Genomic DNA, 57,179 nt, shown 5'->3' with positions numbered 1-57,179 from the left:
AGCCTGGCGAGCCAGGTGTCGATGAAGGGCTGGAACGCGGGCGGGGTGGGCCGCCAGACCCCCGGTGCCGGGGAAGCGGTGAACGGAACGTCGGCGAACCTTCCGTCCTCTTCCCGGAGTTCGATGATGCGGGCGGCGGCGCGCTTTCCGTAGTCCACGCCCTGGTCTCTGGTATGACTGGCCGGAAGAGCGGCGAGCGAGTCCGCGTAGGCGGTGTCGAGCCGCTCCTTGAAGGCGGGGAAGTAGGTGAGCAGCATGTCGTGGGCCGCGGTGGCGGCGGCCGCCGCGGAGGATGCCTTGGCAGGACCGCGCTCGTGCCATTTGTACAGGGCGTAGCCGCCTTCGATCCCCACCACGGCGTTGTACACGGCGACGGAGACGAATCCCTCCCAGATCACTGCCTGCCCGGAGGGGCGTGGGCCGAGGCTGGTCTTGATCGTGTCGGTGGCGATGGCGTTCCACTCGCGGACCACGGCTGCCGGGTCCGCCGTGGTCCGGGTGTGCGCGTCGGGGGGACTTGTCGCGGCGGTGAGCGTCACGACGGCGATCGCCGCGACGGCACAGATGAATCCCCGGGCACGTGAACGTGGGGGAGCGGGAAGAGGGGGCTCTTGATACACAGCGTGCTCCCTAGAGTTGAGTGCCCAAGGCATAGCAACGGCCTACTGGGTGAGCAAGACAACTCGCCGCGAACCGGGCAGGTTCAAGGCGCCCTCGAACGCCTCACCGCCCGCTGTGCGGAGATCACCGCCGGACAGCCCCTGCACCTGCCCCGGGCCCCGGCGAACCGCGCTTCTCTTGTTCCCCGAGAGCTCCCCATCGCAGCCTGTTGACCTGCTCTGTGACACCCTCACCCCGGACGCCGCGTCAGCCCCAAGCCGGCCGGTCCGACTCCTCAGCCACTCGACCCGAACCGTCGCTGTGGATGCGACGTGGCTGCTGCCGCCGAAAGACTCTCGGCGCAAGAGGGCTGTCAACGCGGCTTGACGTGGGTCATCAAGCCGCGTTCACAGGCTGCAAGAGCACGTGCTTGAGCGCTGGGCTGCATCAACTCCGTTGGGTGAGTCCGCCGAAGCGTGGATCATGGATTCGTGATGAAGTGGACGAAAAAGGCGGCGCCGGCCGAGCAGTCGGAGCGTGAGCCCGAGCTGTCGGCGTACCAGCGTGCTATGCGGAACCGGCTTCTCGCTGTCCCCGTGGTGCCCGCTCCTGAACCCTGGCAGCCCGTCTTCGGGTGCACGTACGGCGTTGCCGTCGGCGGTCTGCTCGGGATCGGCTTCGCGACGCATCCCGACAGCGGCCATGATCTGGTGATGGTCGTCTCCTCAGACGGTCACGGTCTCTTCGACGCCGTCACCGGGTACAGGATCGCCAGGGATCGCGATCCCAACCTCGAGGACAGCACCCCCGACGCGGTTGCCGATCTGTCCTGCCCAGGACTTGGGCCGATTGCCGGGAGCCGTGTGCGCATCGCAGGGCTCTTCGGCGGAGGGCTGCACACCGGGGACGGCTGGGCCCTGGAGGTCGTCACCCCTGCCTGGCCCAACGAGCGCGTCCTGCTGTCCCGCGACGGCAGGCTGCCCCACTCCAGTCCGCACGCAGAGCAGTGGTGGCACATCTTCCAGTGCGGTGAGCAACTGTCGCACCGGCATGCGGCCACCGATGGTGTCGGACCGGTTCAGCAACTGTGCGAGCGTTACGGTGCGGGCCTTGAGCCTCGCCCGGACCGCACTGCGGGCACGACGCGCGAGGATGCGTCACCTTGCCTGTCACCGTCTCCTGCGGGCGCATCTTCCGTCGCCGTGCTGGCAAACTGCTCGCTCATGGGATCCGAAGTCATTGCGGCGCTCATCGGTACGCCGGCCGTACTCGTCACTGCCGCCGCTGCGTGGGCTGCAGGCCGTGCGCAGGGCCGTGGCACCTACCACGGGACGGTTGACGCGGTGCGCCGTGCCGCTCAGCGTGAGGCGTACGCCGAACTGCACCGCACGGCGAGGCGCTTCATAGAGGTGCACAAGGCGGCCGAGGTCGCCGCTCACCTTGATCCGCCGAGAGATCTCACGGCTGACAGAGACGCAGCCCTGGATGGTCTTGAACACGCGGCAGACATGGTCTCTCTCGAAGGTCCCGACGGCCTTGCTGACATTGCAGAACGCCTCTCCTCGAACGCCCGTCGCTTCGGGGGACAGCGCGACAGCGTCACGGGGGGCCGCATCGTCGTAATCAATGCCGATGACCCACTGGGACACGGCATGCTCGTCGAGTCGGTGCGTTCATTCAACGAAGCTCTCGATGAGCTGTTGCCGGAAGCCCGACGGTATCTGAATGGAGGACCTACACCTTGAGGCCCGACTGCGAGACGGTGAACTCAACGTCGAGATCAACTACCCGCCCAGTGGCGGCCATGGGCTGGACGAGGAGTATGACAGCCACTACCTCGACGACGTCTCGGTGACTTTGCCATCGTGCTGACTGCTTCAGCTGCGCTGGCTGCCAACTGGTTCCGAGCAGCTACGACCTGATCAGGCAGGCGGGGCTGGACACCGAATTTGATGTTGAGGGCCGATGCCGATGCCCATCCCAGCGTGGGCGTGCACGACAGCACGTTGGCTCCTTGAACCCGGTGCCGTGCTTGAACGCCGCATCGACCCGCTCGCGCCCCGGCCGGGTTTCGTTTTCATGGTCCTGGGCCAGCGGCCCTCTTGGATCGCATGTCGAGCCTATGCAGCTAGTGGCCCGGACATGTGGTCCATTTGAAGAGTGACTAACTGGGCCAATCGTGGCATGGATCTGCACCTGGACCTTGGGGGGGGCAGCGCACTGCAAGCAAGAGGGGTTCTCGACCTGGCCCCCGGCGGTTCATCGTGTCCAGCCGGGAGCGGATGCTCGGCGACGAGCGCAACGGGGGAGCGTGAAAGGTGCCAGAGGTGTACGCCTGCCCCGCCCCCGGCTCCCCCAGGGGCGGGGCTGTCTCGCGTTCCCGCCCGTGCCGCAGCGCTGGTCGCGGCTTGCGTGGCTTGGTGGAGGGGGCAGTGCGCGGGCGTGAGGGCGCGGCTCCCGCCCCGGCCACCTGCCGGGTTGTGGTCGAGCTGCTTCCGGCCCGAGTGGCGATGGCCCCGGCCGACTCGCTCCCTCCCTCCCTCCCTCTGTCACCTCTCCCCAGGAGTCGTCACGCCCGCGTCCGCTGCTCCGGTCGTTGCCCCCAGCCTTAAAACTCCCGCCCGCTCCGGGCGTGTCCGTCCCGGGCATGTCCGTGCCGGTGGTGTCCGCCGTGGTCGAGCCCGCTCAGCTCCCGTCCGTCGATCTGCTCTCTTACGACGGGCCCCGCATCTGCGCGGCGGACTTCTTCACCCGGGCCAGGCAGGGGCGTCCAGTGACCACGCTGCCGCCCTTCAGGGACGGGCACTGCGTGTTGTTCCTGCGCGGTACCGAGTGGATGCGCATGCTCAGCCAGTGGATCGCGCCCGGTCAGCCGTCCGGCGTGATCCTGCCCGATGGGGTGGTGACCGGCTGGTGGCGGACGAGGACGATGCCGGGCAGCCGGTTCGTGCGGGTCCACCGACTCATCCCGAACGAGACGGGGCTGATCACCGGGGATCACTACCTCAACCGGGTGCGCTGCCTGAGCCTGCGCAAGGGCGCATTCACCTACAACGAGCCCGTCTCGGGGGACTGGCTGCGGTCGATCGCCCGGCAGGCCGCCCACACCCGCACTGTGAGCGTTCACCTGGAACTGCCCAGCGGCATCGTCACCCTCCACTCCAGCGACGTCGGTGACGTGTTCCTTCCACTCCACCACCCCGGCCGTCTGGGGCGTGACAGCGCCTGCCGCCCGCCCCGTCTGCCCCTGGCCCCGTCTGCCCCTGGTCCCGCACCGAGGGGCCAGACGGGGCGGCCACCGGGGCCCGGACGACCCCCGGGCGCAGTGGGCCCCCGGCGCCGCCTGCGCGGCCAGGTCCGTCCCCCTCCGGGATCCCGCGTGCCGGGGCCCCGCCGGGCCACTCGCCCGCCTCGCCGGGAGGCGTGGGCAGGTTCGCTGACGGCCCGCCCCGGTCCCTGCGCCCCTGCGCGCGTCGCAACCCCAGGGTCAGCTTGCAGGACGCTGAGGCCACTGCCGCCGCCTGCTGGAACACGACCGCGCCGTCGCAACCGGCCGCGGCCCCGTGTCGGCCGCCGACGCCCGATGGGACACCGACCCGCGCGGCTACACCCGCCAAGAGCACGTCGCCGTTGTCCTCGATGACTACGTGCGGGGTCCTCCGAGTTCCCGTTCGCGCCCCGTCGGCGCTTCCCCGGTCCCGGCCCCGGGCCACGTTGCGTACCGGTCGTCGGGTTTGCTCGGCTAGCCCCGCGCGGTCGCATGGTCGCTCCCGTCAACCAGTCTCATTTCACAGGGAGTTACCTTCGTGACGACCGCTCGCCGCCCCTACCTCGCACCGCTCGTATCGGCACCGCCCGCCCCCCACGCTGGCTCCGGCTACGCCCGGACCTGACCGCGCCCGACCCGGCTGCTCCGGCCGCGTACATGGTCACCGTGTTCGTGAACACCGCCCATCACAGTTTCGACGGCTGCCGGCCCCGCCATCCGCTTGCCGAGGTCACCCATCCGAGGGCAGCCCCCTGTGGCTGGTCTTCCACGCAGGCCTGCGGACCGGTGCAATGAGGCCGCCGCCGACGCCGCCAACTGCGTCGGCAACCGCGAGGGCGTCGACGACCACGGCCAGAGCTGGCCCACCGATGTGCGTTCCGAGTCCACCGGCGACGTCGTCAAGGTCATCGGCCCCGACCACTGGATCATCCATCTCAGCGTCGACGGCTGCGGTTTCTTCCTGGTCCCGGAGCCCACCCTCCTGGTCCCTCTCGCCGGGCCCTGCCCCACCCGCCGCCGCCTCTGACTCCCGGCCGCCCCGGCCCGCCGCGTCGCACGTCCCTGCACTCCGGTACTTCCGGGGTGCGGGGCCGCCCTCGTCCGCCCCCCCTCCGCCCCGGGTCCTCCCCGTACCCACGCATGGCCCCTCGGGGCCCCGCCGCCCCGCCGCCCTGACGCCGCCGTGCCGCGCCGCGCGGCCGCGCCCCGCCTCGGGGCCGTCCCCGGCTCCCGCCGCGCAGCTGCTCCCACACCCCCGCCCGGGTGCATGTCGAGCCCCCGGTTACCGGGCCGCCGGCCGCCCCGCCCGGCCCCGGGTGCGGGCCCGGCACGCCAACTCGCTCATTCGAATGAACGCCAGCAGGAACCGGAATGGCGAACCGTTCCACCAGGACAGGCGGATGTCATAAGGCTCCTGCGTCTACGGCGGCCCCAAGCAGGCGTGACCGCGCTGCTCGCCGCCGCCGTCCCGACCGTCCTGGCCGCCTCACTGATCGGCCTCGCGCCCGCCCACGCCACGACTCCCGCGGACGCGCCCGCCGCAGCCCGGGACCAGATCGCGTGCCCGCGCGGGTTCGTGTGCATCTACCCCGACATCCACTTCAACGGGCAGCCCTACGGCAAACGCGCCGTCGACGGGTCCGTGCGGCACCTGGTGATGTGGCTGGAGGGGCTGGTCAGCGCCGGCTCAGTCTCTTGATCTCGGCCAGCGTCTGTTCGACCGGGCCCGTCAGGACGTCGAGCAAACCGTAGCGGGTCCGCACCTCGCGGTTCGTCTCTTCGGAGAATTCTCGGCCCTCTTCACCTTTTCGCGCGATGACCACTGACACTTCTGCACCGTGGGAACCAAAGCGCCAATAGGTGCTGACGCGCCGCTGGGCTCTCGTATATCGATCGATCGCGCTGTTCTCTCTCATCTCGGCCATTTTGACGATGGTGTCGTTCTCTTTCGATCTCTTGACCCACTGGGGCATCTCGGCGCCCCGCCAAGAATATCCGGGTCGCCCGAAACTTCCCATAACAAGCCGGTCTTTGCGCGCCAAACTCAGGGAGGAGTAGAACGTGAGCTTCTCGTACGGCGTGTCGTTGGGAAGCTTGACAACGATTCGCGTAAGCGACTCGTCGTTTTCCTGGACCCAGTTTCCGGCGGGAATCCATGGCTGCGCCGCCACCAGCTCGCCGGGCTGGTAGACCTCCCGGCGAGTGAGCGGATGCTTCTCCCGAGCCTCGGCCCATTGCTCGGCATCCTCCTGCCACCTCGCGCGAGGCAGGTCCCTCGACTTCAACTGCACCTTCTCTCCCATGACATGGAACTCAGCACCCAGCACATGGAAACTCACATCACTGTGGTTGACGAGCTTGATGTCGACCGGCACGGAGAACGCCTGGCCGTCCTCGCTGGGCACCGCCTTGCCCACGGACAGCTGCACGAGAGGTGCGGCCGCTCGCCGGTACGGCTGATAGAGGTACTGGTAACTGAAATTAGCGATCGCCACAATGGTGGTGACAATGAGTGCCACAGCCACCCGCTTCGGAGTGGGGATCTGGTCCAGTCTCCGCCACACCGAGATGACTGCCCAGAGCGAACCCAGCACGAGCAGGCTGAAAAATACCGGATAGCCGACTTTCTCGCCGTCCTTCCATGTCTGGAACAGAAGCAAGATGTTTGTCAACAACGCCACGCCGGTACTGATCAGCGCGACCATCCCGAAGTTGGAAATCGGCCCTCGAACCCAACAATCCAGAACCGCGGCCACACCCACGATCATGGTGAGAACCACCAGCACGAGGGCCGCTCCGATCACGCAACTCGTGAAAGTCAGAGCCTCGCTGAGGTCCTCGAGGCCCCACCAGCCCACCGGCCACCCCGTCAGAAGCAGGACCAGCACAACCCCAGCCATTTCCGCCCGCGAGCATGCTGATCTCGTCAGGCCCCGTCGCACCATCACGTGCGAGCCGGAGCCGGCCCCCGATTCGGACCCTGGGGAAGTCGTCACATGATCACATCCTGGCGTCGCATCGGAGTCCGAGCACCATGATCCGATGTGATCCACGCGATCACTATCCGCATTCCTCCGATCGGCCCACCCGGCCTGCGCGAAGGCTGTATCGACGGACCCCTCTGACGTTGACGCTCGGAGGGGGCTTGTTGGTGTTACGGGCGTTGGCTGACCTGTTGTGAGGTTCCCCCGAGATGCGGGGGTTGGGTGACAGAGTGTCAGATGGGTCTCAACGAGAGGAGCCCAGACGATGCCTGCCCCGAGGAAGTGCCCGCTGGAGTTGCGTGAGCGTGCGGTTCGGATGTACCGGACTGCTGAGCCGAAGCCGCTTCATCGTGGGCCGGGACATCCCGCACGGCACCGGGGTCGAGTCGCTGATCCCGACAGTGTCGTGCCAGAAGTCGGTGTCCTTGGCCAGGACCCGGATGATCCGCTTGATCTGCGGCAATGCGGCGGCAGCCGCTTGTTGTAGCCCGGGTCGTGCGGGATGAACGGGAACATGTCGCGGTGGTGGGCGCGCACGTACCGCATCCACCGGGCCTCGCAGTGGAAGCCGAAATCGCCTGCATGACCGCCAGACATAGCAACTCGGAGTGGCTGAGCTTCGCCGGCCGTCCCGGCAGTCGCGCGATACCCGCTCGCTCGTCATCGATCTTACGCGGAGTGCGGTCACCAGGGTGTCCAGGTTCGTCGTCACAAACGATCATGGACACCCTCTCCTCGCGCCCGCAGGCATTCGGAAAGAATCGTCTAGTAGTGCTTCGTTAGGTTCGTCTTCTGCTGGTCGGCAGGGGGCGTCCGCAGGTGGTGCAGGTGCCGGTCCAGCACCTCAGCAGGTTTTGGAGTGTGTCGAGGGTCTGGTAGAGGCTCGGGCTGGTGCCTCGGCTTTTGGGTCGAGCCTGCGGAGGGTGAGGAATGCCTGGGCGGCGGTGACGAGGGAGACGTGGTGGTGCCAGCCGCGCCAGGTGCGGCCCTCGAAGTGGTCGAGTCCCAGGCCGTGTTTGAGCTCGCGGTAATCGTGTTCGATCCGCCAGCGCATCTTCGCCCATCGCACCAGGTCAGCGACGGGTGTGCGGGCGGGCAGGTTTGTAATCCAGTAGCCGGTCGGGGCGTCCTGGCCGTCCGGCCATTCGACCAGGAGGGTTCGGGTGGGCAGGACGCCGTCCCACCGGTTGCGTCCGCCGCCTGCTTCCTGAGGGGCGGCCAGGGACTGCTTGCCCGCGGGCCGCACTGTAAGCACCGTGGACCGGGAGGCCATCGCGCCTTTGCTGCCCTGCCGCCAGGTCACCTCGGTGAACCGATCCGCACCCACCTTTGCCGCGAGGGTGGAGATGGCTCGTGGCGGGGTGCGGTAACGGGGAAGGGTGGGCGGCCCGAGCCCGCCATAGGCGGGCTGGTGCGGCTCGGCATCCTCTGGGTGGGCGACTTCCTTCCCGTTCAGGGCCAGGACATAGGACAGTCCTCGCTCCTCGAGGCCGAGCCGGAACGGGGTGCTGACGCCGTAGCCGGCGTCGGCGACCACGACCGGGGCCTTCAACCGCCACTGGGCGAGTGTGTCCAGGAGGCCGAGCGCGAGACGCCACTTCTCCTGGTGCACCACGTCGTCGGGTACTCCTGCCCTGCGGCAGCGGTCCGGCTCGTCCGTCCACTCACGGGGCAGATACAACTGCCACTGCAACGGGCACGAGGCGATGTCGGTGGCGGCATGGACACTGACCGCGACCTGGCAGTTCGCCCGTTTGCCGACCGCTCCGCAGTACTGGCGGCCCACCCCGACCGACGCCTTGCCGCACTTGGGGAACGACACATCGTCGATCACCCACACCTCGGGCCTGACGACTGCGGTCAGCCGCTCGGCGATCCGCTGCCGACAGCAGCGCGTCCACGGTCGGCCGGTCGCCGGGCCGCTTGGCCAGACAGCGTCCGACCAGACCGCGGATCGGCCCGGGCACCGCGTCGAGATCGGGGTCGCCGTGGACGATGCGGTACATCAGCCCCTGGGCCGAGCCCGTGCCGAAGGGGCCGGAGCCCGACGCGGTGAACGCGAGGACCGCGCCCAGCGCGAACACGTCGCTCGCCGGGCCGACCGGCTCCCCCGTGAGCTGTTCCGGAGACATGAAGCCGGGCGTCCCGATCACCACCCCGGTGCGGGTGATCGCGCTTGCCTCGGTCGCCGTCGAGATGCCGAAGTCGATGACGCGCGGACCGTCGGCGGCGAGCAGCACGTTGGACGGCTTGAGGTCGCGGTGCACGAGCCCCGCGGCGTGGATCGCCTCCAGCGCCTCGGCGAGCCCGGCGGCCAGCGTGGTCACCGGGCCGGCCTGCCAGGCGCCGTGCTGGGCGACGGCGGTGTCCAGCGAGATGCCGGGCACATAGGCGGTGGCCAGCCACGGCGGGTCCGCGTCCGGGTCGGCGTCCACCACGCCTGCCGTGAAGACGCCGTTGACCCTCCGGGCCGCGGCGACCTCCCGGGCGAACCGCTGCCGGAACTCGCGGTCCTCGGCGAGTTCGGGCCGCACGACCTTCACGGCGACGGCTCGGCCGCCCTTGGAGCGGGCCAGGTAGACCCGTCCCATGCCGCCGGCACCCAGCCGGCCCACCACGCGGTACGGACCGACCCGATCCGGATCCCCCGCCCCCAGCACGCCGAAAGATTCCATGTGACCCCCCAAGGCCTGCCGCGTCTCCCCACGCGGCGATCACATCATGACGTCAGCAAGCGCTTGTGAGGTTTCCGCTTTCAACAGACCCGGGCCGAATCACCCGGACTCGGCGGTGTTCGAACGCAGTCGCGAGGAGTTGTGCAGGATCGGATGGATCGTCAGCCGTGCCAGCTCAGGTCGTGGAAGAAGTCCTCGATCACGTGGAGTCGGCCCGCGCGGACGGTCTCGTCGTAGACGAACCTGCCGACGGCGAGGTCCAGCGCTCCCAGGCCGAACGGCGAGAACACCAGCGGCCTGTCCGCGGGCGGCGTCACCCGCCCCGCCATCACGTGGGCGAGCGTGCCGGTCGGGCACCGGGGCGGGCTCGTTGCGGCTGGCTGCGCGTACGGTGCAGCTCGGCGACGACCTCGGAGTGCCGGTGGTGGTCTCAAACGCGGTCCGCTATGCCGACTCCGAGCAGCATCGGTTGGCGGATGTGCTGGATGCGGCGCGGCTGCTGCGCCCGATCCCGCCGCGCGGCCTGGACAGCGGTGAGCGCTGACTGAAGGGGCCGGCCGACATGGCGGCCGCGACCGCGCGGATCGCCGAGGCCGCGGGCCACGGGCGCGAGCGGGCCGCGGCGCTGCTTGCCGAGACGGAGGCGACCGCACAGAGCTGCCGATTGGACTCGTCGCGGATATTGGGCGTGGCGCCAAAGCCCACCCAGCCCGACAGTCGGCGGAACCCCATTCCCGGGGGAAGAAAGACCGTTGCGAAACACGGGTGTTGCGAGCATCGGGCACCGCGCGCCCGTGCTGGCGATCGTCGGCGGCACCGCCTCGGGCAAGTCCACTCTCGCCCAGGCGTTGGCACTGCACCGGCCCACGGCTGTAACTCTCATCCACCTGGACGACTTCTACATTCCCGTGCACGAGCCACACCGCGGGGTCCGCACGTTGAGCGCCACAGGAGCCGAAACGCTGGATTGGAACGACCCCGGCTCCATCGACGAGGACGCCGCGGCTGCCGCACTCGAGGCAGCGGCCACCAGCGGACAGCACCGCATCGTGGTAGTAGAGGGCCTGTTCGCCCTCGCCCTGCCCAAGATCGCGACCCAAGCCACCTGGCGGATCTACGTCCACGCCCCCGACGACATCCGCCTGGCCGCAAGCTCATGCGCAAGATCGAGATCCAGCACAAGGACCCACTGCTCTCCCTGCGCAACTACCTGCTCAGCGGCCGAGACCGCCACGCGCAATACGTCGCCCCCTCCCGGCATCGGGCCGATCTCGTACTCGACGGAACGATGCCGACAACGCACCTGCTGACTGCGGAAACCCCCTGGTCGCCCCGAATCCGGCACCCATCCCCTGACCGGCCCGAAGCACCGGCTGCCGACCGGCCACCCTCACCCCGGCCCGGCCCGCACTAATGTGACCAGAGGGGTGGGCCGGCTGCGTCATGCCGCGGTTGATGAGGATTCCTGAAAACGGCTCTGTCAGTTCCGTGAAACGGGTACCGGCAAGGTGGCCAGGTTCGATTGTCATCGGCTCGTGGCAGAGTCAGCGGTCATGGAGATCAACACGTTCTGGGACGTCATCGAAGCTGCGCAAGCCGGGGCTGCCACAACGGGCGAGCCATTTGACGAGGTTCTCGTCAAGCGGCTCGCAGAGAGACCGCGGCAGGAGATCCTGGAGTATGCGGAACGCTTCGATGAGTTGCATGACGCCCTGTATCGCTGGGATGTGTGGGCGGCTGCTTACCTCATCGGGGGTGGGTGCTCCGACGACAGCTTCATGGACTTTCGCGCTGGTGTGATCGCCTTGGGCTGTCAGTGGTACCAGCGCGTGGCGGCTGACCCCGACAGCCTCGCTGCGCACCCTGATGTTGTTCAGGCGGCGAACGTCCAGGACCGTTCCGAGGTGCTGTTCTACGAGGACGTGAACTATGCGGCCAGCGGGGCGTTCGAACGGATCACGGATGATGCGGAGGCCTTCTACGAAGCCTGGCGTAGTTTCCGCGGGGCTGATACAGAGAGCGGCAACACGGTTGCTATGGGCGAGGATTTCGACTTCGACGACGACAGGGAGATGAGCTGTCGGGTTCCCCGTCTGGCCGCCCTGTTCCTTGGCGCAAGCCCCTGAAGAGAGGGCTCTAGTCGTTCCGTGATGCTCATGGCTAAGGGTTGTCCCGTAACTGCTGGTCACGGTGCGGAAACTGCGTGGCTGATGAGTTCGCGGTGCCGGTATCGTCCGCTCTTCCGTCACGCCGCACCAGCGGCCTACGTTCAGAGAGCGATGCAGATGACCAGCCAACAAGCAACGACGACCCTGTGGCGCCCCACCGGCCCCAAGGAGCTGGATCTGGTTCGGGAGCTGAACTGGCGTGCCTGGCCGCCCCGGCTGCCCGAGCAGCCGATCTTCTACCCGGTCCTCAACGAGGACTACGCGGTCAGGATCGCGCGGGACTGGAATGTGAAGCACGATGGTGCCGGCTTCGTCACTCGTTTTGAGGTCGAGTCGGAGTTCTTGAGCCGGTATCCCATCCAGCAGGCCGGTGGGCAGACGATCCTCGAGCTCTGGGTTCCGGCCGAGGAGCTGGACGACTTCAATGCCCACATCGTCGGCGAGATCCAGGTGGTCCACGAGTTCCGCTGAGGTGGGGAGGCCTGCTGGCGGGGCACGCTGCGGTGCGATGATCCCGGCGTGGCTGGTGTGATCACGGTGTCGGAGCCGTCCTGGATAGCGCCGTTCACCGGGCTGAGCCCGCGTGCCTTCGGGAAGCTGGTGACCATGCTGCGGCGCGAAGGTGCGGACGCGGTCCCAAAGGTCGGCCATGGGGCCTGCCCTTGGAGGAACGGACACTGCTAGTCGCGGCGTACTGGCGCACAAACCTGACGATGCGCCGGCTCGCTCCGCTGTTCGGGGTGTCAAAGTCGGCAGCAGACCGCATCATCGACCACCTCGGGCCGCTGCTAGCGCTCCAGCCCCGCAAGCGGTTCGCCGAGGACGCCGTGCTCATCGTGGACGGCACCCTGGTGCCTACTCGCGATCACACCATCGCCGAGCAGTCGAAGAACTACCGGTACTCCACCAACCACCAGGTCGTCATAGACGCCGACACCCGACTCGTCGTCGTGGTCGGCCAACCGCTGCCCGGGAACCGCAACGACTGCAAGGTGTGGGGGGCGCCCTTCCACGACACCAAGCGCAACCAGGCGGCCACCGCACTGTCGCCCACGCCATGGGTTCGCCTGCATCTCGGGTACTACTGCCCTCAGGCGCGACAGCCCGGAACGTTCAGCGTCCAGACCAACATGATCCAGCCGGTACGCGACACGTGCAGCCACTGCGACCACCCGCTCGCCACCAGCAAAGAGGCTCCTGCCATTCGGCTACTCACCTGAGCCCGCCAGGGTGCCGTCGATGCGGTTGCCCCGGGAGCTGGGCTTCGGCTCGAGGATGACCTACTGGCGACGGCTGTCAGATTGGAACGAGGCCGGGGTCTGGCAGCACGATCTGTCGCTCTCCCAGCCGCGGGCCGCAGGCCCGCTGGACTTCTCTCGCCCAACGGTCGACTCCACCCCCGTTCGTCCCGCTGATCCAGGCCGTGCTGCCGATCCGCAGTAAGCGCGGCTAGCCACTGCGCCGGACCCGAGTACCTGTACTCCGACCGGGGCTATGACCAGGAGCCATATCAGGACAAGGTGCGCCGGTTCCAGATCACCCCGCATCTCGCCCGGGGGCGGTACCGGGCACGGCTCAGGCCTGGGCGCATGGCTGGTTCGTGGAAGGATCCAGCTCTCGGTCTTCGACGGCCGGTACTTCGACTCGCTGCCCCATGCCCTGGGCTCACCCGGAGGAGCTGCCAATCAGGCTCGGGTACGGACAGTGCTCTAGCCTCGTAGTGCCTGCGCTACTGACAGGACTCGCAGGGCATGGGCGGCCCCTCGAGCTCGCGCCTGTCGCCCGCGCCGTCGCTCGCCATGGCGACAGCCTGGCAGTTGTCTGGTTCGACGCCCACGCGGACCTCAACACCCCCGACACATCTCCCTCGGGGGGCTTCCACGGAATGGTGCTGCGTACCCTGCTCGGCCAGGGGCCGTCACAACTGGTGCCCAGGCCGGAGGAGCGCCTTTCCACCCGGCAGATCGTGCTCGCGGGCGCTCGTGCCCTCGATCCCGCCGAGCTGGACTTCATCGAGTCCGAACGAATCCGAGCCCTGTCCGTTCAGGCTCTCCGGGAACCGGACCAACTGATTTCCGCGGTGGCAGGTACAGGGGCCACGCACGTCTACATCCACCTGGACCTGGACGTGCTGGACCCCGAGCACTTCACCAGCCTGTTCTGCCCGGAACCCGGGGGTCTGCACCCCGACCAGCTGCGCGCCGCCCTGCACGCGCTGACCAAGCGCTTCAACTTCGCCGGCATAGGGATCACGGAGCATGCCCCCGCCGCCGACTCAGCCAACAGCGACCACGTCCTCCAAAGAATCCTCGACGGCATGGCTTTCCAATAGCGACAGCCTGTACCGGTCAGTCATCGTCTTCCCGCCGCAGCCGAGCCAACACCGTTGATCGGTGCCCGGGCGCCCGGCACCGTAGTTGCGGTGAGGTTCAGACGGGCCTCCATGTCGAGATTCACCTCGCCGTACGGGCGTACGTGGCCAGAACAGCGGGGTCAGGCCGCGACGGTCGGCGTCGGTAAGGAGGTCGGCCCACTCCGGTTCGCCGAGGATGTCCTGGAGCATCAGGGTGTTCACGTAGACCAGGACGGACTGGAGGATCCGCAGGCACACGAACATCTCCTGGTCGTCGCGCCGGTTCGAGGCGATCTCCCCGCCCTTGCCGTAGGCGATCACGGAATTGGCGCCGTTGGAGGACTCCATGACGTTCAGGCCCTCCTCGATCTCCCGCTGAAGGTCGCGCAGCCGCAGGTAGCGGGCCACGAAGATGGTCTTCTGGGCTCGGCCGACCTTCAGTATGGCCGCGTAGGGGGGCGGGAGGCGTAGCGGGTGAAGCGCCGCAGGATCGCCTCGGTGGAGCCGGTCCGGGTCCGGATCGCGGTGGCGTACGTACGCCCGGTCCCGCCGCGAGCCCTCGGGCAGCAGCTTGCCGCAGTGCACGCAGTTCATCGAGGGAGGCAGAGACCGCTGCGTTAACGTTGGAGGCAGGAGTGCAGCCACGGTTCTTGCAATTACTACTCCCTTTTGATCTTTTCTCCTGGTGACCACGACCGCGCTGAACCTGAATCCGCCGCCCTGGCCGCACTGCGCCGTAGGTGCAGGTCCGGACGACCCCGTGGGCTGCCGTGGTGTCATCGTCGACCCGTACGATGCCTGCCTGGCTCACCTGCCGGATGCCTCCCGCGCGACGTACCTGGCCGGCCTGGCTCCCGACACCGAGGTCAATCACTCCGGTACCACCTTCACCGGTGATCTGCTGCATCGGCTCCTCGACGCGCTCCAGGACCCGAACAGCGGGCAACGGCTGGTCAGCCATGCTCGCTTTGAAGCCGCCACGTTCTCCGATACAGCCGACTTCCGCCAAGTCACCTTCGGGCACGTCTGGTTCGACGATGCGGTGTTCTCGGGCGAGGCCCTCTTCCGCGGGGCGTCGTTCGCCGGGAGCGCCGGGTTCAGAAGGACGACGTTCGCCGCGAGTGCCGGGTTCAGCACGGCGGTGTTCTCCAGCGCTGCGGACTTCAGTGGGGCGGTGTTCCGCCTTGACGCCCGCTTCGACAATGCGACGTTCACCGACGCGGTGTTCATCGGGGCAGCTTTCTCCGGTGACGCCTGGTTCGGTGCCGCGACGTTCTCCCATGACGTCCGTTTCAACCAGGCCACGTTCGCCGAAGCCAACTTCCGCAGTGCAGTGTTCTCCGGGAACGCGGGGTTCGACAGGGTGGAATTCGCCGGCAAAGCTATCTTCGACAGTGCGGCTTTCTCCGGCAGTGTGAACTTGCGCAAGGCGGTGTTCTCCAGTGATGCCGACTTCGGCGAAGCGCGGTTCGCCGGCGACGTCCGTTTCCACTCGGCGACGTTGTCCGGCAGCGCCGACTTTCATAGCGTGAAGTTTTCCGGCGACGCCTGGTTCGTCGGGGTGACCTTCTCCGGCAGCGCCTGCTTCAACTTGGTGACGCTCCTCGGAAGCGCCCGCTTCGACGCCACAACGTTCTCCAGCCCTGCCGCCTTCCACAGGACGTCGTTCTCCAGCAGCGCCCACTTCCTCGGAGCGGTGTTCTCGGACAGCGCCGACTTCAGCGGGACTGTGTTCTACGCTGAGGCGCACTTTCGCAAGACGACCTTCTCCAACAGTGCTGCCTTCGGCGCGGCGACGTTCTCCACTAGCGCGTTCTTCAGTGGCGCGACCTTCGAAACCCTGTCCCAACTGGGCCCGCTCGCCTGCAAGGGAGAGCTGGATCTCTCAGGTGCACGCTTCAACGGCCCGGTGACCATCGAGGCAGCAAGCGCCTTCTTCGTATGTAACAGGACTCGCTGGGACTCCACGGCCACACTGCGTCTGCGCTACGCGACATTGGACCTCACGGACGCCGTCATCGAGTCTCCGCTGAGCGTGGCCACCCGCCTGTCTGCCTTCACCTACGACCGGCGGCCGATCGACGAGTCCGGTCTGGCTGGCCTGGATCCAAGTGCCCGGATCACCTCGCTAAGCGGGGTCGACGCGGCGCACTTGGCACTGACCGACATCGACTTGTCCGGATGCCAGCTCACCGGCACCTTCCACCTGGACCAACTCCGCCTCGAAGGCCGCTGCGCCTTCGCGGCCGCACCCACCGGTCTGCACCGGCATGGCGTCCTTCCGGTCCGGTGGACACAGCGTCGCACCCTCGCCGAGGAACATCACTGGCGTGCCGCCACCGGCTCGACCGGCTGGACACCCGCGCCTTCCGGGACATTCCCCGAACAGCCGGCCGCCCTCGCCCCCGTGTACCGCCAGCTGCGGAAGTCATTCGAGGACGCCAAGAACGAACCGGACGCCGCAGACTTCTACTACGGCGAGATGGAGATGCGCCGCCACGACGGCGACCGACCCCGCTCGGAGCGCGCGTTGCTCACACTGTACTGGGCCGTATCCGGCTATGGTTTACGCGCTTCAAGGGCTCTTGTCTGTCTCTTGGGAGCCATGGCCGCTACGATCCTGATCACGACGTTATGGGGCATCCCCGGAGAGCACTCACGCGCCGTAACAACCGGGCACCTGACCGAGCAGAAGATCTCACTGACCACGGACAACCCCGCCCCCGTAAACCCTTCCGGCCCGTTGCGCTCCCGATTGACATCCCAGCGCTGGGAGAAGTCCATGCGGATCGTCGTGAACTCGGTCGTTTTCCGCTCCTCTGATCAGAACCTCACCACCATCGGCACCTACACCGAGATGGCATCCCGCCTGACCGAGCCGGCGCTGCTGGCCCTTGCGGTGCTTGCCGTTCGCGGACGAGTTAGGCGGTAGTCCAGAACCGGCGTGTGACGATCACGGGGAGGGCTGCGAGCGGTACTGGACGGCCGAAGATGCCGCGCCTGGCCGTCCTGGCCCGGGCCATACGGGCCCGTGCAGGGGAAGTGACGTGCGAAATCCCTCGCCCCGAGGCTCACCGTGGCGCTGTCACGACGCTCCCCGGTGGCCTGCCCGTGCGTTCCGCTCGATGACTTGGTCGCCGCGTGAGCGGACGGGGGCCTGCGCGGGCGCCGCCAGGTCGCTTGCGGCGCCCGTCGTGTCTGTTACGCACTTTCGGATGAATGCGACCACGACGGCGGGACACCGGCCCGGGATCGATAGTTGCCTCAGGCCCGTAATTTCGCGGCAGCCGCGCCTGGCAGCTTGGGTGGGCCTTTTTGTGAGCGTGGATGGTTCGGTTGGGTGGCCCCCCGCCAGCCTGGGCGGGCGAGGGCCACGAGCTCATGCCTGGTCGTGTGACAGGACGGCGATGGCTGTCACGAGGAGGACCGACCCGAGAACCAGGGGGTGCTGATCTGCTCACCCAGGACGACTGCCAGGATTGCGGCCGTGGCCGGTTCGAGGAGGACAAGTAGGGCCGCGGTAGTGCTGCGGACCGTGGTCAGCCCGTTGAAGTGTCAGCGGTAGGCGAGCGAGGTCGGCACGATCCCGAGGAAGATGAGCCAGCCCACGGACTCGGTGCCGTGTTCGACGCGGGGCCAGGCGCCCTGAGCGAGAGCCAAGGGCAGCAGGCACAAACGTCCTGCACTCGCGGCAGCTGCGTTGGTGGTCGCGTTGGTGTAGCGGGCCCGTAGCGTGACGGCTGTAGCCGATGGCGGAGAGCAGAGCCAACGTGATGCCCGCTAGAGGGCATGCTTGGTGAGCCGCTCGTCCAGAAGGAAGGCCACTTCAAGAGAGGTGGGCGGGTCGTTCTGGCTCACGCGGCGTGTCCCCGCTCCTGCTGCTCCTCTAGATCACGCCGCGCCTGCAGCTCCGCCAGGCGTTGCTCGTCAACGGACTCGGCAGCGAACGCGTCGCCACTGCGGGCCATCAATGCCCGGAATGCGTCGAGGAAGCGCTCCTCCACGGCGGTGGCCCGGGCGTAGGCCGCCGACAGGATGTGCTCCTGCAGACTGACAACCTGCTCATGCCCCTCGCTACCCACCGTCAGACGTTCCACTACGGGTCCTGGGTGTTCGACACCGACAGGGCTCAGGAGCTGTTGGAGGAATAGCCCCGCCCCGTCGTCCAGATCCCTGTCGCCGACTGGGCAGCCGCCTACCACCTGAACCTGCTCACGCCGGACTACGACGGCGAGCCCTGGTGCCCGGTCTTCGGCCCGGACCAGTCCCACTTCAACGCCAGACACGCGATGCAGACCGACCTCGACAAGCCGGTGATCATCGCCACGATGCAGTTCGACGGCAACCCGGCGCTGCTGCTGATCGACGGCGTCCACCGCATGTACCGGGCGATGAGCGAAGGGGTGTTAACGCTGCCCGCGTACATCCTGACCGCCGACGAGACCGCGAAAGTCCGAGACCGCTGACTGACGGCGTTCTGACCACCGTCACCCCGGCCCCGCTCCGCGCCTGCCCGCGGGGCGGGGGCCTTCCTGTACCCGGACCGCATCTGTGGCGTCGTGCCGGGGTTCGTGCGCGCGTTGATCCACGCCGCTCCGGGCCCCCTCATCACTTGTCCTGCCGGCACCGGGTGGTGCCGGCCGCAGGGCGTTGTCCGTCGCCTGCCGGGCCGACATCCCCGCCGGTGGCCTTCTCAGGGTGCCGTTTGCGGTGGTTTGCGGTGATTGGTGTGGCGGCGGTCATGGTCACCGGGCCCGCCGCGCCCCGCCGATCCAGAGGCGTTCAGACGGCTTACTCCCACGGCGCGATCCGTCTCGACAGACCAGGAACTCCAGTGGTGTGGCGGCCGCCGCGACGGCCGGGCCGGGACTCGAACACAGGGCTGACCAGGTACGGCCTATGGACGGAAGGCCGCAGCGCATAGTTACATCCCGGCCATGCTCCATGTAGGAAGATCCCACGTCGTTGAAGTGCTCGCAGGTGCGCTCCTGCTGTTCTCCCTGCTCACGTTTGTGTGGCAATTGGACCGGCACAGTCGAGGACTGAGCATCAAGAGGCCGTGGTTCGCCGCCGCCGTGGCAGCGTTGATCATCTACCACTACTCGCCCTACTCATGAGCGATCAAGGTTGAGCGCAATCGCGCCGTCACCACGGGCTACGTCCGGCCTGCCACGGCACCGAGCTGCCACATCCACGTAGCTGATCGCCGCTACCGGCCGCGGTGGACGGTCAAGCCGTCGGCCGCATGATGCCGAGCCTGCTGCACATCGACGGCATGCCGGCCGGCGGCGGCTTGCGGATACGCTGACCGCGTCCCGCGCTGTGCTGGACCTCGGCACCGACACGGTGACGCTGTCCGCCGCCGGGAGCAAGGGAGCGGTTACCGGGGTCATTGATCGGGGACCAGCGAGTTCGCCTCACGGTCTGGCCCTTTTCGGGGCCCACACAGGTTCGTATCCTGTCGTCTCCGCTCCGCCCGAAGCCCGCCGGGGCCGTAAGCGGCTAGGTCGGTGCATCAGCCCTTGTGTCGGTGGTCCTAGTACCGCCTCTCCATCCGCTGATGAACGGCCACCGCCTGGCTCCTCATGCTCACACCCACCAACACCAGCGGCCTGTTCACCATCTGGAACCGTAAGAGGTCAAAGAGGCGCCTTGATCGATGAACGACTGCTGCTGTGAACGCAATCACCGTCGAGCCGCTTTTTCGCTGCTGCCTCTGATCCGGGGAATTTCCGAGAGAAAGATTGCTACTGAGTGTGGCGTTGATCGCTGACGCCGCATGTCGGCTCTACCATGCTCGTCGGCATATGGTTGCGCAGGTGAGCCGATGGAGTGAGGAGGTTTATGCCTGACCACTCAACGGATGCCACCGCAGATGGCGAGAGTGGTGCCTCCCTGTGGGTGTGGTCGCTGCTCGGCGTGTTCGCGGCTTGCGTTCCCTGTGCGCTTCTTGTGGTGGAGAAATTCGGTTCCGCTCTTTCACCGGTTCCGCTCACTCTGACAATCCTTGCCGCGCTGGCCGGGTATGTTCTGGCAGTACGCGCCGTGGTGAAGGAGAAATTCACACAGCCCTCGACATTGACCCGGATCCTGGTGTGGATCGCAGCCGCAGGCCTCTTCCTCGGTAGCGTGGCGACGCTCTTCGCGTTCCGTCCCCCGCCACCACCGCTCCCACGGATAAGCGGAGTGCGTGACGTAGCCGTGGTCGGTTTCGCCGGGTATAACGGGCACCAAGACAAGCGAGTCCTGGACGATGTCGCGGCAGACTTCGCCCATGCCATGGCGGGGAGGATTCCCGCTGCGACCGCCGTCCGCAATTACGCCAGCGAGGTGTCGCTGCCGCTCGCCGATCTCAAGGGCCCGCACCGCAACAGGCTGGAGCGGGAGACTGCAAAGTTCGCGGACGAGACCAACGCCGAGTTCGCCGTGGGCGGCTTGGTCAGTACGGACCCAGCCGGCCAGAGCAATTTGCTGCCGGCCATCTTCGTAAGAGCCGACCAGGTCCCCGACGCGCCCGAGCTCGCCGGCTGGTTCCTGGGCGCACCGCTCCTCATCACCAGTGGTTGGGAGTCGGCGCAGAGTCGGGCACAATTGAACGACAATCTGACGCGGCTGATCAATCCTCTGGCCAAGTTCGTGGACGCGCTGGATACCTGGCGCACGGGCAGCCCCGCCAAGGCCGGAGAGGTCTTCAAGGGGCTACTCGACACGAAACAGCAAGACGACACCGGCGGCTTCGTGCCGCCTGATCTGGTCCGGCTGTTCCACGGCCATGCCGCAGAGGCCGAAGCGAGCGGAGAAACCGGCACCAAAAGGCAGAAACTGCTTGAGGTGGCCCGCGCCGACTACCGCGCCATCAACAAGACCTCGCCGACCGGACGGCGCGCCGCACTCAGTCTGCAGCTCAATACATACCTCCTGGCCTTGGGGCCCAAGCACGACTGCATGCCCGGAACCGTACGTCCCGGAGACCTCGCCCAGGTTGCACAAAACCTGCGAGCCCTTTCAGGAGACCCACGTTTTACCGAACTCGGACGGCTCAAAGCCACAGTGAACCTCGCACAGGTCGAGAGTTGCCGCATCAGCGCGCATCTCGTGCGGGATGACGGCCGCGTGGAACGGGCCGTGGCAGCGGTCACGGAGGCATCGAACATCACCGGCTCCGCCGAACTCCGCGCGATCGCGGAATCGATCGCCGCCGTCCGCGCGGCTGAAAAAGGCGATCTCGTGGCGGCCACCCGGCACATTCAGGCCGCTATCGAGCACGGGCGGGACCCATTCCAACGCGCCCTCTGGCAAGGCCTGCGGGCGGGCTGGAGTCTCAGGCGTTGCGAGCTGCGAACGGGCCGAACCGCCCAGCAGGATGCCCTGACCCAGCTGAGGGCGGCGCAACAGGCCGGCAGGGTGAGCACCCAGTTCCTCGACGAGTACAAGCAAGTCTTCAAGGAAGAGCGGCGCCAGGCCGAGAAGCACTGTGGTACGGCCGCCAAGGAGACGGCACGATGATTGGTGATGGGACAGTGAACAAGCGACTACCTCTGTGGCTGGCCGGGGTGTGCCTTCTCGCCCTTGGCTGCGGGGCGCAACGCGAGACCCAAGCCGCACTTCCGACCAGGCACGCGCCTGCGGCTACCGCACATGACGCGACACCCTCCTCCGCCGAGGACCTGCTGCTGGCACAGCAGGTTCAGTTGGGAGGCTATGGAGCCGGCGGTGTCGACTGCCAACCGCCAAGCCGCCCAGACACCCCCCTGGCCTGGCTGTTGTCCGACAACCCATCCACACAAGACCCAGAGGTACGCCTGGGAGGCCAGGTGAATCTGTGCTTGTACGGGTTCCCAGAGAGCGAACCGATCACCCTCACGGTGGAAGCAGGAGGACGGACATATAGCACCCCCGTGGAGCCCGTCACCAGCAAGGACGCGCAGGAACTATCGCAGAACACACTCTTCGATAATCGTGCGATCGAGGTCGAGGACGTCGGTAACCATCTGATGCAAGGCACCGATTGGACGTTTCTCCCATCCGAGCCGGCCCGTACGGCAATCGCCCTGTCCGGCGGACTGACCCTGACGGCGAGCTCCGGCGAGGTGACGAGCACATACGAGGTACCTCTGCATTGGGACCAGGGAGCGCAGCTCCCAGAAGACTGGGAACACAGTCGTGACCTGGTGGTCTACGGATACCCTGCTGGCACGCGCGTCCCTATCGGGCTATACCGAGTCGGCCAGAACCTGGTCGCAGAGCTGGACCGGCAGATCGGCAAAGTGGTCATGCCACCCTCCCGAGTCGCCGCCTTCAACATGCCCGAAGACGTGATCCGCCTCGTGAGCGTTAGCTCGCAAACAGGCAACGCCACTCATTGCCTGTCCGTCCCTGAGCTCAACGATTGCCTTCCGCGGCCGCACTGAGTTCGCCGACCGCGTCGCGCTCAAAGCCCCCACTCATGCTACTGAACCTGATTGAGTGATGTCGGGGCCGCTCGCCAGACAGCGGCGGGCCGGCTACGGTAGCCCTGATTCGTGAGGTATGCGCAGGGCCGCGGGCTGACCGACGCTGAGAGGGCCGCGCGGGAGCGGATTCGGCTGCAGGCCGTGGAACGCTTCGAGAGCGGGGAGAAGAACCGAGAGATCGCTGCCGCGTTGCGAGTGAGCGAGCGGTCGGTGGAGCGGTGGTGGCGGGCCTGGCGCGAGCGGGGTGAGCTCGGTGTCCGGTCGAAGGGTTCGCCGGGCCGCCCGAGGCTCGGCCTGGACCAGATCGCGAGGCTGGAGCGGGAGTTGGAGCGGGGCCCGCTTGCGCATGGCTGGGCGGATCAGCGGTGGACGCTGGCACGGGTGAAGACGCTGGTCGGCCGACTGTTCCACGTTTCGTACACGGTGGAGGGCACGTGGCGGTTGCTGAAGCGGCAAGGCTGGTCGTGGCAGCAGCCCGCCCGGCGGGCGATCGAGCGTGACGATGCGGCCGTCGAGGTGTGGAAGAAGGAGACCTGGCCGCGGGTAAGAGCATCGCGGCGGCGCTCGGGGCCTGGCTGGTCTTTGAGGATGAAGCCGGGCAGTCGATGACGCCGCCGCGTGCCAGGACCTGGGGCCGGATTGGCAAGACGCCTGTCGTCCGGGTGCGTGGTCGGGGATCGGGACGTGTGTCGATGGCGGGCATGACCTGCCGCGAGTACCAGGGCCGCAAGGGTGAGCCGAGATCGTTCTCGTGTGGGACAACGTCCGCCTTCACCCGGACCTAAATCCGCAGGAGGGCATCTGGTCCCTGGTCAAGCGCGACATCGGCAATCTGGCCGCTGCTGACCTCGGTCACATCACCATGGCGGTGAAGCACCGGCTCAAGCAGATCCAGTACCGCCCGGACCTGGTCGACGGCTGCTTGGCCGCCATCGGACTGATCATGGACGGCTTACCGGCAGGCTGATGGAGCTGGGCCCAGAAGACTGCGAGCGCGACAACACAGGGTGCGCGAGACTTGCGTGATGATCACAGACGTCAATGTGCGCGAGGCTGACGCGGCTGATGCGCCAGAACTGGCCCGTCTGCGCTGGGCATTCAAGCAAGAGGACCATGACGGAGACCCCTCCGAGCCGGTTCGTCCCATGAAACACGCTGAGGACTGGATCCGGGACCGGCTCGCAAGCAAACGCTGGCTGGCCTGGGTCGCCGAAAGCCACGGCAAGATCTGCGGGCATGTCTTCCTCCAAACGCGAGATCGCGGCGGGGAACACGCAGCCCGTGTGTCTCGATGGAGTACCGGGCTCGTCGGCTCAAACCTTCAGGCGCCTGAGGGAGCAGCGGCACTCGGATGTCCGTCATCGCTGCTGACCGTCTCGGGCAGAGGACGGCACCGCAGCGGTGATCTCTAGTTCAGGGCGGTGCGTCCCATCGGATGAGCAAATGAATGCGAGTGCGCTGGTCATGACGAGGAGCCTAGTGATCGGCTTCGTACCTACGATCAGGTCTTCCCCTCCTGCACCGCCGCCGGCCCGGCCTCCGAACGAGGCATGCGCGATTCGGCCATGCAACGTCCAAAGCTGCACAAGGGCGCTTGCCAACCCGTGCACCCCCGAATGATGGGAAGAATGGTGCTAGAGGGGTTCACCTGCACCGCCCACATGTTGCGGCACTCGTTCGCGCTGAAGTGGTTCTCGATCGGCAAACTTGTGAGCGCAGGTCGGCTGGCCAGCCTCAGCCAGGACGAGGCGCGCGACTTCCGCGAGCAGTTCGGGGATGTCTGGCACCTGGTCCAAACGCTCCTTGGGCATCGGCGGGTGGAGACGACCAAGGACATCTACCTTGAGCCGTTTCGGTCCTTGGACGTCGAGCTGCTGCTGGCGCATGCCGAGGGGTTTCCCATCGGCCCGTTCATGGCGGCAGCGTTCGCTGCGCATCCCAGCGTCCGCACCGATCCGCTGGCTGGGGTCCGTTGAGCCCGCGGGGTCGGCGGGCGGCGCTGCCCGATGCCGGGCAGACCACCACCCGCGGGCTGCTGCCGGGCCCGGACCTGGTGGTCAGAGTCTTCGCGCAAGACGGTGGCCGCTACTACGACTATCGGTTCGGGGCCTTTCCCGGCCCGGAGAGTCTGCGGGTTGCACTGGCCGAGGCCTTCGCCCGGCGCACCGCGCCGGGGGCGGGTGTCACCTCCCTGCACACGGCGCAGAGAATCTACCGCTGCGTCGGCATCTTCTGCCGCTATCTGGCGACGCTGGCCTGGCCCCCGCAGCAGGTCAGCGTCGCCTACCTGTCGGGCGGCCGCCCCGGGGAGGTAATCAACCTGGAGTGAGGATGCGTGACCCACCAGCCAGACACGGGCCTTTGGCTGCTACAGGGCAAGTTCTTCAAGAACGCCGTCGACGCCAACGGCAACAAGGTCCCGGACGGACTCGTCCGCCGAGATCCCTGGGTGGTCATCGAGGCCGTCGCCAGGGCCGTGGCCGTGCTGGAGCGCCTCCACCCCCACCAGCTGCTGTTCCCGGTCTGGCTGGAGCAAGGCCGCCAGGACCGGCGCGGCACCAAGCGGCCAGGCCAGGCCCGCACCGACGACACGCTAACCCTCGATATGAAGCGGTTCATCACCTGGGTCAACCAGCAGTGTCACGCGCGCGGCCGCAACGACGGCATCCCCACCGAGGGCCTGGGCTCACCCACTTCCTCACGCTTCCGGCGCACCCTTGCCTGGTTCATCCGCCGCCGGCCCCGCGGACTGGTCGCGGCCTCGATCCAATACGGTCACCTCCACGCGAGAATGCTCCAGGGGTACGCGGGCACCTACGAATCCGGCTTCCCCGACGAGTGCGCTTTCGAGGATTGGCTTTACCGCGTCGAGATCCTCGCCGAGGACGAAGAAGCCCTCCGCAGCGGCGAGCACGTCAGCGGCCCGGCCGCCGCTGCATACCGCCAACGCGTGAGCGCGGCCAACCGCCAGTTCGCCGGCCACGTCCTGACCAGCGAGCGTCAGGCTCACGACCTGCTGGGCAACCCTCTCCTGCAGATCTTCCACGGCCAGGGCATGACCTGCGTCCTCGACCCCTGCCAGGCCGCCTGCCAACTTCAAGGAACTGCCGACGACCCGCTCGTCACCCCCGATCTCGACGACTGCCGCCCCCGCTGCCGCAACATCGCCCGCACCGACCGCGGCATCGAGCACGTCCGAGCCCAGCGCGACGACCTGCAAAAGGCCACCGCCGATCAGCTCGCGCCTCCGATCCGATACGCACGTGAGCGCCACGAGCTGCAGCGCCTGGACCGCATCGTCAGCGAACACGAACAAGGCACCCAGGAATGACAGCCAGCACACCCGCCGCCGACCCGATCCGTGACGCGATCATCGCTGCAATGGACCGCCTTTTGGACGGCACCCCCTTGCGATCGAGCGGGCGCCTCAGCGTCTCGCAGCTGGCGATCGAGGCCAGTGTCAAGCGCTGGTATCTCACCCATCAGCACTTGGACCTCAAGGAGCTCTTTCAGGCCCGAGGCCAGGCCGCGGCCTCCACTCCGAAGGCCTTCGCCGCACGACTCAGCGAACACGCGGACCTCAAAGACAAGCACGCCAAGCTGATCGCACACTGCGCTGAACTGGGAGAACGCCTCAAGAGCTGCGCTACGGCCAACAGCCTCCTGACCCTTGAAAACGCAGCCCTGGCTGCGTCCAGGGCTGATGCATCAGTGGTTCCCCTTCCCAGACCAGAGACCTCCCCCTAACAGTGGCTCCGCAGCCCTCCGGGCAGGGACTCAGATCCTCACATCCTGGCCCGCATAGTTTTGAACAACCTTCGATGAAGCCGGGCATTTACGGCATGGAGACACTGTGCTAAGCCTTCCCAACATCATCTGCTGGCGGCACCTCAAAACAGTGCTGATCTGAGCCCTCAGCCCGAACCGGCGACCAGTGCCTCGCCGAGCGGGGTGCGCCGGTAGAGCACCGACCGTCCGGACCGGGCGCGGACGAGCAGCCCCGCGCCTCGCAGGACAGCGAGGTGGTCTCCTACCGCGCCGGGTGCCATGGCGAGGCCTCGGGCGAGGTGGCTGGTACTGGCCGGGGCGTCCAGCGCCAACAGCAGCCGGGCTCGTGACCGGCCGACCAGAGCGGTCAGCGCGTCCGGTTGGGGGACGGTCTCCTGTTCGCCCCACAGGGCGGCGGTGCCGCGGGCGCGATAGACCAAGGTTCTGGGCCAGGGATCTTCAAGGTGGGCGGCGATGTTCCCGACGAAGATCGAAGGGATCAGCAGGAGCCCGTCGCCGGCGAGGCGAACTGTTCCCACTTGGGGAAAGTGGCCGATCTCGATACCGCCGGCTTGCCAGGCGATGCTCGGGTGCAGGCTCTCGATGGTCGTGGCCCAGCCGCGTTCGCCGATCACACCCACCCGGTGCACGACATCGCGCTCACAGATCGCGCGCAGTTGCGGCCAGTCCGCGGCGAGCAGCTCGTGCCATGCCTGGTCCATCGCCTCGGCAATCCTGGCGACGGCGTCCGGCGAGTCCAGTACTTCGCGTACGCGGGGATCACGGGCCAACGGGCCGGTCGCGGTGGTGGCGAACTCGAGGCGGGCCGCTTCCAGCGGTGTGGCCCGGATCATGGCCAGGTCGTCTGCCCAGGTTTGGTTGAGGCCGCGCGGGGGAGGGGCGACGAAGTTCGGTCCGCCTTGCGGGGCCTGCAGGGCAAGGGCGGCGTTCAGTTCGGTCTCGCGGCGAAGCCGTTCAAAAGCCGGCCTGAGCCGGGAGGCCCAGGCTCGCGGCAGCGGCCGGTCGTGACCGGCGAGCGAGCGCAGCAGCAAGCAGAGGTCCAGCGCGGGCGATAGTGCGAAGCGGCTGCGCAATAGGTCCTCGACGGAGACTTTGAAACGCAGCACCCGGCCATGCTACCGCCGGACGTCCGCTCCGATTCGTCCAGTGACGAATCATTGGTCTGGGGTGTGGGCCCACGGCGAGGCTGCGCGTCATGACCCCAACCGCCGAGCCCGCGCAGGGCAACCACCGTGCCACCTACCGGGAGGTGCTGGCCGAGCCGCGATTCCGGCTGCTCTTCTCAACCCGCGCCGTCTCGATCACTGCGGACGCGCTGCGGATCACCACGTTCTCGGTTCTGGTCTTCTCGGCCACCGGCTCCGCGCTGCTGAGCGCAGTGGCCTTCGGCATCGGGTTCATCCCGCAGCTGTTCGGCTCGCTGTTGCTGGGCTCACTGGCCGACCGACTGCCGCCCCGCGCGCTCATTACCGGCGGCTACGCCTTGACGTGTGCCGCCGCCCTGCTGCTCGCCTTGGTGCGGATGCCGATCGCGGCAAGCCTCGGTGTCGTGGCGCTGGTCTCCCTCGCCACACCGGTGTTTCATGGCGCGTCGAGTCGGCTGGTCGCGCAGTCGCTGGAAGGCGACGCCTATGTACTGGGCCGCTCACTGAACAACATCGCTGGCGCCGGCGCGCAATTGTTCGGCCTGGCGCTGGGAGGTGCGGTCGTCGTGGCACTCGGCCCACGCCGGGCGCTCGCGGTCAGCGCCGTCCTTTACCTCGGCTGCGCGCTTGCTATCCGCATCCGGCTACCCCGGCTGCAGCCGGGCGGCGGCACACCCGGCAGCGCTGGGGGCGACAGCGGGGCCGTCCGTGCAAGCCTGCATGGTGCAGGCATGCTGCTGCGCGGACGCACAGTGCGACGCCTGATGCTGGCCCAGTGGCTACCCGTCGCGTTCGTAGCGGGCGCGGAAGGCCTCATCGTCGCCTACGCGGGAGAACGCCACTTCGCGCCCGGCTGGTACGCCGTGCTGATGGGCTGTCTGCCGGTCGGCATGCTTGTCGGTGACCTGCTGGTGGGTCGACTACTGCGGCCACGCGCCCGAGAGCGACTGGTAGTCCCGTTGGTTGCGCTAGCGGGGCTGCCGCTGATCGGCTTTGCTGCCGAGCCCGGAGTGGGCGTCTCGTCCTGTCTGCTGCTGCTCAGCGGCCTCGGATACGCCTACGGTCTCGGCCTGCAACGCCCGTTCCTGGACGCCCTGCCGCAGGATGGCCAAGGCCAGGCCTTCGGCTTGCTCGGCTCCGGCAGCATGACGCTACAGGGCGTCGGGCCGGTTTGCTTGGGCTCAGTGGCCGCAGGCATTGGAACAGGCGGCGCAATCGCCCTGGCAGGCGGCGCGGTGGCGCTTACCGCCGGCTGGATTCTCACCTGGCACCCGTCCACCTCCCCGGTCCCCGTCTCGAACGACTCAACGGGATCAGAGAACAGCACCGAACAGCATGCGTGTAGTCCTCCTGCGCGATAGCCGTCGCAGGACGGGTCGGCCACGAGCCGTCACGAACCCCACCCCCACGTCTCTCTGACAGACAGTCATTCCCGCTAGCTCATTGTGCTAGGAGTCCTAGGCGCTGTTTCTCGGATCATGTGCGGAGCCAGATGATGAGGGCTGCGAGGGTGACGGTGCCGAGGTAGGTGTAGGCGCGTTTCTCGTAGCGTGTGGCGACTGCGCGGAAGCCCTTCAGCCGGTTGATGGCGCGCTCGACGGTGTTGCGCTTCTTGTAGCGCTGGCGGTCGAACACGGTGGGACGACCGCCTTGGGAACCGCGGTTGCGCCGGTGCCTTTGCTGATCGAGGCGTTCGGGGATGGTGTGTGGGATTCCGCGTCGCCGCAGGTAACGGCGGTTACTGCGGGCGGTGTAGGCCTTGTCGGCCAGGACGTGATCGGGCCGGCTGCGGGGACGTCCGACGCCGGTTCGGGGCACGGAGATCTGATTCAGGACGCGCTCGAGCTGGGGGCCGTCACCGTAGTGTCCTGGTGTCAGCAGGATGGCGAGGGGCCGACATCCTCCGTCGGCGGCGAGGTGGATTTTGGTGGTGAAGCCGCCGCGGGAGCGTCCCAGGCACTCGCTGATCTGACCACCTCCTCCAGACGGACGACCAGTTTCCGAAGCAGCGGATCGACCTGGTTCGTCCCCCGGCCGACCCCCTTTTGAGAAGCCACGGCCGCCGGTGCCTTCCTCGCGCCGGCGGCATGCTGGTGGGCCCGCACCGCAGTCGAGTCCACCGACACGTCCCAGTCGATCCGGCCCGCGGCGTCCTCGGCGGCCTGCACCTTCGACAGCAGCATCTGCCACGTCCCGTCCGCCGACCAGCGGCGATGCCGCTTGTAGACCGTCTCCCACGGACCGAACCGCTCCGGCAGATCCCGCCACTGCACCCCCGTCCGCACTCGATACAGCACTCCGTTGATCACCCGCCGGTGATCACTCCACCGGCCCCCACGGGCACCACCACGAGGTAAGAACGACTCCAACCGCTCCCACTCCGCGTTGGTCAGATCTCCACGTCCCATGAAGCCAGCCTGGCCCCAACAAACCACTCACGTGCGGAGATCCGAGAAACAGTGCCTAGTCCTCTCGGTAGAAGACGTGAACGGCTACGTGCCCAGGCCCAAGATCGTTTGCGTGCGAACAGTTCGCCCAAAGGGTCGGCGGCTGAGACGAAGCTGTGATTCGTTCAGCGGCCTGCTGCGCGGCTGGTGAGGGTGGGGACCGCGTGTAGGGCGAAGCGGGCGGCCGACCAGTGCAGCACGGCTGGTGGGGGCGCCAGGAGGTGGCGCGGGACAAGTTCCGCCGCTGGGTCGGCGAATACCAGAGCGTGCCCGGCGCTCGCGTCAGCCTCACCGATCAGGAGAGCGCAGACGTGCTGGCTGCCTGGCTCGGCAGCAGCGCCCGCTCACCGACCTGGCCCTCGACGATCCGCAGCAGCTACCGCGTCGAAACCGGAGAGACGTTCGCGGAAGATCTCCCCCGCGCGGGGGAGGAAGTCCCCCCGCGCGCGGGATGTTGCAGCAGCGCCCGGGGGCTGTACTGGAACGGTCAGCAGGCCGAGGAAGAGACCGCTGCGCCGCTCGGGTACCTGGTGCCGTCGCGGCGGCCGCCGCACAGGAGGAATCACATGCACACGTGGACGAGACGGCGTCTTCTGACCTCGGCGGCGGCGACCGCGGGCCTCGCCGTAACGGCGGCCGCACCCGCGACTGCCGCGGGGATGTCCAGCACCCGCCTTGGCGGCGACATCCTGACCGCCCTGCGGGCTCTGCCGGGGCTGAGGGTGATCGAGGAACGCCAAGGCGCTGAGGCGGGATACCGCTTCTTCGTCCTCGGCCTGCGCCAGCCTGCCGACCACACAGACCCCGCGGCCGGTACCTTCGAGCAGCGCCTGACCCTGCTCCACACCTCCGTCGACCGCCCCACCGTCCTGTTCAGCACAGGCTATGAGGCGTCGCTCACGCCCCGGCGGGCTGAACCGACCGTGCTGCTGGGCGGCAACCAGCTTCAGGTCGAGCACCGCTTCTTCGGGACCTCGCGCCCGGCGAACGCCGACCACTCCCTGCTGACCATCCGTCAGGCAGCCGACGACCACCACCGCGTCGTCCGCCTCTTCCGCCGGCTCTACCGCGGCGCCTGGATCTCGACCGGCAGCAGCAAAGGCGGCATGACCAGCGTCTACCACCGCCGCTTCCACCCCGGCGACGTGGACGGCACGGTGGCCTACTCGGCCCCGAACAACGTCGACGACCGTGACGACACCGCCTATGCGCGGTTCCTGGAGCGAGTGGGCAGCGCGGAGTGCCGCGAAGCCCTGCGGACCGTGCAGCAGCAGGCTCTGCTGCGCCGCTCCGACCTGGTCGCCCGCTATGAGTCCTGGGCCGCCGCGAACTACACCTCGTTTCGCGTCGTCGGCAGCGCCGACAAGGCCCTCGAAATCGCCGTCCTGCGAGCTCCGTTCATGTTCTGGCAGCGCAATACCGCCGCGGACGGCGCCGCCATACCCGGCTCGAACTGCAGTGCCGACGAGCTGTACACGTGGCTGGACGACATCACGGGCCTGGCCCTCTACGCCGACACGGCGCTGCAGCGCTACATCCCTTACTTCTACCAACTCGGCACCCAGCTGGGGTATGTCAGTTTCCCCACCCGGCACTTGTCCCGCCTCCTGCGCTACCCGGACGCCGGCGAGCCCCGTACGCTTGTTCCGCGTGACATCCCGATGCGTTTCGATCGTGACGCCATGCCGGACATCGACCGCTGGGTCCACCGCCACGGCAGCCGGCTGCTGTTCGTCAACGGCGCCCAGGACCCCTCGGTCGCCGAGTCCTTCCGGCCCGGCGTCAGGGGCTCCCGCCTCCTGTGGGCGCCCGACGCCAACCACAGCACCGCGATCGCGGAACTGTCCCCCGCCGACCGTGCGGAGGCCATCGGCATGCTGACCCTCTGGGCAGGGGGCACGTCACCCTCGGCGTGAAGAGGAAGGGCGTAGGGGGCGTCGACGTTCTCGCGACCGTCATCGCAACACTTCCGGCTCCGTGACCGCCGACCGCTTGCGGTGCTTTTGAGAGCTACGCGGTGCCGACCATCACTCGAGCTGAGCCGGCGAGGGCCTTCGCTGCGCTTCGACATCGCCCCCTGGCGACGGGAGGACGCCAGTGGGCCACACCGACTGCGGATGGGTGAACGCACGAACCGTCCTATCCGGGAGATACCGCGGGCAAGGAGACGGGAACACGATGACACTCAGCTGCAGATCGGTCGGTCGGCCTTCCCATCGCTGACGGCATCTGCTGCCCCCGGCGGGATTCCCGTTCCACCGTGCTCCAGCGGGACGTCCTCGCCCTTCTATCAGGAAGGAGTCGGGGACGAGCTGTGCCCGGTCGCCGGTCATCGTGCCGCAGTGGACGAGGGCCCCAACCCCGATGGTGACGCTCGCGCCGAGCGTGGCGCGGTCCGGCGACGTTGCGGGTGGTGCGCGTGCGCTGCGTCGTACGACGAGCCGGACTGCTCGGGGGCGCCGCGTGCGCCCGCCTCCAGCCCGCGATCGCTCCCAGGCCACTGCACCTGCTGCTGGGCACGGTGTTCGCCGCCGGATGGCTTCCCCTGCTCGCCCCGCTTCCGGCCCCGTGTCCGGCGCGAACCGCCTGGGCGTAGCCGGCGGCATCATCCTGGGCGGCCCGCGGCGGGAACTTCACCGTCCCGCTCATGGCCGCCGCTCTGTGCGCGCTCCTGCTCTCCGCCCCCGCCGGCCCCCACCACACCCGCGGCCACTCCGGTCGCCGGGTGAAGGGGCGCAGGGGAGGGATCCCCACGTCGCGGAGCGGCACACACGATCGCCGTGTGGCGCCCTGGCACACCAGGACGCCGCACCCGGCGCGTTGGGCGTTACTCGGGTGATGGTGAGTATGGGTACTCATGTGGGCTGTGATCGGCTTCCTGCATGGTGCGTGCATGCGATCGACATCTCTCTCGAAGCCTGGTCTGGTGGCCGCGCTCGGCTGCATGGTCCTCTCCGGCTGCGGCACTCAGAACGCCGCCGCCGATCACACCCCCGCAGGCAGCGCGGTTTCGGCAACAACCATGCTGGACGCTCCGCAAAAAGATCGGGAGACGCGGTTCCTTGAGCTGATCAACCGCGTCACGCTGCACTGCGTCCCGGACGCTCCCAATGACAAGGGTGATGATGTCGCGCCCGAGCCGGAGGACCTGCCCGGTTGGGAGGGAACGCCCGAACCGAGATACGGGCCGGGCGAGACTCCGCCGGGTGTCGCGAACGCCGACGGCGACATTCCTGTTCGACTTCCTTCGGGTGCTCCCGAGCCGCCGGAGTCGACCCCTTCTCCCGCCAAGCCCAAGTCGCTCATGGAAGTGCCGCTGACCGATATCGAGAAGTGCAGCGGCAGCGAGCACGCAAAGCGCGTCAGCGAGGCGTTCAAGAACACGAAGACGACCAGCTACCAGGCGATGCGCAAGAAGCTGACGGGCCTGGACTACCCGGCGTCGCGGATTCACCGGATGCCGAACCGTGCGGGCGACGCGCCAGTGGCAAGGCTCGACCTGCGCTTCATGGGCGACCACTTGGCTTTGGAGGTCACCGGTGCCAGGGGCGGGGTGATAGTCGAAGCGTTCGGGGCTCTGGAGACGGGCAACGTGAAGGTGACCGACGTGAAACGGAAGCCGAAGCTGGACGAGCCCAGGCCCTGACCGGATCGCACGGGACGTGCGCAAGAAGGAGGGAGGCCTTCGATGTCCTTCGTTAAGGGTGAACGACTGTGACCCGGGGCAAGCGACGGCCGCACCCGCCCCGGCAAGGAAAGCGCAGCGCTGTCGAAGCGGAGTTCGACCCCGCGCGGCGAGAGTTCCTGGAAGAGTTCCCAGAGGGCTTCGGGGTCCTTGATGATGCGGTCTGGCCTCGGCGTGACGAGTAGAGCAGGACGCGCTTGCGGAGCAGACGGAAGCCGGCCCGGCCGAACGACCCTTGGGCGTTCTCACCGAAGGCTGGTGGGTGGGCTTCTTTCGCATCGACGGTTCAGTGCGCTGATCAGAGCCAGGCCCGTACTGTGAGTGCGGCGGTCAGCGCTCGCAGGACGGGCCCGTCGCCGGTCGCCGTCACTGTAACCAAGCGGTGTCTTCGGCGGCGGGCTGTTCACCACGAGGGGTGATCACGAGAGAGGTGTACGCCTACCGCGGCGGACAGCGCGCGGAGTTCTACGTCCGCGTCGGCCCGAGCGCGGTGCCTGCACGCCACCATGAGGTCGCCTCTGAATTCCGTCAGACACCCACATCGTCGCAAGGCCGGCATGTAAGTCAGTGTCCGGTTCGCTGATGTGTGTGGATGAGGCGCAGTGATCATTTGCTTGGCGTTAGCCGATACCGGGTGCCGAGCGACGGGACTCAGTGGGCGGGACCCGGCTCTGACGACGGCTGCCACTCCCGCCTGATCAGCCCGTAGACCCACGAGTCGGAGACCTCGCCGTTGACGACGCAGTCTTCCCGCAACGTCCCTTCACGCACGAAGCCGAGCTTTTCCAGCACGCGGGCGGAAGCCACGTTGCGCGTATCGGTCTCAGCTTGGACGCGATTCAGGTCCAACGTGTCGAATGCCCACCGCAGCAGAGCGCGCGCGGCCTCGGTCGCATAGCCGCGGCCCCACGCTGCATCGTCGAAACAGTAGCCGAGCGACGCGCTGCTGTAGTCCGGATTCCACCTGCTCAAGCTGCACCAGCCGATGAACGCCCCGCCGGAGACACGGTCCACGGCCAGCCGCGCCCCGGTGCCCTCCTGTGCCATCTGTCGGCAAGCCGTGATGAACTTCTCGGCGCGCACGCTTTCGCTCCACGGTGGCGCGTCCCAGTAGCGCAGCACGTAGGCGCTGCTGTGCAGTGCGAAGAGGTTGTTCGCATCCGCGTCTTCGAAGGGACGCAGTCGAAGGCGAGCGGTGTGCAACGAGGGGGTGGGCAGTGATGCCCTCATATTCCCTCCCCTGATCGGTGGCCGATCAATCAGACATCCGATGAGGGCCACTCGCAACGGGTTTTCTCAGCGGGCTGGCAGAACGACGTGTCCGCTCATCGGCGCCCGAGTGCCCCGGAGGACGGCATCTGAGGTGGTGCCCGGTTTGGGCTTTCGGTTGGGCTGAGCGGGGGTTGGGCCGGTGGGTTGGGGGTGGGGTTAGTGGATGTGGCGGTGGAGGGTGACGGTGGGGGTGAAGTTGGTTTGGGGGTTGGTGGTGTTGTGGGTGTGGGGTGTTTGTGTGGCTTCGTGGTCGAGGATGGTTTTGATTTGGTGGGCGAGGTGGTCGGCGTGGTGGGTGATTTGGTTGATGGGTAGGTGGGAGGTTTTGAGGGCGTCGATTTGGTGGTTGATGTCGGTGAGTTCGGTGCGTGCTTGGTGGCTGAGGTGGAGTTGTCGGGGTGTGGCGACGATGAATTGGTAGGCGGCGGAGAGGGTTTGGCAGGTGGGGCAGTGGTTGTTGAGGGCTTTGCTGAGGTTGGTGGCGTTGATGAGGCGTGCGTTGGGGCCGGTGGTGGTGACGATTTGGTAGGAGAGGGCGATCGAGCGGCAGGGGTTGTTGATGCTGCATCCGGTGGAGATGGCGGTGGCGCGGTTGTTGGCGGTGACGGCGATGGTGGGGCCGTATTCGTGGATGGCGAAGGTTTTCTGGAATTGGTTCATGTGGGTCCTGTCGGCGTGGCTGTAGGCGGTGTCGACGGTGATGGCGGCGTGGGGGAGGGTGCTGGTTGGGGTGGGGGTGGCGTGTGCTGTGGTGGTGATGGCGGTGATGGCGAGGCCGGCGGTGACGGCGGCGCCGAGACGGACGGCGGTCTTGGTGGTTGTGGGGGTGCGCGGTTTGCGGTGGTGCATGTCTTCTCCTGCGTGTCGGGGTTGCGGGATGGTCTGGGGCTTGATGGGTCTGGTCGTTGTGGGTGTGGAAGGCCCGCGAGAGGCATTGCGGTGAGGGGGTGTCAGGGGTGGTGTGGGGGTTGGTGGGTCTGGTCGTTGAGGGTGTGGAGGGGTTTGAGGGGTGGTTGTGGTGACGTGATGTCAGGTCTGGTCCGATGGGGTGGTCGTGGGGGGTGAGGTCGGGGTGGGGGACTGCGGCGGCGAGGGGGTGTGGGAGGGGGACGGGCCGGGGGTGCGGCTCGGCGACGCGCTGGGGCGGGGATGGGTGGGGGTGGTGCTGGGCGGGGTGGTGGGGTGGGGTGTGCGGGTGCCGGGGGCTGCGGTGGGCGTGGGCGTAGGTGTGGCCGTGGGTGTGGCCGTGGGTGTGGGCTGGTTGTTGGTGGGGTGGGGGGTTGGTGCGGGTTGGTTGTGGCTGGTTGTGGTGGGGGTGGGGTGGGTGGCGGGGTGGGTGGTGGCTCGTGGTGTGGGCGTGGGGGTGGGGGTGTGTGTGCCTGGTTGGAGGATGGGGGTGGCGGGTGCTGCTTGGGGGAGGGGTTGGGGGGTGAGGCCGTGGGTCCAGGCGGTGGCGAGGACGGCGCAGGCGGTGGTGGTGGCGGTGGCGAGTGCCAGGCGTGTGAGTGGTTTGCCGTGGGTTGCTTTCGCTGTGGCGTGCCAGAGGCGGGTGGTGAGGCGGGTGGTGAGGTAGGTGCCTCCGGCGAGGGGGCACAGGAGCATGAGGGTGCCGGTGGTGCCGACGAGTCCGGCCGCCGGGTGTCCGGTGGTGAATGCGGTGATGGTGCCGAGGGTTTGGTGGTGCAGGGCGCGGGTGGCGGTGGTGAGGAGGCGGGGGAGGTTCCACAGGGCGTAGGCGGCTTCGGCCATCAGGAGGGGGACCATGGTGAGGACCCACACGGTGACGATGGTGCGTGCGGAGCGTTTGAGGCCGGTGACCTGGGCGGCGGCGGTGCGGTGGTGTTTGCCGGGGAGGAGGCTGTGGAGGATGGGTTTGATCTTGCCGTAGAGGTCGGGGATGCCGGCGAGGTCGCCGAGGATGTAGTAGCCGTCGAGGCGGACGGCGGGCATGAGTTGTTCGAGGACTTCGAAGTGGGCGAGGTAGACGGCGGCGAGGAGGAAGGGCTGGCCGGTGATGAGGTAGCCGGTGGTGAGGGCCAGCATGAACAGGATGTTGAAGTAGACGCCGCCGAGTCCGGTGCGCAGCCGGCCGGCTTTTCCGATGCGGTAGACGTCGGTGACGTCGGTGTACATGGAGGGCCAGATGAGGAAGATGCCGCAGCCGATTTTTCCTGGTGTTGCTCCGCTGTAGCGGCAGGCGGAGGCGTGTCCGAACTCGTGGAAGAGGAGGGAGGCCACGGTGAGCAGGAAGATGATGAGCATCCACAGGGGTTGTTCGAGGACTTGCAGGACGGCGGTCATGGCTCCGTGGACGGCGAAGAGCCAGATGTCCATGGCGATGGCGCCGGTCAGGGTGAGTGCCACGATCGGGGGGCGGTGCAGCCAGGCGAGGGCGGCGGCGATGCGTGCGACGTGCCGTTCGTGGAAGATCGTTCTGTGGCCGCGCAGGGCGAGCAGGAGGTCGGAGCGGGGTGGGGCGGCGTCGTCGGGGTGGCCGTCTGGGGGGAGGGTGATGCCGAGCGGGGTGAGTTTGTGCTCGATGAGGTGGAGGATGTTGTCGGTGGTGATTTCGGCGCCGTAGCGGCCGCTGACCCGGTGGGAGATGGCTTCGGCGTCGCGGGCGCCGTCGATGCTTGCGACGACGAGGTACAGCAGTCGGGAGAGCTGGATGACCTGTCCGTCGCCGCGGCGGACGATGTAGCGGCGTTCGGTGAAGCCCGACCCCTTGTATTCACCCAGGGTCTGCAGGCCCTGGCTGGGCTGCGGGACGGGTAGGCCGTGCGGGGGTGCGGGAACGCGGGCCGTGGTGGAGGGCGCCGGGTGCGCCGGGGGGTCGGGCGCCGGGTCGTGGGGTGTGCCGGTGGCGGCCGTCTGCCCGGGGAGGTGTCCGGGGTGTGAGGGGTGGGCCTGCAGGGTGGTGCGGCTGGCGTGGTCGTCGGACGCCGGCATGGTCTTCTCCTGGGCGCGGTTGACGGTTCGGCACATGGGCGCGGTGTGCGGCGCGGGCCGGTGGGAGTGGCGTGTTCCCCGCGGGCCCGTTCACGCGTGGCGCCGGCCCGAAAGGAGGGTTTACGGGGCGGTGGTGCGCGGGCCGCGGCATCGCTGCCGGTGGGCTGCTGGTCGCCCGCCTGCTCGGCGCGGGCTTCATCGGCCGGGCGGTGCCGCATGTCACTGAGGTCGAGGCGCGCTGCGAGGGCAGCGATCCCGACGCGGCGGGCTCGAGCACCCAAGGCCGATGCGGCCGGACCGCTCACGCGTGGGCACCCCCTGCCGACTGCGGTGGCGGTGACGTCTGTTGGCGCACCCTGGATGCGGGACCGGGACCGGGTGCGGGTGCGGGTGCGGGTGCGGCGGTGGTGCGGGTCCGCCGGGTGAGCCGGGTGGGGCCGGGTGTGTCCACCGGCCCGGCCCCGCCCGGCTTTTCGTGTGTTACTGCTGCACGCTGATGCCCTGGGTGGCCTCGGACTGGGCGACGGCGTACGGCGAGCACTGGTTCAGCGCGGCCGACTCGTTGTGCGCGTCCACGTGGGCCACCTTCTTCGTGACGGTGGTCATCTTGGCGAAGTTGAACGAGAACTTGCCGAGCGCCTCACGTCCCGGCAGCAGTTCCGCGGTCTCGGCCTCGAGCTGGTCCATGTTCATGAAACGGGTTCCTTTCATCCTTCAAGTGGTGTGTGCATCGCAAGGAGTTCCGGCGCTCGCGTCCCGGCCTGTGCCGTGGGGCCGCTTCTCCGGTCTCGCCTTTTTCGAACCTGCCGGCGCGTTCCGGCGGACAGTGAGCGAGCAGCAGGTTGTCCGCACGGCCCGCGCCGGCAGGTTCGGTGGACGGCGGGAAGTGCCTCGCCTTTCGTCGCCGGGTCATGCGGAAACCCGGCTGCCAAGGCGGGGCACGGCGGATCTGGGGGATAGCCGCCCAACCGTCCGAAGTCTCCGAACAGTTCGTCCGGAGGGTCCGGACAGTAGCCGAAGCCGAAGGAAAAGCGCAAACGATCCAAATGCGACATTCGTTCAAAGTCGCACGGCTGTTCCTTCACGCGGCATGACCAGGACCGGCCGCGCCGTCGTGCCGGCCGCGCCGTCGTGCCCGCCGTGCCGCTCGCCGGGCCCCCGGCCGGTCGGGGTGCCCCCCGGGGGGGTGCGGCCGGGCGTGCCGGCCGGACGCGGGGCCCGGGGGTGCGGCCGGTGCTCTCCGCTGCGGGCGGCGGCACCGCGCGGTCGTGTCACCGTGGGTGGGTGGGGTGTAGTGGGTGCGGCTATGTGGGGGTTGGCACGAACCGCAGTCGTTGGCACGCGGGGGCATGGGGCATGGGGCATGGGGCATGGGGCGTGAGGCGTGCGGGGCGTGAGGCGCGTGACGGTAGGGACGGCGTCGTTCTCGTCAACGCAAGTCCGGTCGTCGCGCATTGACGCAGGGAGTGCTGGCGCGTGTCGTGGCGCGGGCGCGCAAGCGAACCGCCGCCGGGCCGCCGTGTCGGCTTGATGTCTTGCGCCGGCTGGTTCTGGTCCTGTTCGACAGGGCCCGGGAACGGGTCATGTCGTCTGTGTCTCGTGCCCGCGCCAGGGCATGGCGCGGCACCTCGGGGCTGTCCTGTAACTGCTGGTCGCGGAACTCGTCAGGTGTGGAAACTGCGTAGCTGCCGAGTTCGCGGTGCGGGTATCGTCCGGTCGACCCGCCCTACCGGCGGCCTACGTGCAGAGAGCGATGCAGATGACCAGCCGGCAAGCAACGACGACCCTGTGGCGCCCCACCGGGCTCAAGGAGCTGGATCTGGTACGGGAGCTGAACTGGCGTTCCTGGCCGCCGAGACTGCCTGAGCAGCCGATCTTCTACCCGGTGCTCAACGAGGACTACGCGGTCAGGATCGCGCGGGACTGGAACGTGAAGCACGATGGTGCCGGCTTCGTCACTCGTTTTGACGTCGAGTCGGAGTTCTTGAGCCGGTATCCCATCCGGCAGGCCGGCGGGCGGACGATCCTCGAACTCTGGGTTCCAGCCGAGGAACTGGACGATTTCAACGCCCACATGGTCGGCGAGATCCAGGTGGTTCACGAGTTCCGCTGAAGTGGGAGGACTGCTGACGGGGCCACGCCCGGCCGGTGCGATGCATCCCGGCGTGGATGGTGTGATTACCGTGTCGGAGCCGTCATGGACGACCCCGTTCACCGGGCTGAGCCCGCGGCAACTCGGCAAGCACGGTGACGGTTCTGCGGCGCGAGGGTGCGGACGCGGTACGCCGGGGTCGGCCGTGGAGTTCGCCGGTGGAGGGACCGGGCAATGCTGTTGGCGGCCTACTGGCGCATAAACCTGACCGTGCGCCAACTGGCTGCGCTGTTCGGGGTTTGCCGAGCCGGCGGCGGACCGGATCATCGATCACCTCGGTCCGACGCTCGGCCTCCAGCCAGCCAGCAAGCGGTTCGCGGAGCACACCGTGCTGATCGTGGACAGCACCCTGGTGCCCACCCGCGACCACACCGTCGCGGAGCGGCGTTCGGCCTGGCGAGCCGGCTGGCCCCGCGTGCGGAGTGCTCCTCGGTCCGGGGGCGGGCTCGGCGAACGAGGGTGAGATCGGTGATGCCGAGTTCCTCGCAAAGTCCCCTATGATCGCGGGGCAGTTGGTGTGTGAACAGTCCATTCGGAGGGCGTGGAGCCGCATGGCCGACGAGATCAAGTACGAGTACAGAAGCGTGCGGACCGTTCGCGGCACCGACGGCTTGGTGATCTCGAAGATGCAGAAGGACGGCTGGGAGCTGCTAGACCGGGCTCCGGGCACGCTTCGTTCCACCCTGAACTTCCGTCGGCCGAAGAAGCCGCTGCCGCGGCTCGTGATGGGCGCAGCGGCCGCCGTCCTCGTGATCCTTGTCATCGTCGGCGTCGTTGCCTCTGCACTCAGCGGCGGAGGAGAGAAGAAGGACGCGTCAGGCAAGCCGACGGCCGTTGCGGGTGAGAAGCCTTCCGCTACGCCGACTCCGAGTGCGGCTGAGTCGGCCGCCCCTGAGGTGATCACTGCTGAGAACAGCCCGGAGTTCGCGGCGCTGCTGAAGGCGGACTACTGCGACGACGCGAACCGGGACTTCACTGCCAAGCATGAGGGCCAGGCGATCGCGTTCAACGGCTCGATCGTGAACATGGCGCCCCACGGTGACTACGACACCCGCTACGACGTCCTCCTCGGTCCAGGCGACAAGGGGCCGAACACGGCGGTCGGCCCGGCCTTCAAGTACGAGGACGTCAGCGTCCTTGACCTGGAACTGACCGGCAAGAAGATTCCCGCCACCGTCAACGAGGGCGACACGTTCCGCTTCGTCGCCAAGGTCGGCGAGTTCAACGCGAACCAGTGCCTCTTCTTCCTCGACCCGGTATCAACACAAGTCCGGTAGGCAAGATGGGCAGCCGCGTCAGCACGGACCGGCACGCTCGGCCCTTTACCCAGCGGTGATCACTTTCAGATTCCGCTGAGGACGAGGACGGCACCGGCGATGCCACCGATCCGGCTGAGGCTGAGGGGAACGTGCTGCAGCCAGTGCCGGCGTTGCCCGAGTTTCGAACGGCCGCTCGTTCGCCGAGTCCACGGACGCTTGTGATCAGGCCGCTTGTGGTTCGCGTCCACGCGCAAGGCCTGCTCGCCCTGGCTTGCAGATGCCGACGCGCCAGGCGAGGCGGTATGCCGCTCCCCGTCGCAGTACCCCCACCCCCGGCGAGGTGGGCGCCGCGGGACACCGGGCCACAGCGATGATGCCCCACCCGAACGCGCCCCCGCCCCCGAACGCGCACCGCCCCCGGGCGCGCGTCCCTCGCTCCTGGGCGCGCGCCGCCGCTCCCGGGTGCGGCGCCGTGGTCCTCACTGGGAATGGGGTGTCCGATCCGTTCGCAGGTGGTCCAGGGCTGTTCGGGCCGCGGTGCCGAGGGTGTCGTCGTGGATGAGTGTTCCGGGTGTCAGCGGCCGGGTGAGGACGGCGATCGCGTATCGGCGTCCGTCGGGGAAGACGACCACGCCGACGTCGTTGCTGACGGCACCGGGCACGGTGCCCGACTTGGACGTGACCAGCACGTCTGGTCCGAAGCCGGTGGCGATCCTCCGGGTGAGCCGCTGCTGTCCTAGCGTCCGACGCAGGTTCGAACACGCTGCGGCGGGACCGGCCTCGTCCCGCCAGATCGCGCGGACGAGGGCGGCGAGGTCGTCGGCGGTGGCACTGCTGATCCGTCCCGGCCGCATCCCCGGCGATGCCAGCACCCGCTGCCACAGCGCCTCGCCGTCCTCCGGTGATGCGGCGTCCCGTACCGTGTCGGCCATCGCGCTCCAGCCGGCGAACCCGGCGTCGCGGGCCGCGGTGTCGAACTCGTGCTGGATCGTGCCCGGCAGGTGGAAGCCGGTGAGGCCGAGCCCGTCGAGGCGCGCTCTGACCCGTTCGATACCGATCCGGCCAATCAGCACGTCGGTGGCGGTGTTGTCGCTGAGGGTCAGCATCGACCGGGCGACATCGCGCAGCGACATCTGAACCGGGTCCTCGGTGATGCACAGTCCCTGGCCGCCCGGCGTCGCTTCGGCCGGGACGACCACCACGCGCTCGGTGGCATCCAACTCGCCTTCCGCTGCCTGGCAGAAGAACTCCAGGCCGATGGCGATTTTGAACGTGGAGGCCGCCACCGCCAGCTCTCCCCCCGCTACCGACAGCCGTCCCGGCCCGTCGATCTCCAGCGCGCTCAGGCTTCCGAAGCAGCCGCCGGCCGCGAACACCTCGCCAATCGTCTCTTCGATCATCCGCTCACCGTGGGGCCCGTCGGCCGTGACGGCAGGGTTGTTCACCAGGAGCGTGTCCGCCGCCGTTCGTCGTGGGGCCGGCCGGGCGGAGGATGGCCGTTTTCGACGCGGCCCGGGGTCGGCCGGTCAGCAGGGGAGGAGGATGAGCCGAGCAGGCTCGCCGTCCAGGATGCTGCCCTGGCGGCGCTGGACGTGTTTCGCGGGTCAGGCGGTGAGCAGGCGCAGGCTCGCAGCGGCATGGGTCGCCGGTCAGTGGGGGAGGAGACCAGCAGCCGGGTCGGCGGGCCGTCCAGGAGGTCGCCCTGGGCGGTGGATGTGTTTCGCGGGTCAGGCGGTGAGCAGGCGCAGGCCGAGGTCTGCCGTGTCGAGGCCGGCGAGGGCGCTGTTGCGTTCGGCCCACCGGCCGGAGTCGAGGTCGTCGCCAAGGTTTCGTACCGCCCGCTGCTCGGCCTGTGGCCCGACCCTGGTCCACACCGACATGGCGCGGCGTACGTGGTCCTCCAGATACGCCCGGGGGCGGCGCCAGTAGGCCTCGAACAGGCCGTCGGTGCAGTCCCACGGGACGGGCACCGGCTCGGTGCGGGCGGCGATCGCGTCGGCCATCGAGGCGAGCGAGGGAAATTCGGCGAGGACGGTGGTGAACTCGGGCAGGTAGTCGCGGGTGAGCCAGAACCGGTTCGGCCATCCGGGTTCGTCGGTGTCGAACGTGAGGACCACCACGCGGCGGGCCACGCGCCGCATCTCGCGCAGCCCCGCTATCGGGTCCTGCCAGTGGTGGACGGTGGAGACGGCCATCGCGACGTCGAAGCACTGGTCCTCGAACGGCAGGCTCTCCGCGGTGGCGGCCACGCACGGCGCCGCCCCGGCGGGCCGCTGCCCGCGCATGACCGCCGACGGCTCCACCGCGGTCACCTCGCGATCGGCCGGTTCGTAGGAGCCGGTGCCGGCCCCGACGTTCAGTACCGTCCGCGCGTCGCCGAGCGCCGCCCAGACCTGCGCGGCGATCCGCGGATCGGTACGCCGTGTCGCGGTGTAGGCGCCGCCGATCGCGTCGTACAGCCGTGCACCGAGCATCCCCAGTTGCTCCTGCGGTGTCACCTTCCGTCCCTTCGCCCTGGTCTCGAGTTCTTGGTCGATGGCCGCCACCATGGCCTGGGCGCGATCACGTTGTTCCAGCAGCAGGCGGCGCAGCCGGCGCAGGTGCGCGACCGCGTCGGTGGACGGGTCGCCGACCAGTTGTGCGATCTCCCGCAGCCCGAAACCCAGCCGCCGGTAGGCCAGCACCTGGCGCAGCCGCTCCACGTCGCCCGCCGCATAGGCCCGGTATCCGGCCGCGGTCCGCGCCGAGGGGCGTACGAGCCCGATCGCGTCGTAGTGATGCAGTGTGCGGACGCTCACGCCGGCCAGCTCGGCTACGCGTCCCACCCTCCAGTGATCGTCCACGGCACCGACTATGCAGCCTGACGCCGCGTGAGGGTCAACAGCCTCCCTCACGGCAAAGCGCCGAACGCCCCGCCAAGGAAGACGGCCGGGGCGACGACGTCGTCTGCCACGGGGACTTCGGCCCCTGGAACGTCGTCTGGCAGGGGATCGAGCCGGTGGGCATCATCGACTTCGACTTCGCCCGTCCGGCCCCACGCTCGCACGACGTGGCCTACGCACTGCAGTACGTCGCGCCGTTCCGCGACGATGCCGAGTGCCTGCGGTACCCGGCTCCGCCCGACCGGCGTGCGCGGCTGGAGGACTTCTGCAGTGCCTACGGCCTCGACTCGACCGCGGGGATCGTCGACGCCGTCATCGGGTCTCCTTCCTGGATACCCCGGCCTTCAGGCCGGGGAGGAAACGAAGCTCCCGCGTAGCGGGGCAGGGAACCGCGAGTCGCCGCCAGGGCGATTCGGCGTCTATGGCCACCGGCCGACACCAGCCGTTCACACGGGAACTGATAGAAGTGAGCTATGTCGCAGCAGGTCAAGCGGGCGTTCAAGTACCGCTTTTACCCCACGAACGAGCAGGCGGCAGAGCTGTCCCGCACGTTCGGCTGCGTTCGCCTCGTGTACAACAAGGCGTTGGAGGAGCGCACACGGGCCTGGTACGGCGAGCAGCGCCGCGTCTCCTACGTGCAGTCGTCGGCGGCGCTGACGGAGTGGAAGAAGACCGAGGAACTGGCCTTCCTGGCGGAGGTGTCCTGCGTCCCTCTTCAGCAGGCGCTGCGTCACGGTCATGCACGGCGCCACAGGCGCACGTCCACTCCTCACCTACGACGCACTCGTCGAACTCGCCACCGCGGGCAGTGGCTGACGCCAGTCGCCCAGCGTCGTGAGGAGGAACTGGCGGGCGAGAGGACGTATGGCGTCCCACGCCGGATCGGTGACCAGGGCGTCGGACCAGAGTCCGGCGCGGCAGGCGGCATCGATCTCGGCGAGGCAGCGGCCGATGGCTGAAAGAGCGCGCAGATTCTCGGGTTCGAAGGCTCCGCGCTCCGTGAGTCCCACGCAGATGCGGCAGAGGAGTTCGACCTCTTCCACGACGGACTGTGTCTGCGGCTCCCGCTCACCCGCCCAGGCAAGCTGCGCCTGGGTGTCGGCTGCGAGGAGAGCCATGAGTCGCAGCGTCCACGTACGCAGGTGCGCGTCTCCGGGAGGGTTCATCCATGCAGGATCACATCTGGCTCCCGCCTGATGTGTCCGATGGCCCGCAGGGGGTGGCAGCGGCAGGCGCGGCGTTCACGGGCGTCGCAGCCCGAGTGCCGCCGCCGCAGTCGAACGGCGCCGGACGGCGGTGCCTTTCGAAGGGGTGGACATCCGCTGTTCGTTCCCGGGGCTCCGGCCCGCTTCGCGTGGTCGCGTAACACAGGGCGGCTGCTGATCTTCGCCTCAGAGTGGTTTTGGTGATCGTGGGCGGTCAGTGCGCGCATGACCGGCCGGCCGTGTCTTAAGGCCGGCTCCGCTCATCAGGCCCCGTTGGAACCGCTCTAGGCTGGCGCGGTGACTGATGAGCAGGAGCGGGTGCAGCCGTCGGGAGTGTGGGCCACGGCGGTGGGGGTGGCCAGGGTGCGGGCGCTGGAGACCGAGCGGGAGAACGCGCTGTTTCGCGACCCGCTGGCACAGGCCTTCGCCGCCGCCGGCGGCCTGTGGCCCTCCTCGCCGCCGCCCGGTGACGAGGCCGCGCGACGCCGCCGGCTGGCCGTGTCGTTCTCCATCGTCATCAGGACGAAGTTCCTCGACGACCTGTTGCGGCAGGCCTGCGCGTTCGGGGTCCGGCAGGTCGTGCTGCTCGGCGCCGGCATGGACAGCCGGGCCTTCCGGATGGACTGGCCCGAGGGCACTCGGCTGTTCGAGGTCGACACCGCCGCCCCACTGGACTTCAAGGCTTCGGTGCTGCGCCAGGAGCGGGCCGTCGCGCGCTGCGAGCGGATCACCGTCGCGGTGGATCTGCGTGAGGACTGGCCGGCCGCGCTGGCCGCCGCAGGGCACGACCCGGCCGTGCCGACCGTGTGGATCGCCGAAGGACTGCTGATCTACCTGCCCGAGGATGCGGTGGAGCTGCTGCTGGCCCGGATCAGCACGCGGTCGGCGGCAGGCAGCCGGATGGGGCTGACCTTGGGCTCGCGCGGCGTGATCGAGCGCTTCGCCGCGGACGCCGCGCCGGGATCGGCGGCGTCCCTGTGGGTCTCGGAGATGCCCGACGACCCGGTGCGCTGGCTGGCCGGGCACGGCTGGGAGGCCGACAGCCGCACCCTGCGCGAGCGCGCTGCCGCCTACGGCCGCCCGATCAGCACCCCGCCGCAGCGCGAGGAGCGGCCCGGCCAGCTGATCTCGGCGGTCCGCCGGTGAAGCGCCTCCCGGTTTTGCAGGGCGCCCTCCGCCCAGGCCGCCTGCTTCTTCTTGCAGGTGATCCGCTGTCCTGCGGGAGTGGTGGTGCATCCATAAAATCAGCGTCATGATGGCCGATGCCCCGCTCACCCGCCAGTCGTTCCGGCGCCTGAATCCGATCAGCACGCCCCGGCCGGTGTCCCAGTTGCCGGACCGTGTCTGGACCGACGAGGACTGGGACCGGATCCGGCACGGATACCGAGCCCGGGACATGGATGAGAAGTGGAACCTCTTCGTTGAGGACGATGTCCTTTACATGCACCGGAGTTGGACCGGTCACGGCGTCTACGAGGTGTCCTTCGCCCCGGCGGCCGGCCGTGGCAGGAGGATCGCCTCTGCCGTGGTCGAGGCCGACGGCAAGCGCCATCGGAGCATGGGCGACGCGTACGACTGCCTGATGATGGAGCTGGTCATCAGCGCGATCGTGCTCGGTGAGCCCGCCGCCGAACTCCGCGCCGGCCTGGTCGAGTTGACCGTCAGGGCTTCGCGAAGGAGCGATCTTCCCCCGGGTGCGGTGGAGCACAGTGTTCTGGGATTGCGCTCTGGATCGTAAGTTCCGCATCCCGAAGAGTGCTGTCACAGCCCGCGGCCCTGTGAAGAGGCAGGACACGGCGAGGCACTGGATGCACGGGATGAGGACCGACCTCGTGCGACCGCCACAGGCCGACCAGGAGACTCCCCTGCGGCCGCAGCCGCACACGCACACGCAGCCGCAGCCGCAGCCGCAGCCGCGGCTGTAACCCCGCGGCCGTGGCCCGGTGGCCGCGGTGCACGGCCGCAGGGACGCCGGCCGGTGATGCCCCCAGCAGGTCCTACCGCACCACGCGGTAGCGGAGGTGGACGACGTTCGAGCGGAAGGTGCGGGTCTCGGCGAGTTCGAGGTCGACTCGGCGCTCGTGTCGGGGGAAGAACGGGGTGCCGCCGCCGACCAGCACCGGGTAGACCATGGCCCGGTACTCGTCGATCAGATCGGATGCGGCCGCCTCGGCGGCGAGGGCCGCGCCGCCGATCGCGATGTCGCCTTCCCCCGGTTCGGCGCGCAGCCGTTCGATCTCCTGTGCCAGGGTGCCGGAGGCGAGGCGGGCGTGGCCCTGCACCGCCTGCAGCGTGGTGGAGAACACCACCTTGGGAAGCGGCTTCCACAGCGCGGTCCACTCCAGTTCGCAGGCGTCGAGGGTGGGGTCCTGGTCGGCGCTCTCCCAGTACAGCATCGTCTCGTAGAGCCGTCGCCCCAGCAGGTGGACGCCGACCTGGCGGATCTCGTCGATCCAGAAGCCGAAGACCTCCTCGTCGGGCGCCGTCCAGCCGAATTCGCCGTCCGGTCCGACGATGTAGCCGTCGAGTGAGACGCTCATCGAATAGGTCACGCTGCGCATCCAAAGTCCTCCTCGGGTGACGCCGGTTCGACTGTAGGACCGCCAGGCGCCGTACAACTCATCGCGGCTCGCGACATCCCTCTGGGCCCGAGTCGTCTCGCGAGATCATTTCGCCCGGAAAGACCTTACGCCGCCTGGGGCGGGTGTCGTCGGGAAGGGCCGGCTGCCCCACGGCAACGGGAAAGACGAATGACGTTCGTCGACTACCGAGGCAACTCAGTTGACGGTCAGTCGGTAGACCGTCAATTCGTTTCCGTCGACATGGACATGAAAGTCCGGGGGGCCTGTGCCGAGTGTGGGAACGGCGTTGTGGACGGTCTTGAGTTCTTCGGCGCTGAGAACGACGGCAGCTGCTTTGATCATATCGATGAGCGTTGCCTGCGGTACCTGCCGCAGCGCGTCGCCGGAAAGCAGGACCACCGCCTCACCGGTGTGGCTGCGCACGACAGCGGTCATGGGGGCTCCGTGTACGACAAGCACCTGATACCCCTCTCGGCGTGGCCCTTTTCGACCCGCTGGATGTGGCACGGCAGGAGGATATTCCCCGCTCTTCCGGTGATCGTGAGCCGTGGTGCGGGCACTGGATTCCGGGAAGATTCCGCCGAGCTTAGCGGGAGAGCCATTGCCGAGGGGGGCGGACCCGGCGGGCGCGCATGTGCTCGAATTCCGGCGCGGCCGCAGGCGTGGTGGCACTGCCGGTGATCGCGGTACGCGGCCACCAGGCCCCCGGCCCCGGCCCGGCCGGCGCCGCGCCCGGCCGGACGCGGCGCCGGGCCACCGCCCCGGCGTGGCAGCAGATGACACACACCGGCCCGCGCGCCTCGCGCGACAGTGGCCCGCACGCCTGGCGGTACCGGCCCGTTCGTCGCGCGACACCGGGCCGCGCTCACCTGGCGATTCAGGGCCGGCCGGTGTGCGTCACGTCCCCTCCTCGGGCGGTCAGTTCATGCCGCGACGGCCGGCGTGCGGCGAACCGGGAGAGGGGGATCCCGGCGGCAGGGGTGTCATCCGCGGGTGCGCCACGTGCCGTTGTGGTCGCCATCGTGCACGGCTCGGGCTCCCGCGGCCGCGTCGATTTCCGCCTGCAGTGCGATCGCGTGGACGATGCTCCCGTTCAGCGTCCTGCGGATGATGGGATCGGTGATTCTCCATGCGGTCATGGCTTCGTCCGGCGAGAGCGTCGCCGTGTTCGATGCCTGTCGTGGTGATGGAGATCCCCGTCGTGGTGATTCGGGTCCTCGCTGCTCGGGAATGAGACCGCTCTCCACCAGAACCATCCGGTGATCAAGATTGAGGACGGTCGCCCACGTCGTCAATTGCGAGGACAGCGGCAATGTTTTACCGTCCAGCGTCCGGCTGATGGTGGTCAGGCTCAGACCGGTCGCGGCCGCCAGTTGCGCCCGGCCGCCGTGGCGCCGGCGGACGTCGTATCCGGCTGCCGTGGCGGCCTGAGTGAGATACGCGCCGATCCGCTGCGCCTGAGCCTGTCGTTCGGCACGGCTGTCGTGGGGGGAATCCTTCGCACTCCGCATGGTCGGAGGGTAGCGCGCAGGCATGTTGTCACATGCTGGTTGCACGCGTGCACCTTCGCAGGTCACAACCTAGATCGGCATTTACGCAGGCCACATCCCGAATCTCGTATTGGTGTGCGAATCAAAATACCCTTGCGTCACTCATATCCGGCAACTTGCATATGTTGCGCGCGTGTGGGTCAGCCGCACGGCTGCACGTTGCTGAGGGGGTCTATTGACCATGCTTCGCCTCCATATGGCCACGCTCCTGCTCAAGGCCAGGGAGCTGGGTGACGAAAGCGTCGCCGACATGGCGCAGCGCACCGGTATCAGCAGGTCGACGCTCCACCGGCTCGCGAGCGGAACGAAACAGCCGAGCCTGGACACGCTCTGGACGCTGCGCGACGCCTACCGTGTCCGACTCGACGCGCTCGTCTACGACGACCCGCAGACGCTGCAGCGCAGCCTTCCGCAGCGCCGGCGTGTGCCCGCCCGGGAACGGCACCGCCTGCGGCCCGGGGACCTCGGCCGGCACACGGCCGACTGAGCACCGGCCCGATCCTCGGCCGGCCCGGGGACCTCGGCCGGCATGCGGCCGTCCGGGAACCGGCCCGATCCTCGGCCGGCACGGGGGCCTCGGCCGGCATGCGGCCGTCCGAGAACCCGGCCCGGTTCCCTCCACCCCCCGGGGCTCGCGGCCCGCCGGGCGGTCTTCGCAAGTCCCGCCTCACGTTCTGCCGGCAGCCCGATCTCACCACCTCCTCTTTCCCGACGACCGGAGCAATCCTTTGACCACTCAGGCTCACGACACCGCCCTCGACGGCGGCGCCCCGGGGGAATCGGCCCTCATCACCCGCGCCCAGCAAGGCGATCGCGAGGCGTTCGCCGAGCTGTACCGGATGCACCACGGCGTCATCGCCACCCTCATCGGCCAGCGCGTCAGATCGCACACCGCCCTGGCCGAGGACCTCACCGCGGACGTCTTCATGAAGGCATGGATCAAGATCAACACCTTCACGTGGAACGGGACGTCGATCCGTGCCTGGCTGTGCACCATCGCACGCCATGTGGTCGCCGACCACTTCAAGACCGCCATGACCCGCAACCTCACCTTCGTCGGCCAGATCACCCAGGTGACAGATACCTGGGCCCCTTCGGTCCGCGACACTGAAGAAACCGTTCTGTCCTCGCTCGCCCTGGACGACCTGCATCACGCCCTCGCCGAGATCACCCCCCGTCAGCAGGTCGTCATCCGGCTGCGGTTCCTGGGCGAGATGTCCGTCCGCGAGACCGCCCGCACCATGGGCACCACCGACGGCGCCGTCAAAACACTCCAGTGGCGCGCGCTCGACTCCCTCCGCAAGGCCTACCCGGGAGCTGTGGCATGACCATCGCCTACAACAAGGACACCGACCTCGAGCGGGAACTCACCGCCCGCCTCAGCGAACTCGCCCACGCCTTCATCGCCGACCTCAACGCACAGGGCCGCCTGGTGGAAACGGGCGGCGCCGACACCCTCAGACGACTCAGACAACAGCAACCGACGCCGCCTGCTGAGCTCAACACGGAGCCGCCCGGCGACGCCGGACGCGAGGTCACCGGGACCGAGGCGCACCCCGCACCGGGCGCGACCCTGTGGGAGGCGGTCACCGCGCCCCGCTCCGCCGAGGACACACCCCGCCCACCCACAACGCCCCGCCCGCTGCACATCCTCGGCGCGTACGAGCCGTGCCCCGCGGGCGCGAACGTGCCCGACTCCTACGACACCCCGGCCGCGGCGCTCGAACCGGCCCTCGTCCAGCAGCCGGCCGCACCCGGGCCGGTCACCGGACAAAGCACCGGTACCCAGGAGCAGCGCACGCCCGACGGGAGCCAGGCCGAGCCTCAGGCCCCGGCTGAGCGGGCCGCCGCGCGCGCCCCGGCACCCGCCCGGCAGCAGACTTCCGTGCCTGCCCTGGCTGCCGCCCGGCGGCCGGTCGCGCTCGGACCGGTCACCGGACAGAACAGCGACGTCCGGGGGCCGCGCACGGCCGACGCAGGTCAGACGCAGTCCCCGACCGCCGACCGCCAGAGCGCCGCGCCCGCCCAGCAGCCGGCCGCACTCGAACCGGTCCCGGCCCAGAGCACCGGTGCCCAGGAGCCGGGCACGCCCGACGAGGGTCAGACGCAGCCCTCGGCCGCGGTCACGGCGGCCAGGCTGCGGGCCGAGAACGCCGCCCGGCTCGAGGTCACGCAGATCACCGCGGATGATGAACGCGTCGACGTCCACATCCACGCCGTGTCGCTGGGCGACTGGGAGTACTGGCTGTCCGCGATCGGTGCACCCCTGAACGCGCCGACCCAACGCAGCGGCTGGGTCCAGACCGCCACCGGGTACCTCGACGGTGTCGAGGTTCATCTCGCCGCGGAGGCCGTGCCGCGTCTCCTTCAGGAGGCGGTGCAGCAGGCCGCCGACCCCTTCGTGCTGGGGGGCCGCGTCTACGACCTCGCCCTCGGCCACACCGACCGCCTCGGCCAGACCTGGCTCTACGACGGCCTGCGCCAGGAGGACGACACCCCCCTCCTCGCCCTGGGCGGTACCAGCGGCCCGCCCTACCCGCTCACCTCCATCGTGGTGGCCAACGGACCCCTCACCCCCGCCGCCGCGCACCCCGACCACCCCGACCACCCCGAAACAGGCTGACCACGCCTCGCAGCGCCGGCCACCCCTCGTGCAGCCCCGCATCCCCAACACGGCAGCCCCGCACGGCAGTCGACGGCCGACCGCACCGCAGCAGCCCGGCTGCCGGGGGAGCGGTGCCCTACGTGTTGGGTCAAGGCCGAAGTAGGTTCGTGTGGTCGACAGTGAGGGCTGAGCCGTAGGGGTGTGCATGGGCGATGGTGAGGTCACGATCAAACTCACGAGTGATCAGGCGCTGGTGCTGTCGCACCGGCTGGAGAAGCTGCAGATGACGGACCTCAGCCGGGTTGTCGACGACCCGGCGCTCCGGGCACCGATCCATCGGATCGCCAAAACGCTGGACAAAGCGCTTCCCGAGCTGTTCGCGCCTGACTACGACCAGCGGCTTCAGGCCGCTCGCCGCCGGCTTCGGCCGGAGGACTGAACCGAGCGGCGGTCCGAACCTCACCCGGTTGCGGCGGGTTGGGGTTCGTGGAAGGTGTTCGCCGCGGAGCATCGCAACGAGGACATCGGCCGGTCCGTCGCCGGGCTGGGCCGCTTCGTCTGGATCAGGAGGCTCGACCGCAAAAGACACCGCGCCACCTTTTCGCGGCAGGCCTGGTGCCGCTCGTCGCTGCCCGGCCGTCGGTACGGCGCGCGATCGCGGGGTGTGCGGCTGGCTCCCCCTAGGTGCCCGGGCGGCCGAGTCCGCAGAAAAGGGCCGCGACGGCCGATGAGTTCCTTCATGATCGACGGTCAAAGATCACGGTTGGTGCGCGGCGGCCGCGAGGGCGGTCGCAGCCGGCGCCGGCCGAGTTGGCGTGAGAACCGGACACGAGACACCGAGGAACAAAGATGCGCACCCTGATCAGCACCGCCTTCATCTCGCTCGACGGCGTCGTGGAGGCCCCCGGCGGCGAGCCCGGCTACCGGAACTCCGGCTGGACCTTCAAGGACATCGAGTTCCTCCCCGAGGCGTTCGACATCAAGGGCCGGGAGCAGAAGGAAGCCACCGCGATGCTGATGGGCCGGACCAGCTATCAGGCGTTCAGCCCGGTCTGGCCCGACATGGAGGACTTCGCCGACTACAAACTGATGCCGAAGTACGTCGTCTCGACCACCCTTACCGAGGACGACCTCGTGACGAACTGGGGCGAGACGACGATCCTTCGCTCACTGGATGAGGTCACCGCGCTGAAGAAGACCGAAGGCGGCCCGATCATCGTCCACGGCAGCGCCTGCCTGAACCAGGCCCTCGCGGACGCCGACCTCATCGACCGCTACCACCTGCTCGTCTTCCCCCTCCTGCTCGGAGCGGGCAAGCGGCTCTTCAGCACCACGGACAAGGACACGCAGAAGCTGAAGCTGGTCGAGCACGACGTCTACGCCAACGGCCTGCAGAAGAACGTGTTCGACGTCGTCCGCTGACAGGGCCCCCGGGCTCGCACCACCGTCGTGTCCGGTCTTCTCGTAGCGGGTGGCGATGCCGCGCCACCGCCCTGGGCGGTTGATACGTCCCTCGACGGTGTGGCGAGCTGTTCCAGCGGGTGGCGCCCAAGGGCGCCACCTTGGCCTCAGGGCGGTGTCCGACGCAGGTACGGTGACCGGACGTGCCGGCGGCGAACCTTCGCGCACCACCACCCGCCGCACCGACGACGGCCGGGAAAGCGCCACGCCGACGAGGGCTACGGCTACTGCCATCCGCGCGAAGGCGACGCGGGCGTGGCAGATCCGCGTCTGCCGAAGAGGCGCCCCGGCATCTGTCGCAGGTTCAGCCGTTCTCCGTGGTTCGGTGACCCGCGTCACACCCGGCTCCTGTCAGCGATCGGGGCGCCGTCTCGTTCAAGGGGCACGCGAACGAGACAGGAGCAACGCCATGAAGCACCGCATCGTGATACTCGGCGCCGGATACGCCGGGGCCTTCGCCGCCGGAAGCCTGACCCGCCGGCTCTCCGCGGCCGACACCGAGATCACCGTGGTCAACGCCGTGCCCGATTTCGTGGAGCGGATGCGGCTCCACCAGCTCGCGATCGGCCAGGATCTCACGTTCCGCACGCTCGCCGACGTCTTCGCGGGCACCGGGGTGCGGCTGCACTTGGCCCGCGTCACCGGCATCGACCCCGAGCGCAGGACAGTCGCCGCGACCGGCGAGGACGGCGACACAGAGCTCGCATACGACACACTCCTCTACACGCTCGGCAGCTCCGTAGCCCACCACGGCGTGCCCGGCGTGGCCGAGCACGCCTTCGATGTGACCGGCCGGCCCTCGGCGCTGCGTCTGCGCGAGCGCCTGGCCGGTCTGGGCGAGGGCGCCACCGTACTGGTCGTCGGTGAGGGGCTGACCGGCATCGAGACCGCCACCGAGTTCGCCGAGTCCCGGCCCGACCTCTCGGTCGCGCTTGCCGCCCGCGGCGAGCCGGGCGCCTGGCTCTCTTCGAAGGCCCGCCGTCACCTGCGCCAGGCCTTCGACCGGCTCGGCATCACCGTCCACGAACACACCGGCATCGAAGCCGTCGAGGCGACACGCGCGATCGCCGCCGACGGCAGGTCCATCCCGGCCGACGTGACCGTGTGGACGGCCGGGTTCGCCGTACACCCCATCGCGGCCGCCAGCGGCCTGGCGGTCGCCGAGACCGGCCAGATCGCCGTCGACCGCACCATGCGCTCGCTCTCGCACCCCAACGTCTACGCCGCCGGTGACAGCGCCTACGCGATCGGCGACAACGGCCGGCCGCTGCCGATGTCCTGCGCCTCGGCCGGCTACACCACCATGCAGGCCAGCGCCGCGATCATCGCGCGCCTGAGGGGCAGCACCGTCCCGACCGTCGGGCTGAAGTACTACGGCAACCACATCAGCCTCGGGCGGCGAGACGCGATCTTCCAGGTGGTGGGCGGCAACGCCCGCTCGAAGTCCTGGTACCTGGGCGGCCGGACCGCCGCACGGCTCAAGTCGGGCGTGCTCAAGGGGGCCGGGTGGAGCACCGCCCACCCGACCTTCGGCATGCCCAGGCGCAGGCACCGTCTGGGCGCCGCCCCTGATCGGGCCGGTGTGAGGGCCGCCGCTTAGGCTGCTGCGCATGGACAGCGCAGCCGTCGATCGGTTCGAGGCCGGCCGGGGCCGGCTGGCCTCGCTCGCGTACCGTCTGCTCGGCTCGGCCGCCGACGCCGAGGACATCGTGCAGGAGGCGTTCCTGCGCTGGCAGGCCGCAGACCGCGACCGGGTCGAGGTGCCGGAAGCGTGGCTGACCAAGGTCGTCACCCATCTCTGCCTCGACCGGCTCCGCTCGGCGCAGGCGCGCCACGAACGCGCTGTCGGCGACTGGCTGCCCGAGCCGCTCCTCGAGGGCGATGCGATGCTCGGTCCTGCCGAAACTGTCGAGCAACGCGAATCGGTGTCCCTGGCCGTCCTGATCCTCATGGAGCGCCTCTCCCCAGCCGAACGGGCCGCTTACGTCCTGCGCGAGGCCTTCTCCTACCCTCATGCGGAGATCGCCCAGATCCTCGACATCACCGAGTCCGCGAGCCAGCAGCATGTCCACCGGGCCCGGATCCGGGTCACCGCCGAGCGCCGCGGCGGCCAGGAGGCGGACCCCGCGTCCGCGCGACGGATCGTCGAGGAGTTCCTCCTCGCCGCCACGTCGGGGCGTACCGAACGGCTGGTGGCGATGCTCACCGCCGACGCGACCGCGGTCTCGGACGGCTTCGGACTGGCCAGGCGGCTGCTGCGGTACACCACATGCGAGCGGGTCGCCTCCTATGTGCGGGCCGGTTTCAAGCCCACTGCGGCGAAGCGGCGGCTGGCCGGCGGCTCCGCCGCGTTCCACCTCGCGATGGTCAACGGCTCACCGGCCGTCCTTGCCGTGAGTGACGAACGGGTCGTGGGCGCCGTGGCGTTCGAAGTCAGCGACGGCAAGGTCGCGTCCCTGCTCGGCATCGCCGCCGCGGACCGGCTCGCCCGCCTCAACGAGGCCTGGCGGCAGCACGACCCCGGCGCGCCGATCATCAACGCATGGTGACGCAGCCACCGCGATCCGCAGACCCGCATCGGGGCGAGGCGGCCTTTCTGAGCTCGGCCAGGATTCGGACGGCGAGGTGGTGATCGCCTTGTCGGGCCGCGCCGACCGCGAGCCCCCCATCGTCCGCAGCGGAGGGGGAGCCGTTCGAACGTGAAGGGTCTTTGGGGCCGGCGGTGCGCTACCGGGTCTTTTCGCAGTGCACCGGGTTTCAGCCCGGTGGTGAAGCGACTTAGCCTGCTCTGACCTCAGCTGTGGGCACGGATCCGCACCGGTCACTTCGGCCGGCGTCAGAGCGGCCGGTTCTCTGCTCGATGTACCGCTTCACGATGCTGAGTGGCGCACCGCCGACCGACCCGGCGAAGTACGAGCCGGACCACAGGCGTTGCGCCCGCCAGTAGTGACGGACCGAGATCCGGGAAGCGTATCGTGGCCCGCGTGCAGCTTCGGTACAGCTTCCGCTTGTACCCGAACACCGGTCAGCGCGCGGCGTTAGCGAGGGCGTTCGGGTGTGTACGGGTGGTCTACAACGACGCCCTCAGGGCCCGGGAGACCGCCCGCAGCGAGGGGCTGCCGTTCCCGAAAACCGGGGACCTTTCGAAGCAGCTCATCACCCAGGCGAAGAACACCCCGGAACGCAACTGGCTCGGCGAGGTGTCGGCGGTCGTCCTCCAGCAGTCCTTGAGGGATCTGGATACGGCGTACAAAAATTTCTTCGACGCCGTGAAGGGCAAGCGCCCGCGCGTGGGCGCGCCCCGGTACAAGTCCCGCAAGGACACCCGGCAGGCCGTCCGCTTCACCGCGAACGCCCGCTGGTCCATCACCCCCGGGCAGAAGCTGCGCCTGCCGAAGATCGGAGACGTGCGGGTGAAGTGGTCGCGGACGCTGCCCTCGACGCCGTCCACGGTGAGCGTGGTCAAGGACTCGGCGGGCCGATACTTCGCATCCTTCGTGGTGGAGACCGGCCCGTTGGAGGTGCTGCCAAAGGCGACACCAGAAGTCGGCATCGACTTGGGACTCGGGCACTTCGCGGTCCTCTCGGACGGAACGAAAATCGACAGCCCGTGCTTCCTGCGCCGGGCCGAGAAGCGCTTGAAGAAGGCGCAGCGCGCCCTCTCCCGCAAGGAGAAAGGCAGCCAGAACAGGGAC

Annotated in this window: 48 protein-coding genes and 11 pseudogenes (1 of these 59 running past the window's edge); 39 read left to right on the top strand and 20 right to left on the bottom strand. The window is 68.6% G+C overall.

Translation table 11 applies throughout. The features are described from left to right. A protein-coding gene (locus tag ABZ478_RS33990) for a vanadium-dependent haloperoxidase (protein WP_359555662.1) crosses the window boundary here: on the bottom strand, window positions 1-539 show its 5' end (the start). It extends 775 nt beyond the left edge of the window; 539 of the gene's 1,314 nt are visible here — the first part of the coding sequence; its start codon is at window positions 537-539; its stop codon lies beyond the left edge, outside the window. A gap of 555 nt (window positions 540-1,094) precedes the next feature. On the opposite strand from ABZ478_RS33990, the pseudogene ABZ478_RS33985 reads away from it, so the two are divergent. After that, window positions 1,095-1,622, top strand: a pseudogene (locus ABZ478_RS33985) (hypothetical protein); the annotation flags it as partial. 1,690 nt (window positions 1,623-3,312) lie between these two features. Here the strand turns inward: ABZ478_RS33985 and ABZ478_RS33980 are convergent. Next, the gene (locus ABZ478_RS33980; RefSeq protein WP_359555660.1) at window positions 3,313-3,444 is read right to left on the bottom strand and encodes a hypothetical protein; all 132 of its coding nucleotides are present in this window, start codon (window positions 3,442-3,444) and stop codon (window positions 3,313-3,315) included. 1,178 nt (window positions 3,445-4,622) lie between these two features. On the opposite strand from ABZ478_RS33980, the gene ABZ478_RS33975 reads away from it, so the two are divergent. Both ABZ478_RS33975 and ABZ478_RS33970 read left to right on the top strand, forming a co-directional pair. Continuing rightward, window positions 4,623-4,895 carry a hypothetical protein gene (locus ABZ478_RS33975; RefSeq protein ID WP_359555657.1) on the top strand — a complete coding sequence of 91 codons (273 nt, stop codon included), beginning with the start codon at window positions 4,623-4,625 and terminating at the stop codon, window positions 4,893-4,895. A 414-nt stretch (window positions 4,896-5,309) separates the two neighbouring features. Further along, the gene (locus ABZ478_RS33970; RefSeq protein WP_359555656.1) at window positions 5,310-5,567 is read left to right on the top strand and encodes a peptidase inhibitor family I36 protein; all 258 of its coding nucleotides are present in this window, start codon (window positions 5,310-5,312) and stop codon (window positions 5,565-5,567) included. On the opposite strand, the gene ABZ478_RS33965 is transcribed toward ABZ478_RS33970, so the two are convergent. The 4 genes and pseudogenes from ABZ478_RS33965 to ABZ478_RS33950 all read right to left on the bottom strand — a co-directional run. Beyond that, window positions 5,545-6,756, bottom strand: coding sequence for a hypothetical protein (locus tag ABZ478_RS33965; RefSeq protein ID WP_359555654.1), 1,212 nt, complete (start codon window positions 6,754-6,756; stop codon window positions 5,545-5,547). The genes ABZ478_RS33970 and ABZ478_RS33965 overlap by 23 nt on opposite strands. Before the next feature lie 940 nt (window positions 6,757-7,696). Continuing rightward, window positions 7,697-8,737: pseudogene (locus ABZ478_RS33960) on the bottom strand (IS701 family transposase); the annotation flags it as partial. A gap of 13 nt (window positions 8,738-8,750) precedes the next feature. Then, a pseudogene (locus ABZ478_RS33955) lies at window positions 8,751-9,527 on the bottom strand (serine/threonine-protein kinase); the annotation flags it as partial. 161 nt (window positions 9,528-9,688) lie between these two features. After that, a pseudogene (locus ABZ478_RS33950) lies at window positions 9,689-9,874 on the bottom strand (2,3-diaminopropionate biosynthesis protein SbnB); the annotation flags it as partial. Window positions 9,875-9,942: 68 nt separating this feature from the next. On the opposite strand from ABZ478_RS33950, the pseudogene ABZ478_RS33945 reads away from it, so the two are divergent. The 7 genes and pseudogenes from ABZ478_RS33945 to ABZ478_RS33915 all read left to right on the top strand — a co-directional run. Next, a pseudogene (locus ABZ478_RS33945) lies at window positions 9,943-10,218 on the top strand (hypothetical protein); the annotation flags it as partial. A 103-nt stretch (window positions 10,219-10,321) separates the two neighbouring features. Then, window positions 10,322-10,837 carry a hypothetical protein gene (locus ABZ478_RS33940; RefSeq protein WP_359555703.1) on the top strand — a complete coding sequence of 172 codons (516 nt, stop codon included), beginning with the start codon at window positions 10,322-10,324 and terminating at the stop codon, window positions 10,835-10,837. Window positions 10,838-11,080: 243 nt separating this feature from the next. Beyond that, window positions 11,081-11,653 (top strand): DUF4240 domain-containing protein, encoded by a 573-nt coding sequence (locus ABZ478_RS33935; protein WP_359555652.1) that lies wholly within the window; start codon window positions 11,081-11,083, stop codon window positions 11,651-11,653. A 153-nt stretch (window positions 11,654-11,806) separates the two neighbouring features. Further along, complete coding sequence (locus tag ABZ478_RS33930; protein WP_206307252.1) at window positions 11,807-12,166, top strand: hypothetical protein; 360 nt, start codon at window positions 11,807-11,809, stop codon at window positions 12,164-12,166. Between the two features lie 48 nt (window positions 12,167-12,214). Next, window positions 12,215-12,785, top strand: a pseudogene (locus ABZ478_RS33925) (transposase family protein); the annotation flags it as partial. A 155-nt stretch (window positions 12,786-12,940) separates the two neighbouring features. Then, window positions 12,941-13,102 (top strand): annotated as a pseudogene (locus ABZ478_RS33920) (IS5/IS1182 family transposase); the annotation flags it as partial. 247 nt (window positions 13,103-13,349) lie between these two features. Beyond that, window positions 13,350-14,027, top strand: a complete 678-nt coding sequence (locus ABZ478_RS33915) for an arginase family protein (protein WP_359555649.1) — start codon at window positions 13,350-13,352, stop codon at window positions 14,025-14,027. Here the strand turns inward: ABZ478_RS33915 and ABZ478_RS33910 are convergent. After that, window positions 13,971-14,456 (bottom strand): Tn3 family transposase, encoded by a 486-nt coding sequence (locus ABZ478_RS33910; protein WP_359555647.1) that lies wholly within the window; start codon window positions 14,454-14,456, stop codon window positions 13,971-13,973. The genes ABZ478_RS33915 and ABZ478_RS33910 overlap by 57 nt on opposite strands. 277 nt (window positions 14,457-14,733) lie before the next feature. Between ABZ478_RS33910 and ABZ478_RS33905 the strand changes: the two genes are divergently transcribed. Further along, complete coding sequence (locus tag ABZ478_RS33905; protein ID WP_359555645.1) at window positions 14,734-16,980, top strand: pentapeptide repeat-containing protein; 2,247 nt, start codon at window positions 14,734-14,736, stop codon at window positions 16,978-16,980. Window positions 16,981-17,902: 922 nt separating this feature from the next. On the opposite strand, the gene ABZ478_RS33900 is transcribed toward ABZ478_RS33905, so the two are convergent. Beyond that, window positions 17,903-18,145: a hypothetical protein gene (locus ABZ478_RS33900; protein ID WP_359555643.1), complete on the bottom strand. Its 243-nt coding sequence runs from the start codon at window positions 18,143-18,145 to the stop codon at window positions 17,903-17,905. A 192-nt stretch (window positions 18,146-18,337) separates the two neighbouring features. On the opposite strand from ABZ478_RS33900, the gene ABZ478_RS33895 reads away from it, so the two are divergent. The 10 genes from ABZ478_RS33895 (at window position 18,338) to ABZ478_RS33850 (ending at window position 26,248) form a co-directional block, all read left to right on the top strand. Beyond that, a complete protein-coding gene (locus tag ABZ478_RS33895; RefSeq protein ID WP_359555640.1) occupies window positions 18,338-18,514 on the top strand; it encodes a hypothetical protein in 177 nt (58 codons plus the stop codon). Window positions 18,515-19,892: 1,378 nt separating this feature from the next. Further along, entirely contained in the window at window positions 19,893-21,554 is a 1,662-nt protein-coding gene (locus tag ABZ478_RS33890; protein WP_359555638.1) for a hypothetical protein, read from the top strand. Window positions 21,555-21,946: 392 nt separating this feature from the next. Continuing rightward, entirely contained in the window at window positions 21,947-22,459 is a 513-nt protein-coding gene (locus tag ABZ478_RS33885; RefSeq protein WP_359555635.1) for a hypothetical protein, read from the top strand. A 111-nt stretch (window positions 22,460-22,570) separates the two neighbouring features. After that, complete coding sequence (locus tag ABZ478_RS33880) at window positions 22,571-23,110, top strand: winged helix-turn-helix domain-containing protein (protein ID WP_359555633.1); 540 nt, start codon at window positions 22,571-22,573, stop codon at window positions 23,108-23,110. A 142-nt stretch (window positions 23,111-23,252) separates the two neighbouring features. Beyond that, entirely contained in the window at window positions 23,253-23,468 is a 216-nt protein-coding gene (locus tag ABZ478_RS33875; RefSeq protein ID WP_359555630.1) for a hypothetical protein, read from the top strand. A gap of 58 nt (window positions 23,469-23,526) precedes the next feature. Then, entirely contained in the window at window positions 23,527-23,913 is a 387-nt protein-coding gene (locus ABZ478_RS33870; protein WP_359555628.1) for a hypothetical protein, read from the top strand. A 216-nt stretch (window positions 23,914-24,129) separates the two neighbouring features. Next, a complete protein-coding gene (locus ABZ478_RS33865; protein ID WP_359555625.1) occupies window positions 24,130-24,477 on the top strand; it encodes a hypothetical protein in 348 nt (115 codons plus the stop codon). Then, window positions 24,474-24,830: a hypothetical protein gene (locus ABZ478_RS33860; RefSeq protein ID WP_359555623.1), complete on the top strand. Its 357-nt coding sequence runs from the start codon at window positions 24,474-24,476 to the stop codon at window positions 24,828-24,830. The genes ABZ478_RS33865 and ABZ478_RS33860 overlap by 4 nt, the downstream gene beginning before the upstream one ends. A 6-nt stretch (window positions 24,831-24,836) precedes the next feature. Then, window positions 24,837-25,832: a hypothetical protein gene (locus ABZ478_RS33855; RefSeq protein ID WP_359555620.1), complete on the top strand. Its 996-nt coding sequence runs from the start codon at window positions 24,837-24,839 to the stop codon at window positions 25,830-25,832. Next, window positions 25,829-26,248, top strand: coding sequence for a hypothetical protein (locus ABZ478_RS33850; protein WP_359555617.1), 420 nt, complete (start codon window positions 25,829-25,831; stop codon window positions 26,246-26,248). The genes ABZ478_RS33855 and ABZ478_RS33850 overlap by 4 nt, the downstream gene beginning before the upstream one ends. Window positions 26,249-26,415: 167 nt before the next feature. Here the strand turns inward: ABZ478_RS33850 and ABZ478_RS33845 are convergent, their stop codons facing one another. Next, on the bottom strand, window positions 26,416-27,396 hold the full coding sequence (locus ABZ478_RS33845; protein ID WP_359555615.1) for a winged helix-turn-helix domain-containing protein: 981 nt from the start codon (window positions 27,394-27,396) through the stop codon (window positions 26,416-26,418). 89 nt (window positions 27,397-27,485) lie between these two features. Between ABZ478_RS33845 and ABZ478_RS33840 the strand changes: the two genes are divergently transcribed. Next, on the top strand, window positions 27,486-28,796 hold the full coding sequence (locus ABZ478_RS33840) for an MFS transporter (RefSeq protein ID WP_359555613.1): 1,311 nt from the start codon (window positions 27,486-27,488) through the stop codon (window positions 28,794-28,796). A 115-nt stretch (window positions 28,797-28,911) separates the two neighbouring features. Here ABZ478_RS33840 and ABZ478_RS33835 read toward each other — a convergent pair. Continuing rightward, a pseudogene (locus ABZ478_RS33835) lies at window positions 28,912-29,843 on the bottom strand (IS5 family transposase). A gap of 260 nt (window positions 29,844-30,103) precedes the next feature. Here ABZ478_RS33835 and ABZ478_RS33830 point away from each other — a divergent pair. Together ABZ478_RS33830 and ABZ478_RS33825 are read left to right on the top strand one after the other, a co-directional pair. Next, on the top strand, window positions 30,104-31,798 hold the full coding sequence (locus ABZ478_RS33830) for a S28 family serine protease (RefSeq protein ID WP_359555610.1): 1,695 nt from the start codon (window positions 30,104-30,106) through the stop codon (window positions 31,796-31,798). 1,010 nt (window positions 31,799-32,808) lie between these two features. Continuing rightward, window positions 32,809-33,528, top strand: coding sequence for a hypothetical protein (locus tag ABZ478_RS33825; protein WP_359555609.1), 720 nt, complete (start codon window positions 32,809-32,811; stop codon window positions 33,526-33,528). Window positions 33,529-34,218: 690 nt separating this feature from the next. On the opposite strand, the gene ABZ478_RS33820 is transcribed toward ABZ478_RS33825, so the two are convergent. The 4 genes from ABZ478_RS33820 to ABZ478_RS33805 all read right to left on the bottom strand — a co-directional run bounded on the left by ABZ478_RS33820 (window position 34,219) and on the right by ABZ478_RS33805 (window position 38,481). Continuing rightward, window positions 34,219-34,797 carry a GNAT family protein gene (locus ABZ478_RS33820; RefSeq protein WP_359555607.1) on the bottom strand — a complete coding sequence of 193 codons (579 nt, stop codon included), beginning with the start codon at window positions 34,795-34,797 and terminating at the stop codon, window positions 34,219-34,221. A gap of 198 nt (window positions 34,798-34,995) precedes the next feature. Beyond that, the gene (locus ABZ478_RS33815; RefSeq protein WP_359555604.1) at window positions 34,996-35,688 is read right to left on the bottom strand and encodes a hypothetical protein; all 693 of its coding nucleotides are present in this window, start codon (window positions 35,686-35,688) and stop codon (window positions 34,996-34,998) included. Window positions 35,689-35,868: 180 nt separating this feature from the next. Continuing rightward, on the bottom strand, window positions 35,869-37,824 hold the full coding sequence (locus ABZ478_RS33810) for a hypothetical protein (RefSeq protein WP_359555601.1): 1,956 nt from the start codon (window positions 37,822-37,824) through the stop codon (window positions 35,869-35,871). 444 nt (window positions 37,825-38,268) lie between these two features. Then, window positions 38,269-38,481 (bottom strand): hypothetical protein, encoded by a 213-nt coding sequence (locus ABZ478_RS33805; protein WP_358939981.1) that lies wholly within the window; start codon window positions 38,479-38,481, stop codon window positions 38,269-38,271. A 1,066-nt stretch (window positions 38,482-39,547) separates the two neighbouring features. Here ABZ478_RS33805 and ABZ478_RS33800 point away from each other — a divergent pair. From ABZ478_RS33800 to ABZ478_RS33790, 3 genes and pseudogenes are all read left to right on the top strand, one after another. Beyond that, the gene (locus tag ABZ478_RS33800; RefSeq protein ID WP_359555698.1) at window positions 39,548-39,901 is read left to right on the top strand and encodes a hypothetical protein; all 354 of its coding nucleotides are present in this window, start codon (window positions 39,548-39,550) and stop codon (window positions 39,899-39,901) included. A 52-nt stretch (window positions 39,902-39,953) separates the two neighbouring features. Further along, window positions 39,954-40,322 (top strand): annotated as a pseudogene (locus ABZ478_RS33795) (transposase family protein); the annotation flags it as partial. Between the two features lie 169 nt (window positions 40,323-40,491). Continuing rightward, window positions 40,492-41,217: a DUF4839 domain-containing protein gene (locus ABZ478_RS33790; RefSeq protein ID WP_359555599.1), complete on the top strand. Its 726-nt coding sequence runs from the start codon at window positions 40,492-40,494 to the stop codon at window positions 41,215-41,217. A gap of 461 nt (window positions 41,218-41,678) precedes the next feature. Here ABZ478_RS33790 and ABZ478_RS33785 read toward each other — a convergent pair whose 3' ends face one another. Both ABZ478_RS33785 and ABZ478_RS33780 read right to left on the bottom strand, forming a co-directional pair. Further along, window positions 41,679-42,599: a serine hydrolase gene (locus tag ABZ478_RS33785; RefSeq protein WP_359555597.1), complete on the bottom strand. Its 921-nt coding sequence runs from the start codon at window positions 42,597-42,599 to the stop codon at window positions 41,679-41,681. A gap of 327 nt (window positions 42,600-42,926) precedes the next feature. Next, entirely contained in the window at window positions 42,927-44,024 is a 1,098-nt protein-coding gene (locus tag ABZ478_RS33780; RefSeq protein WP_359555595.1) for a MerR family transcriptional regulator, read from the bottom strand. On the opposite strand from ABZ478_RS33780, the gene ABZ478_RS33775 reads away from it, so the two are divergent. The 4 genes and pseudogenes from ABZ478_RS33775 to ABZ478_RS33760 all read left to right on the top strand — a co-directional run bounded on the left by ABZ478_RS33775 (window position 43,982) and on the right by ABZ478_RS33760 (window position 47,024). Further along, the gene (locus tag ABZ478_RS33775; RefSeq protein ID WP_359555592.1) at window positions 43,982-44,458 is read left to right on the top strand and encodes a phosphotransferase; all 477 of its coding nucleotides are present in this window, start codon (window positions 43,982-43,984) and stop codon (window positions 44,456-44,458) included. The genes ABZ478_RS33780 and ABZ478_RS33775 overlap by 43 nt on opposite strands. A 96-nt stretch (window positions 44,459-44,554) precedes the next feature. Then, window positions 44,555-44,815, top strand: a pseudogene (locus ABZ478_RS33770) (helix-turn-helix domain-containing protein); the annotation flags it as partial. 804 nt (window positions 44,816-45,619) lie between these two features. After that, entirely contained in the window at window positions 45,620-46,432 is an 813-nt protein-coding gene (locus tag ABZ478_RS33765) for an SAM-dependent methyltransferase (RefSeq protein ID WP_359555696.1), read from the top strand. Between the two features lie 106 nt (window positions 46,433-46,538). After that, on the top strand, window positions 46,539-47,024 hold the full coding sequence (locus ABZ478_RS33760; RefSeq protein ID WP_359555590.1) for a hypothetical protein: 486 nt from the start codon (window positions 46,539-46,541) through the stop codon (window positions 47,022-47,024). A gap of 259 nt (window positions 47,025-47,283) precedes the next feature. Here the strand turns inward: ABZ478_RS33760 and ABZ478_RS33755 are convergent, their stop codons facing one another. The 3 genes from ABZ478_RS33755 to ABZ478_RS33745 form a co-directional block, all read right to left on the bottom strand. Beyond that, window positions 47,284-47,847 (bottom strand): dihydrofolate reductase family protein, encoded by a 564-nt coding sequence (locus ABZ478_RS33755; RefSeq protein ID WP_359555588.1) that lies wholly within the window; start codon window positions 47,845-47,847, stop codon window positions 47,284-47,286. A gap of 216 nt (window positions 47,848-48,063) precedes the next feature. Next, entirely contained in the window at window positions 48,064-48,303 is a 240-nt protein-coding gene (locus ABZ478_RS33750; RefSeq protein WP_359555585.1) for a hypothetical protein, read from the bottom strand. A gap of 548 nt (window positions 48,304-48,851) precedes the next feature. Continuing rightward, window positions 48,852-49,379, bottom strand: coding sequence for a transcriptional regulator (locus ABZ478_RS33745; protein WP_359555583.1), 528 nt, complete (start codon window positions 49,377-49,379; stop codon window positions 48,852-48,854). Between the two features lie 220 nt (window positions 49,380-49,599). On the opposite strand from ABZ478_RS33745, the gene ABZ478_RS33740 reads away from it, so the two are divergent. From ABZ478_RS33740 to ABZ478_RS33710, 7 genes are all read left to right on the top strand, one after another. Then, window positions 49,600-49,905, top strand: coding sequence for a helix-turn-helix transcriptional regulator (locus ABZ478_RS33740; RefSeq protein WP_359555581.1), 306 nt, complete (start codon window positions 49,600-49,602; stop codon window positions 49,903-49,905). Between the two features lie 241 nt (window positions 49,906-50,146). Beyond that, complete coding sequence (locus tag ABZ478_RS33735) at window positions 50,147-50,746, top strand: sigma-70 family RNA polymerase sigma factor (protein ID WP_359555579.1); 600 nt, start codon at window positions 50,147-50,149, stop codon at window positions 50,744-50,746. After that, a complete protein-coding gene (locus tag ABZ478_RS33730; protein WP_359555576.1) occupies window positions 50,743-52,041 on the top strand; it encodes a BN159_2729 family protein in 1,299 nt (432 codons plus the stop codon). The genes ABZ478_RS33735 and ABZ478_RS33730 overlap by 4 nt, the downstream gene beginning before the upstream one ends. A gap of 187 nt (window positions 52,042-52,228) precedes the next feature. After that, entirely contained in the window at window positions 52,229-52,462 is a 234-nt protein-coding gene (locus tag ABZ478_RS33725; RefSeq protein WP_359555575.1) for a hypothetical protein, read from the top strand. A gap of 410 nt (window positions 52,463-52,872) precedes the next feature. After that, complete coding sequence (locus tag ABZ478_RS33720) at window positions 52,873-53,445, top strand: dihydrofolate reductase family protein (RefSeq protein WP_359555573.1); 573 nt, start codon at window positions 52,873-52,875, stop codon at window positions 53,443-53,445. A gap of 448 nt (window positions 53,446-53,893) precedes the next feature. Then, on the top strand, window positions 53,894-55,084 hold the full coding sequence (locus tag ABZ478_RS33715) for an FAD-dependent oxidoreductase (RefSeq protein ID WP_359555572.1): 1,191 nt from the start codon (window positions 53,894-53,896) through the stop codon (window positions 55,082-55,084). A 10-nt stretch (window positions 55,085-55,094) separates the two neighbouring features. Continuing rightward, entirely contained in the window at window positions 55,095-56,033 is a 939-nt protein-coding gene (locus tag ABZ478_RS33710; protein WP_359555569.1) for a sigma-70 family RNA polymerase sigma factor, read from the top strand. Between the two features lie 301 nt (window positions 56,034-56,334). On the opposite strand, the pseudogene ABZ478_RS33705 reads toward ABZ478_RS33710, so the two are convergent. Continuing rightward, window positions 56,335-56,436: pseudogene (locus ABZ478_RS33705) on the bottom strand (transposase); the annotation flags it as partial. Window positions 56,437-56,468: 32 nt separating this feature from the next. Here ABZ478_RS33705 and ABZ478_RS33700 point away from each other — a divergent pair. Further along, window positions 56,469-57,179 (top strand): RNA-guided endonuclease TnpB family protein (locus ABZ478_RS33700; RefSeq protein WP_359555567.1); only part of this gene is annotated, 711 nt, incomplete at its 3' end.

This window comes from Streptomyces sp. NPDC005706 (genome assembly GCF_040631045.1).
Taxonomy (GTDB): Bacteria; Actinomycetota; Actinomycetes; order Streptomycetales; family Streptomycetaceae; genus Streptomyces.
Note: the sequence above shows the minus strand (reverse complement) of the source record. Positions and strands in the feature narration are given on the sequence as shown.

Excerpts from the sequence above, each read along its gene's own strand:
- ABZ478_RS33815 (WP_359555604.1), bottom strand. The coding sequence starts at position 35,688 with ATGCACCACCGCAAACCGCGCACCCCCACAACCACCAAGACCGCCGTC.
- ABZ478_RS33895 (WP_359555640.1), top strand. The coding sequence starts at position 18,338 with ATGCAGACCGACCTCGACAAGCCGGTGATCATCGCCACGATGCAGTTC.
- ABZ478_RS33755 (WP_359555588.1), bottom strand. The coding sequence starts at position 47,847 with ATGCGCAGCGTGACCTATTCGATGAGCGTCTCACTCGACGGCTACATC.
- ABZ478_RS33915 (WP_359555649.1), top strand. The coding sequence starts at position 13,350 with ATGCCCTGGGCTCACCCGGAGGAGCTGCCAATCAGGCTCGGGTACGGA.
- ABZ478_RS33785 (WP_359555597.1), bottom strand. The coding sequence starts at position 42,599 with ATGATCGAAGAGACGATTGGCGAGGTGTTCGCGGCCGGCGGCTGCTTC.
- ABZ478_RS33930 (WP_206307252.1), top strand. The coding sequence starts at position 11,807 with ATGCAGATGACCAGCCAACAAGCAACGACGACCCTGTGGCGCCCCACC.
- ABZ478_RS33850 (WP_359555617.1), top strand. The coding sequence starts at position 25,829 with ATGACAGCCAGCACACCCGCCGCCGACCCGATCCGTGACGCGATCATC.
- ABZ478_RS33760 (WP_359555590.1), top strand. The coding sequence starts at position 46,539 with ATGATGGCCGATGCCCCGCTCACCCGCCAGTCGTTCCGGCGCCTGAAT.
- ABZ478_RS33745 (WP_359555583.1), bottom strand. The coding sequence starts at position 49,379 with ATGCGGAGTGCGAAGGATTCCCCCCACGACAGCCGTGCCGAACGACAG.
- ABZ478_RS33725 (WP_359555575.1), top strand. The coding sequence starts at position 52,229 with ATGGGCGATGGTGAGGTCACGATCAAACTCACGAGTGATCAGGCGCTG.
- ABZ478_RS33810 (WP_359555601.1), bottom strand. The coding sequence starts at position 37,824 with ATGTGCCGAACCGTCAACCGCGCCCAGGAGAAGACCATGCCGGCGTCC.
- ABZ478_RS33715 (WP_359555572.1), top strand. The coding sequence starts at position 53,894 with ATGAAGCACCGCATCGTGATACTCGGCGCCGGATACGCCGGGGCCTTC.
- ABZ478_RS33750 (WP_359555585.1), bottom strand. The coding sequence starts at position 48,303 with ATGACCGCTGTCGTGCGCAGCCACACCGGTGAGGCGGTGGTCCTGCTT.
- ABZ478_RS33710 (WP_359555569.1), top strand. The coding sequence starts at position 55,095 with ATGGACAGCGCAGCCGTCGATCGGTTCGAGGCCGGCCGGGGCCGGCTG.
- ABZ478_RS33790 (WP_359555599.1), top strand. The coding sequence starts at position 40,492 with ATGGCCGACGAGATCAAGTACGAGTACAGAAGCGTGCGGACCGTTCGC.
- ABZ478_RS33730 (WP_359555576.1), top strand. The coding sequence starts at position 50,743 with ATGACCATCGCCTACAACAAGGACACCGACCTCGAGCGGGAACTCACC.
- ABZ478_RS33820 (WP_359555607.1), bottom strand. The coding sequence starts at position 34,797 with ATGAGGGCATCACTGCCCACCCCCTCGTTGCACACCGCTCGCCTTCGA.
- ABZ478_RS33935 (WP_359555652.1), top strand. The coding sequence starts at position 11,081 with ATGGAGATCAACACGTTCTGGGACGTCATCGAAGCTGCGCAAGCCGGG.
- ABZ478_RS33800 (WP_359555698.1), top strand. The coding sequence starts at position 39,548 with ATGACCAGCCGGCAAGCAACGACGACCCTGTGGCGCCCCACCGGGCTC.
- ABZ478_RS33740 (WP_359555581.1), top strand. The coding sequence starts at position 49,600 with ATGCTTCGCCTCCATATGGCCACGCTCCTGCTCAAGGCCAGGGAGCTG.
- ABZ478_RS33865 (WP_359555625.1), top strand. The coding sequence starts at position 24,130 with ATGGTGCTAGAGGGGTTCACCTGCACCGCCCACATGTTGCGGCACTCG.
- ABZ478_RS33720 (WP_359555573.1), top strand. The coding sequence starts at position 52,873 with ATGCGCACCCTGATCAGCACCGCCTTCATCTCGCTCGACGGCGTCGTG.
- ABZ478_RS33805 (WP_358939981.1), bottom strand. The coding sequence starts at position 38,481 with ATGAACATGGACCAGCTCGAGGCCGAGACCGCGGAACTGCTGCCGGGA.
- ABZ478_RS33980 (WP_359555660.1), bottom strand. The coding sequence starts at position 3,444 with ATGCGCATCCACTCGGTACCGCGCAGGAACAACACGCAGTGCCCGTCC.
- ABZ478_RS33840 (WP_359555613.1), top strand. The coding sequence starts at position 27,486 with ATGACCCCAACCGCCGAGCCCGCGCAGGGCAACCACCGTGCCACCTAC.
- ABZ478_RS33890 (WP_359555638.1), top strand. The coding sequence starts at position 19,893 with ATGCCTGACCACTCAACGGATGCCACCGCAGATGGCGAGAGTGGTGCC.
- ABZ478_RS33870 (WP_359555628.1), top strand. The coding sequence starts at position 23,527 with ATGATCACAGACGTCAATGTGCGCGAGGCTGACGCGGCTGATGCGCCA.